Below are 55,185 nucleotides of genomic sequence, written 5' to 3' on the forward strand. Positions count from 1 at the left end.
GTTTTTCTGTCTTTTGCTTTTAGTGTGTTGTCCTGCCCCTCGCTGGACGGGCTGCCGGCGCGGCCCGCCCCCGCCCCGCCCGCCCCCGCCCCCCCCCCCCCCCCCCCGCCACGTCGCCGGGAACGCGGAGACCGGCGTCCTCCAGCGCCCTCATGATGAGCATCGCGTAGTCGTCGTTATAGGCGAACACCGCGTCTGGACGATGCGGATCGGCGGCCCACCCGGCGACCAGGTCCCCGGCTTCCTCCTCGTCGAAGCCCAGGTCGACGGGCCGGACCTCGATCCCCTGTGCGGCGGCGACCCGCTGCACGCCCGCCAGACGAGGACGGCTGTAGGCCTCCAGCCCCTTCTCCCTCGGCATGAGCACGGCGATGGAGGAGCGTCCCCGCTCGGCCAGGTGCTCGGCCGCGCGCGCGCCGATCGCCTCGTTGTCGAAGACGAAGGTGGGGACCAGCGGGGACGGGGCGTCGCCGAGCGCTACGACCGTGGGGATGCCGGTGTCGTGGAGCTGGCGGACGGCCGCCCTGGTCAGCCGCCCCGCCTCGACCAGGATGGCGGACGGGCGCCACTGCGCCCAGTCGCGGGCCGCGCCGATGCCCTTGCCCCGGTCATCGCCATAGAGCACGACCTTGTACCCGAGCCGGCGCAACTCCTCCCCGAGAGCGTCGAGGTGGGCGGCGGCGAGGGCGCCCATACCGGCCCTCGGCAACGGCATGAGGACGATGTCACTGCGGCCGCTGCGGAGCGTCCGCGCGGACGCGTGCGGAATGTAGCCCAGGCTGGCCGCGGCCTCCCGAACCTTGGCCCGGGTGGCCTCGGTGATCCGCATCCCGGGCGCGTCGTTCAGCACATAGGACACCGTGGCCTGCGAAACCCCCGCAAGCCTGGCGACGTCAACGCTCGTGGGCGCCCGCCCGGGCCGCGGAGTCCGCTCTTCCATGCCCCCAGTATCCCGCGATCAAGGACGCGGGACGGCTGCGCCCGGTCCCGGCAAGGCAGGGCAGGGCACCGCCATGGCCGCATGGTTCGGCTAGTGCGCAGGCACTAGGACGCGTGTAGCTGCTGGTCCGGGTGCACTAGGGGAAGACGGCGGCAGGAGACGATGCCCCGGCGGGGCGCCGGAAGGAAGTGTTGGAGACGCGCGGATCTCGCGAATTCCCTTCCCTAGCGGTGTCTGGAGTGATCAGCACGTGGCGACATCTCTCTACCGGATCGGGCGGTGGGCCTTCCGACGGCGCCGGCTCGTGATCGGCCTGTGGCTGGGCGTCCTGATACTGGCCGGGGTCGCCGCCGCCACGGCGCCCGCCGGGCAGGACGAGGACCTCTCCATGCCCGGCACCGAGTCGCAGAAGGCGTTCGACCTGCTGGACGAGCGCTTCCCGCAGGCCAACGCTCAGGGCGCCGACGCCCGCCTGGTGTTCCAGGCCCCGGACGGGCGGCGGGTGACGGCCGCGGCGAGCAAGGCCGCCGTCGAGGACGCGCTCGGCTCGCTGAAGGGCGGCGACCAGGTCGCGTCGGTCACCGACCCCTACGCGACCGGGGCGGTCAGCAAGGACGGCACCATCGCCTACTCGACGATCACCTACACCGCGGACGCCGTCGACCTGACCGGGCCGGCCAAGCGGGCCCTGGAGGACGCGGCGGACAGGGCCCGGGACGCGGGGCTGACCGTGGAGATCGGCGGTTCGGCCCTGGACGCGGAAGAGGCGCCGGGCGGCACGACGGAGATCATCGGCGTGGTGGTGGCGGCGGTGGTGCTGGTCCTCGCGCTCGGCTCGCTGGTCGCGGCCGGGCTGTCGCTGCTGACCGCCTTCTGGGGCGTGGCCATCGCGTTCGGCCTGGTCACCGCGCTGGCGGTGCCGCTGGGCCTGACCTCGACCGTCGCCATCCTGGCGCTGATGCTGGGGCTGGCGGTCGGCATCGACTACGCGCTCTTCATCACCTCCCGGTTCCGTGACGAGCGCGCCCGGGGCGGCGAGCCGGAGGAGGCCGCCGGACGGGCGGTGGGCACGGCCGGGTCCGCCGTCGTCTTCGCCGGCGCGACCGTCTTCATCGCCCTCGCCGGGCTGGGGGTCGTCGGGATCCCGGAGCTCACCAAGATGGGCCTGGCCGGCGCGGGCGCGGTGGCGCTCGCCGTGCTCGTCGCCCTGACGCTGGTGCCCGCGCTGTTCGGCTCGTTCGGCCGGCGGGTCCTGTCCCGCGCCGTCCGCAAGGGCGGCCTGCCGGGAAGCCCGGGGAACGGGCGCCCGGGGCCTGCCGCGTCCGGGCTCGGCACCCGCTGGGCGCGGTTCGTGCTGCGCCGGCCGGTGGCCGTGCTGCTGGTCGCCGGGCTCGGTCTCGGCGCGGTCGCCGTGCCGGCGCTGAGCCTGGAGCTCGGGCTGCCCGGAGACGAGTCCAAGTCGGTGGAGACCACCCAGCGCCGCGCCTACGACCTGCTGTCGGAGGGTTTCGGTCCCGGCTTCAACGGCCCGCTGACCGTGGTCGTGGACATGCGGGGGTCCGCCGACCCGCGAGCCGCCGCGGACCAGGTCGTCGAGACGGTACGGGGCATGGACGGGGTCGCGTCGGTCGGTGAACCGGTTCTCAACCGGCGCAAGGACACCGCCGTCCTCACCGCCGTCCCGCGGACCGCGCCGGCCAGCGAGAAGACCAAGGACGTGGTGCACGCGATCCGGGGCGCGGTCGCCGGCGTCGAGGCCCGGACGGGCGCCGACGTCCTGGTGACCGGCACCACCGCGCTGAACATCGACATCTCCGAGGCGATGTCCGGCGCGCTCGTCCCCTACCTGAGCGTCGTCATCGGCTTGGCCGTGCTGCTGCTGATGGTGGTCTTCCGCTCGGTGCTGGTCCCGGTCAAGGCCGCGCTCGGCTTCCTGCTGTCGGTGGGCGCCGCGTTCGGCGTCCTGGTCGCCGTGTTCCAGTGGGGCTGGGCGGCGGACCTGATCGGCATCGAGCAGACCGGGCCCGTCATGTCGCTGATGCCGATCCTCATCATCGGGATCGTGTTCGGGCTCGCCATGGACTACGAGGTCTTCCTGCTGTCCCGGATGCGGGAGGCCTACGTCCACGGCGCGTCCCCCGGCGAGGCGATCGTCGGCGGTTTCCGGCACAGCGGGCGCGTGGTGGCCGCCGCGGCGATCATCATGATCAGCGTGTTCACCGGGTTCGTCGGGATGAGCAACCCGACCATCCAGACGATGGGCCTCGGCCTGGCCTCCGCGGTCGCCTTCGACGCGTTCGTGGTCCGGATGGCGATCGCGCCCGCGGTCCTGGCGCTGCTCGGGCACCGGGCCTGGTGGCTGCCGCGTAGCCTGAAGCGTGTGCTGCCGAACGTGGACATCGAGGGTCAGGCACTGAACGCGCATGTCCCCGCCTCCGCGACCGTGCCGGACGCGGTCGCGCCGCTCCCCGTCGACGGGCGTTGAGCCGGCCATGGCGAACCCGGGCGGCGGTGGCCCGCGATCACGCGGCGCGTGGTGGCGCGAGGGGACGATCACGGCGATCGCGTTCGCGCTCTGCCTGCTCGGCGGCGCGCTGCAGGTCGACGACAAGTCGCTGGCGCCGCCGCCCGCCGCCGCCTACCTCATCGCCGTGGCGTCCTGTGCCGTGCTGCCCGCGCGGCACCGGGCGCCCCTGGCCGCCATGGCGGCCACGACCGCGTGCGGCGTGCTGGTCCCGCCCCTCGGCCTGCTGCTGAGCCCGCCCATCGTGGCCCCCGCCGTGGTCGTCGCCTACTCGCTCGCCGTGCGCGCCGAACGGCGCACGGCGGCCGCGGTGCTGCTCGCCGCCGCGGCGCTGCCGGCCGCCTCCGATCTCGCGTTCGCGTTCGGGAGCCTCTCGTGGCAGGACGCGAGCAGGGTGGCGGCGGTGGCGGCGTTCCCGCTGGTGGCCGGCATTCTCGGGCACTCGACGCAGAACCGGCGCGCTTACCTGGCGGCCATGGAGGAGCGGGCGCGGCGGGCCGAGAAGAGCCGGGACAGCGAGGCGCGCCGCAGGGTGGCCGAGGAGCGGGTCCGCATCGCCCGGGAGCTGCACGACCTCGTGGCCCACCAGATCACCCTGGCCAACGCGCAGGCCACGGTCGCCGCGCACCTCTTCGACACCCGTCCCGAGCAGACCCGCAAGAGCCTGCGGGAACTCGTCGAGACCACCGCCGACGCGCTCGACGACCTGCGCGCCACGGTCGGGCTGCTGCGCCAGACCGGCGACGCGGCCGCGCCCGCCGAACCGGCGCCCGGGCTGTCCCGGCTTCCCGCGCTCCTCGAATCGTTCCGCCGCGCGGGTCTGGAGGTGTCGGTGCGTCACGAGGGCACGGCCAGGCCGCTGCCGCCCGGGTTGGACCTCACCGCGTACCGGATCGTCCAGGAGGCACTGACCAACGTGACCAAGCACGCCGGCACCGGCAGCGCCCGGGTGCGCCTCGCGTGGAACCGCGACCGCGTGACCATCACCGTCGCCGACGACGGAGGAGGCGCCGCACCGTCCACGTCCATGGGGACGGACCGTCCGCCCGGTTACGGCCTGATCGGGATGCGCGAGCGCGCCACCGCGGTCGGCGGGCACCTCTCCGCGGGCAGGCGCCCGGAGGGCGGCTTCCTCGTCTCGACCGAGTTGCCCCTCCCGCCCGCCAAGGACGCGGCGCGCGAGATCGACGGAGCGCCGGCCGCCGTCGAAGGGGCCGGGGACGCGCCATGACGCTCCGCGTGCTGCTCGCCGACGACCAGGCCCTGCTGCGCGGCGCCTTCCGGATGCTGCTCGACACCGCCGACGACATCACCGTGGTCGGCGAGGCCGCCGACGGCCGCGAGGCGGTGCGGCTCACCCGGGAGCTGCGCCCGGACGTGGTGGTCATGGACATCCGGATGCCCGAGGTGGACGGCCTCACCGCGACCGCGGAGATCTGCGCGGACCCGGACCTGCGCGGCAGCCGCATCCTGATCCTCACCACCTACGAGACCGACGAGTACGTCGCCCAGGCGCTCCGCGCGGGGGCCGGCGGCTTCATCGGCAAGGGCATCGGGGCCGGGGAGCTGCTGGACGCCGTGCGCACGATCGCCGCCGGCGACACGCTCCTCTCCCCCGCCGCGACCCGGTCGCTGGTCGCCCGCTTCCTGGCCGCACCGGACGACGCCCCGCCGCGCGACCCCGAGCGGCTCGCCGCGCTCACCCCGCGGGAACGCGAGATGGTGGCGCTGGTCGCGACGGGCCTGTCCAACCAGGAGATCGCGGAGCGGGTGTTCCTGAGCCCGTTCACGGTCCGCGCCCACGTGCAGCGCGCGATGACGAAGCTGGACGCCCGCGACCGGGCGCAGCTCGTCGTGATCGCCTACCGGACGGGCCTCGCCGGCGCCTAGGCTCGTCCGGCACGGCTCAAAGGCTGCGCACCATGCTGGAACTGTTCCCGAAATGGTTTCCCGACCACGACTACAAGCCGTTCCGGCGGCGGCTGGACATGGCGCTCAAGCGCCGTTGAACGTCCGCGCCGGTGTCACGGGCTCGGCTCGGGCAGGGGAATGGCGACGAGAACCTCGTCGAGGGCGCGGACGACCGGGGCGGGCAGCACGCCTTGCGTGACGAGGTCCTCCGGTGATGTGAAGCGGCGCGAACGCCGCGCCGTCACGATCGCGTTCGCGTGGTACGGGCCGACGCCCGGCAGGGACGCGAGGACGCGTTCCGGCACGGCGTTGACGTCCACCAGGCCGCCGTCGTCGAAGTCGCGCGGGAGGTCGGGGCGTCCGATCCCGAGTTCGCGGGCCATCTCCGGATGGTGCCGGAGCAGCGAACGCGCCTGCTCCCGGCGCGTGCGGCGCTCGATGTAGTCGACCATCGCCGACGCGGGGAGCCGCGAGGCGCCCGCCGGACGGCCCGGTCCGGCCGGGTCGGCGGTCAGGACGGCGACGTGGACCGCGCCGCCGACCATGGTGACGAGCCACGCGCCCATCGCCACCCCGTCCAGCGCCGAGACCGCGTCGGCGTCCTCGCTGGTGACGATCGTGAGGAAGACCGTGATCAGGACGAGGTAGCCGGCCGCCGCCGCGCCGAGGCGTGCGCTGCGGCGCCGTCCGGCGAAGTAGGCGATCATCGCCCAGGTGCAGATCCCGAACGTGACGACCGGGACGGCGCTCGCCGCGAGCCGCAGCGGCCACGGGTGCGGGCGCGCCGGGCCGTCGACGGCGGCGCCCACGTGCGGCGTCGACACCGCCCAGCCCAGCTGGGGTGGCGTGGCCGGGATCGCGTCATCGGCCCAGGGTGCGGTGGCGGCCGGCCCGGACGTCTCCGGCGGCTCCGCCAGGTCCGCGATGTGCGCGTCCGCCGGGAGGTGCGGCGCCGCCGCGTGCGCCTGCACCGGCAAACGGGCGGCGGTGGCGTCCGCCGGGACCGGGACGGGCTCTCGCGGGAGATCGCCGCGCAGGATGCCCAGGTGGAGGTGCTGGAGGCGTTCGCCGGGCTCGACGCCGAACTCCTCGGTGAGGAAGGCGCGGGCGTCCCGGTAGGCGGCCAGCGCCTCGGCCTGCCTGCCGGACCGGTAGAGGGCGAGCATCAGCAGGTGGCGCAGCCCTTCCCTGAGGGGGAAGTCGGCGACGAGCCGGTGGAGCTCCGGGACGAGCTCGGCGTGCCGTCCGAGGTCGAGGTCGATCTCGGCGGCGGCCTCCGCCGCGGCGGCGCGTTCGTCCGCGAGGCGTTCGCGTGCCGCGTCGAAGAAGCGGCCGCGGACGTCGTGCAGCGCCTGCCCCTGCCAGAGGCCGAGCGCATCGCGCAACCGCGACCGCGCCTCCTCGATCTCGCCTCGCGCGCGAGCGGCCAGCGCCTCGCGGACGCCGTCGCGGAAGACCTCCGCATCGAGGGCGCCCCGGTCGACGTGGAGCGAGTACCCGGCGCTCGTCAGCGTGAGGAGACGGCTCGGCGCACGCGGGGAACGGTCCGGTTCCAGCACGCGGCGCAGCCCCGCGACGTACTTCTGGACGACGTTCGCCCCGTTGTCGGGCGGCTCATCCGCCCAGACGGCGTCCACGATCGCCTCGGTCGAGACCGCCCGGTTCGGTTCCAGCAGGAGGACTGCCAGCACCGCGCGCTGCTTGCCCGGCCCGAGGTCGAGCTCCTCCTCGCCCCGCCACGCGCGGAGCCGCCCGAGGATCTCGAAGCGCGGTACCTGGGGGGAAAGGGGATCGGCGGCCATGGGCACCCCCTCTGCTCAGTCGCGCCTGCGGCCGTCCGCAGCGGCGGCGCAGTGGCGCCGCAGTCGTCCGGCAGTGCGTGCGGGGTAGCCGAAGCATAACGACAGAGATCCGGCATCGGCACGCCCCAGGCTGCTCGGCGAGACCTTTTCGACCGACCTGAAAGAGGGGACCGATGCGCATCACCACAGTGCCGCTCCTGGGGATCGCGGCCGCGCTCGCGCTCATGCCCGCGACCGCCTGCGGGCCGAAGGCGGACGACGCGGCGAAGAAGGCGTCCGGAACCACCGCCGCCTCCCCGTCCCGCACCGCCACGCCGTCGCCCACCCCGGCCCCGAACGGGGTGGAGAAGCTGCGTCCCACCAAGATCCTGGCTCGTGCCCGCAAGGCGACGCTGGCGGCGCGGACCCTCCGGCTCCACGGGACGTTCCACGACGGGAACAAGATCCTGGCGCTCGACTTCCGCTACGCCGGCGCGAAGGAGGCCGTCGGCGACGTGACGATGGGCCGCGAGCGGTTCACCCTGATCCGGATCGGCCGGTCCGTGTACTTCAAGGGCGACGACGCGTTCTGGAAGTCGATCGGCGGCAAGGGGGCCGCCCAGCTGATGTCCGGCAAGTACCTGCGGACGACGTCGAAGGACGAGGGCTTCGCCGGCCTGGCCGAGTTCAGCGACCGGGGAAAGTTCTTCGCGGAGCTGTTCGCCCCGGAGGGCACGGTGACCAAGGGGCGGACGGAGATGATCGCGGGGACGCCCGCCATCGCGCTGCGGGACCAGTCCGGCGGCAAGCTGTACGTGGCGACGGTGGGCGAGCCGTACGCCCTGCGCATGGGCGGCGGCCCGGGGAACCGCCTGGACTTCGACGGCTACGGCGCGGCGGTCGCGATCACGACTCCGCCCGCGTCCCAGGTCGTCGACGCCTCGGCGCTGAAGCCCTGAGCCCGGCGCGGTCGCCGCGGCGGCGCGGTCGCCGCGGCGGCGCGTTCCCCGGGCGGGCGGGTTCGGGGGCGGCCCCTGGTCACGGCTCGAAGCGGTAGCCCATCCCGGGTTCGGTGATGAGGTGTCGCGGCCGGGAGGGGTCGTCCTCGAGCTTGCGGCGCAGCGAGGCCAGGTAGACGCGCAGGTAGTTGGTCTCGCTGCGATGGTTCGGGCTCCACACCTCGGCGAGGAGCCGCCGCTGGGAGATCAGCTTGCCGGGGTTGCGCACCAGGATCTCCAGCAGCCCCCATTCGGTGGGGGTGAGGTGGACGCGGGCGCCGCCCGGCCCGTAGACGATCTTGCCGTTCAGGTCGACCGAGTGCCGGCCGACGTCCACCGTGGGCAGGTCCTCGCCGGCGGGCGCCCGGCGGGTGATCGCGCGGATCCGGGCCAGCAGCTCCTCGACGCCGAACGGCTTGGTGACGTAGTCGTCGGCGCCGGCGTCCAGGGCGCCGACCTTGTCGCCGCCGCCGGCCCGCCCGGACAGCACGATGATGGGCACCGCCGACCATCCGCGGAGCCCGCGGATCACGTCGACCCCGTCGAGGTCCGGCAGGCCGAGGTCGAGGATCACCAGGTCCGGATGCCATTCGGCGGCGCCGGTCAGGGCGCCCTTGCCGTCCGGGACGGCCCGCACCTCGTAGTCGCGGGCCCGCAGGTTGAGCCGCAGGGTCGCGAGGATCTGCGGCGAGTCGTCCACCACCAGCACGCGCGTCATGCCGCTGGTGAGGGGTCGGGGAGGAACACGGGTCACCTCTGATGGACGTGTGCGCTCTCGTCACACGGACGGGAGCCGATCGGCATGGTGAGGATCATGGTGAGGCCCCCGCCGGGGGTCTCCTCCGGGGTGATGTCGCCGTCCATGGCCTCGGCGAGGCCGCGGGCGAGGGCCAGGCCGAGGCCGACGCCGGTCTCGTTGTCGCGGTCGCCCAGCCGCTGGAACGGCCGGAAGACGCGGTCGCGGGCGGCGGGCGGGATGCCGGGGCCGCGGTCGATGACGCGCAGTTCGAGCCGGTCGCCGTGCGCGCTGGCGGTGACGAGGACGGGCTCGCCCGGCGGGTTGAACCGCACGGCGTTGGCGACGAGGTTCGCCAGGACGCGTTCCAGCAGCGCCGGGTCGGCGACCATCTCCGGCAGGCCGTCGGGGACATGGATCTCGACCGCGTCCTGGTCGCCGTCGCCGATCGCCCGGGCGGCGACGTCCTCGGCGGCCACGCGGCGCGGCGCGACGCCGAGCGACCCGGCCTGCAGGCGGCTCATGTCCAGCAGGTTGGCCACCAGGTGGTCGAGCCTGGCCAGGGACTCGGCGGCGGTGGCGACCAGCTCGTCCCGGTCCTCGGCGCTCCAGGCGACGTCCGGGCTGTGCAGGCTCTCGACGGCGGCCTTCGCCGACGCGAGCGGGGTGCGCAGGTCGTGGCTGACGGCGTTGAGCAGCGCGGTGCGCATCCTGTCGGCGGCCTCCAGCGGGCGGACCTGCCGGGCGGTCTCGGCGAGGCGCTGGTGGCGCAGCGCGACGGCGGCCTGGGCGGCGAACGCCTCCAGCACGCGGCGGTCCGAGGCGGGCAGCGTCCGGCCCCGCAGGACGAGGGAGAGCGTGCCGTCCTCGACCTGGACGTCGGACTCCCCCGCGTCCGGGCTGGTGCAGGGTTCGCCGCCGGCGGTGGCGACGATCCCCCAGCGGTCCGGGTCGCGCAGGGCGCCGGGCGTGGCCGGCGCGTCCGGGTCGCGTTCCAGCAGCGTGACGGTGTCGAGCGCGTAGGTCTCGCGGAGCCGTTCGAGGATGTTCCCCAGCGCGCTGTAGGCGCCGGGCACCGCGACCGGCGCGTGCTCGCCCCGCAGGATGTCCCCGGCAAGGGTGGACAGCACCTCCGCGTCCGCGCGGGCCCGCGCCGCCTCCCGGCTGCGGCGCGCGGTGATGTCGACGATCGTGCTGACCGTCACCCCCACCACGACGTAGATCACGAGCTGGAGCAGCGCCTCGGGCTGCTGGACGGTGAACTTCCCGATGGGCGGCGTGAAGTAGTAGTTGAGCAGCAGCGAGCCGCCGATCGCCGCGAACAGGGCCGGGTACAGCCCGCCCAGCAGCGCCACCCCGACGACCGCGGCCTGGAACAGCAGGATGTCGCTGGCCAGGGACAGCTCCCCGCGCAGGTGCACCAGCAGGACGGTCAGCAGCGGCAGCCCGGCCGCGGCCAGCACGAAGCCGGCGTCGCGGCGCGCGGCAGGGATGCCGGCCGCGCGCCGCGCACGCCAGCGCCGTCCCTGGTTGGTCTCCTCATGGGTGACCAGGTGCACGTCGATGGCCCCGGACTGCGCCGTGGTCGTGACGCCGACGCCGCGCGAGAACATCTGGGCGACGCGGCCCCGCCGTGACGCGCCGAGGACGAGCTGGGTGGCGTTGACACCGCGGGCGAAGTCCAGCAGCGCGTCCGGCACGTTCGACCCGACGACCTGGTGGTAGCTGCCGCCCAGGCTCTCCACCAGGGCGCGCTGCCGGGTCAGGTTCGCGGGGCCGGCGTCGGTGAGCCCGTCGTTGCGGGCGACGTGGACGGCGAGCAGGTCGGCGCCCTTGGTCCGGTCCGCGATCCGCGCGGCCCTGCGGACGAGGGTGTCGCCCTCGGGGCCGCCGGTGAGCGCGACGACGACGCGCTCGCGGGCCTCCCACGTGCCGGCGATGCCGTGGTCGGCGCGGTACCGGTCGAGCTGGTCGTCGACCTTGTCGGCCAGCCACAGCAGCGCCAGCTCGCGCAGCGCGGTGAGGTTGCCGACGCGGAAGTAGTTGCCGAGCGCGGCGTCGATCTTCTCGGGGGCGTAGACGTTGCCGTGCGCCATCCGGCGGCGCAGCGCCTCCGGCGCCATGTCGACCAGCTCGACCTGGTCGGCGCGGCGGACCACCTCGTCCGGGACGGTCTCGCGCTGCGGCACCCCGGTGATCCGTTCGACGACGTCGTTGACCGACTCCAGGTGCTGGACGTTGACGGTGGTGACGACGTCGATGCCGGCGTCCAGGATCTCCTCGACGTCCTGCCAGCGCTTGGCGTTGCGCGAGCCGGGCACGTTGGTGTGCGCCAGTTCGTCGATCAGCGCGACCTGGGGCCGGCGCGCGATGACGGCGCCGGTGTCCAACTCGGTGAAGCTCGCGCCGCGGTGGTCAAGCGTCCGGCGCGGCACGACCTCCAAGCCTTCGAGGAGCGCGGCGGTGCGCGGCCGGCCGTGCGTCTCGACGAAGCCGACCGCCACGTCGGTGCCCCGCTCCCGGCGGCGGGCGCCTTCGGCGAGCATGGCGTAGGTCTTGCCGACGCCGGGCGCCGCACCGAGATAGACGCGCAGTCTGCCGCGTCCCATCGCACCTCTCCTTCCCCGCTGGGTCAGCCGCGGACCGGGTACGCCCGGTCCAGCGCGATGTTGAGCTTGAGGACGTTCACGCGCGGCTCCCCCATGAAGCCGAGGTCGCGGCCGTCGGTGTTGTCCGCGACCAGCCGCTTGACCTGGTCGGGGGCGATGCCGCGCGCTTCGGCGACCCGCCGGGTCTGCAGCGCGGCGTAGGCGGGCGAGATGTGCGGGTCGAGGCCGCTTCCGCTCGCGGTGACCGCGTCGGCCGGGACGGCCGGCCGGGCGGGCGCGCCGCCCCGGACCGGAACGACGAGGCCCTTGGCGTAGTCCTCGCCGTACTTGGCCAGCTCGACGGGCACGCCCTTGTAGACGGTGATGAACGGCGCCTTGACCACGCCCTGTTCCTCGTTGAGGCTGACGACCCGGGTGGGACGCGGGACGGTGCCGTCGGCCGTGCGGTGCCCGAAGACCGCGAGGACCGCGCCGACCCCGCCGGGGGTGCAGAACGGGCGCGCGCCGCTCACGCCTTCCAGCTCGCCGACGGCTTCGCTGCGCGCGCACACCTGGGTGAGCAGGCTCTGGCGGGCGTTCTCGTCCTCCTTGCCCGCCGCGACCAGCTTGGGGTCGGGCAGGGTGTCGACGACGTCCTCGGGGCCGAGGTTGCTCGCGGACGTGGCGGTCGGGTCGTAGCCGTCGCCGGCGTTGGACGGGCGGCTCTGGAAGTACTGCTTGAGCGGCCTGCCGCCGGAGTCGGTGAAGGACTGGCCGATGAGGGCGCTGCCCGCCGTCCGGCCGTGCAGCGAGACGTAGGAGCCGTCGGCCTGGTCCTTCAGGCCGGGGATCCGGCCGGCCGCGAACACGGCCAGCGGATAGACGACGCCGAGCAGGACGGTCAGCACGAGCAGGGCGCGCAGCGCGGCGAGGTGCTGCCGGACCCAGGTGGGATAACGCATGTCAGGACATCCCCGGAAGGAATCGGATGATGAGGTCGATGAGCTTGATGCCGATGAACGGCGCGACGATGCCGCCCAGCCCGTAGACGGACAGGTTCCGCGACAGCAGCCGGGACGCGCCGCCCGGCCGGTACCGGACGCCGCGCAGCGCCAGCGGGATCAGCGCGACGATCACCAGCGCGTTGAACACGACGGCGGACAGGATCGCCGACTGCGGGCTGTGCAGCCGCATGACGTTCAGCGCGTCCAGCCCCGGATAGAGGCCGGCGAACAGCGCCGGGATGATCGCGAAGTACTTCGCGATGTCGTTGGCGATCGAGAAGGTCGTCAGCGCGCCGCGGGTGATGAGCAGCTGCTTGCCGATCTCCACGATCTCGATGAGCTTGGTCGGGTCGGAGTCGAGGTCGACCATGTTCCCGGCCTCCTTGGCGGCCGAGGTGCCGGTGTTCATCGCGACGCCGACGTCGGCCTGCGCGAGCGCGGGCGCGTCGTTGGTGCCGTCGCCGGTCATCGCGACGAGCCGGCCGCCCTCCTGCTCGAGCCTGATGAGCGAGAGCTTGTCCTCGGGCTTGGCCTCGGCGAGGAAGTCGTCCACGCCGGCCTCGTCGGCGATCGCCTTGGCCGTCAGCGGGTTGTCGCCGGTGATCATCACGGTGCGGATGCCCATCCGGCGCATCTCGTCGAACCGCTCCCGCATCCCGGCCTTCACCACGTCCTTGAGGTGGACGACGCCGAGCACCCTCACGGTGCCGTCCGCTGCTTCGCCGACGACCAGCGGGGTGCCGCCGGACGCGGAGACGCCGTCCACGATCCCGCTCAGCTCCGCCGGCACGGTCCCGCCCCGCTCGCGCACCCACTCGGCGACCGCGCCGGCCGCGCCCTTGCGGAGCATCCGGTCCGGTACGCCGTCGCGCGCCCCGTCCAGGTCGACGCCGCTCATCCTGGTCTGCGCCGAGAACGGCACCCAGGTCGCGTGGGTCAGCTCGCCGGGCGTCCGCTCGCGCAGGCCGTGGCGCCGCTTGGCGAGCACCACGACCGAGCGTCCCTCGGGTGTCTCGTCGGCCAGGCTGGACAGTTGCGCCGCGTCGGCCAGCGCGTCCGGGGTCACGCCGCGGACCGGCAGGAACTCGGCCGCCTGCCGGTTGCCGAGGGTGATCGTGCCGGTCTTGTCCAGCAGCAGCGTGTTGACGTCGCCCGCGGCCTCCACCGCGCGTCCCGACATCGCCAGGACGTTGCGCTGGACGAGCCGGTCCATGCCCGCGATGCCGATCGCCGACAGCAGCGCCCCGATCGTGGTGGGGATCAGGCACACCAGCAGCGACACCAGCACGATGCCCGTGACGCCGTGCGCGCCGAGCGAGAGCGAGTCGCCGGCGCCCGGGTTGGCGCCCTTGGAGAAGATCGCCAGCGGCTGCAGCGTGGCGACGGCCAGCAGGAAGATGACCGTCAGCGCGGCGAGCAGGATGTTGAGGGCGATCTCGTTCGGCGTCTTCTGCCGGCTCGACCCCTCCACCAGCGCGATCATGCGGTCGATGAACGACTCGCCGGGTTTCTGGGTGATCTTGACGACGATGCGGTCGGAGAGCACCTTCGTCCCGCCGGTCACCGCGGACCGGTCGCCGCCGGACTCGCGGATGACCGGCGCGGACTCGCCGGTGATCGCCGACTCGTCCACGCTGGCGATGCCCTCGACGACGTCGCCGTCCCCGGGGACGATCTCGCCGGCCTCGACGACGACGTGGTCGCCCTGCCGCAGCTCCGGGGCGCCGACCCGCTCCTCGCGGGCATCGCGGCGGCCGGGCGTCCAGTCGAGCAGGCGGCGCGCCACGGCGTCGGTCTTGGCGCGTCGGAGGGCGTCCGCCTGCGCCTTGCCGCGTCCTTCGGCGACCGCCTCCGCGAGGTTCGCGAAGAGGACGGTGAGCCACAGCCACGCCACGATCAGCCACGCGAACACGCTCGGGTCCAGCGCGGCCAGGACCGTGGTCCACACCGCGCCGATCTCCACGATGAACATCACCGGGTTGCGCCACAGGGTGCGCGGGTCGAGCTTGCGCAGCGCGTCCGGCAGGGACCTCACCATCTGCTTCGGGTCGAGCAGCCCGCCCTGGATCCTGCCCCCGCCGCCGGGTTCGGGCTGCCGCGGCGCCGGGCTCGTCTTCTGAACGGTCTGAGTGGTCATGAGTGGATTCCTTCGGCCAACGGCCCCAGCGCCAGCGCGGGGAGGAAGGTGAGCGCGACGAGGACGACGGTGACGCCGACGACGAGGCCGACGAACTGCGGCCGGTGCGTGGGCAGCGTGCCGCCGGACTCCGGGGCGTGCCCCTGCCGCGCCAGCGACCCCGCCAGCGCCAGCACGAAGATCATCGGCAGGAAGCGCCCGAGCGCCATGCACAGGCCGAGCGCGGTGTCGTAGAAGACGGTGTTGACGGTCAGCCCGGCGAACGCCGACCCGTTGTTGTTGGACGCCGAGGTGAACGCGTACAGCACCTCCGACAGCCCGTGCGGCCCGCGGTTCAGCATCCCTTCCCGGCCGCTGCCGGTCGCCATCGCGACGCCCGTGCCCGCCAGCACCAGGATCGGGGTGATCAGGAAGTACATCGAGGCGAGCTTGATCTCGCGGGCGCCGATCTTCTTGCCCAGGTACTCGGGCGTGCGGCCCACCATGAGACCCGCGACGAACACCGTGATGACGGCGAGGACCAGCATCCCGTACAGGCCCGAGCCGGTCCCGCCGGGCGCGACCTCGCCGAGCATCATGTTGACCAGCGTCATCATGCCGCCGAGGCTTGTGTAGGAGTCGTGGAAGGAGTCCACGGCGCCCGTCGAGGTCAGCGTCGTCGCCGCGGCGAACGTCCCGGAGTTCGACACCCCGAACCGGGTCTCCACGCCCTCCGTGGCGCCGCCGACCGCGGTCGGCACCGTCCCGTGGTGCATGAGCTGGAACACCTGCACGAGCACGACGCTGATGACCGCGAGGGTCGCCATCACCGAGACGATCGCGTACCCCTGCCGGTTGCTCCCGACCATCCGGCCGAACGTCCGGCACAGCGCGAACGGGATGAGGAGGATCAGGAAGATCTCCAGCCAGTTCGTCCACGGCGCGGCGTTCTCGAACGGGTGCGCGGAGTTGGCGTTGTAGAAGCCGCCTCCGTTGGTTCCGAGCTCCTTGATGGCCTCCTGGCTCGCCACCGGCCCGCCGGTGATCGCCTGATGCCCTCCGGCGAGCGTGTTCACCACGTGGTGGTTCGCGTCGCCGAAGTTCTGCACCAGCCCGCCCGCGATCAGGATCAGGGCGCCGGCGAAGGCGATGGGCAGCAGGATCCGGACGCTGCCGCGCACCAGATCGACCCAGAAGTTGCCGAGCTGGTCGGTGCGCTTGCGGGCGAAGCCGCGCACGAGCGCGATGGCGACGGCCATGCCGACGGCGGCGGACACGAAGTTCTGCACCGCCAGCCCCGCCATCTGCACCAGGTGGCCCATCGTCGACTCGCCCGAGTACGACTGCCAGTTGGTGTTGGTGACGAAGCTGACCGCGGTGTTCCACGCCTGGTCCGCCTTGACCGGCGGGAAGCCGAGGCTCAGCAGCAGCCGGTCCTGCAGCCGCTGCAGCCCGTACAGGAACAGGATGCCGATCACCGAGAACGCCAGGACGCTGCGCGCGTAGACGGGCCAGGTCTGCTCGGCGTCCGGCTTCGCGCCGATCAGCCGGTAGATCACCCGCTCGGCGCGCGAGTGCCTCGTACCGCTGTAGACGCGGTACATATAGTCGCCCAGCGGCCGATAGACCACCGCAAGGGCGAGCACGAGGGACCCGATGAAAAGGATCCCCGCGACGGTCGTACTCATCTAGAAGCGCTCCGGGAACAAGAGTGCGGCGATAAGAAGGAGGGTGAGGAGGGCGGCGAGCACGAGCCCGACCGCGTTCTCGGCGGTCACAGCTTCTCCACGCCCCTCACCAGCGCGCCGAGCAGGACGAACACGCCCACGGTCAGCAGCACGAACACCACGTCGCTCATGGATGACTTCCTCGTCGAAGGTCGTGACGGCCGGGCGGCGGACGGCTCCAGGCGCCCCGGACGCGGCCCCCGTCACATCCCGGCTCCATTCCGGGACCTAATGGAGTAAAGCGCCTATTTGCGGTTATTCGGCTGGCCTTGACGGCGTCTTAGCGCCTTTGCCGCGAGTTTTAACGCACCCCTTACGCCGACCGGCCGGCCCGCCGCCGGCGAGGCCTGCGACCAGGCCGCCGACCAGGCCGCCGGCCTGGTCAACGACCGTCTCCGCCGTCCTCAGCGCATTCGCCGCGGCATACGCTGGGATCATCATGAGGACGCCCAAGGACGGCGCGCTGAGCCGCCGCAGGCTGGTCGCCGGATGGGCCCTGGCACTCGCCGGACCGCCGCTGCTGACCGGGCTGCTGCTGCCCTGGCGCGGCGACCTCGGCCTCGCGTCCGAGCTGCTGGTGTTCCTGACCTTCACGGTCCTCGTCGCGCTCGCGGGCGGCCTCGGCCCGGCGCTGTTCGCCGCGATCGCCGGGAACCTCCTGACGAACTGGTTCTTCACGCCGCCCTACTACACGCTCACCATCGCCGATTTCGAGCACGTCCTGGCGCTCGTGCTGTCGGTGGTGGTCGCGGCCGCGGTGTCGCTGGTCGTCGACCTCGCCGAGCGGCGGCGCCGCTGGGCCGTCCAGGCCGGGAGCGAGTCGGTGACGCTGAGCCGGCTGTCCACCACCGTGCTGCGCGGCGAGGACACCCTGCCCGACCTGCTGCGCCAGGCGCGGGAGACGTTCGCGCTGACGTCGGTGACCATGCTGGAGCGGACCCGGCACGGCTGGGACGTCCTCGGGTCGTCCGGCGACGGGTACTGCACCGACCCGCACCAGGCGGACATGCGGGTGGCGGTGACCGGCGACCTGCTGCTGGCCCTGCGCGGCCGGGTGCTGCCCGAGGCCGACCGGCGGGTGCTGTCGGCGTTCGCGCACCAGGCGGCGGCCGCCGTGGACCGGCAGCGGCTGCAGGCCGAGGCGACCCGGGCCCGCGAGCTCGCCGAGATCGACAAGGTCCGGACGGCGCTGCTCGCCGCCGTCTCCCACGACCTGCGCACCCCGCTCGCGTCGGTGAAGGCGAGCGTCAGCAGCCTGCGCCAGGACGACGTCGAATGGGCCCCGGAGGACCGGGCGGAGCTGCTCGCCGCGATCGAGGAGTCCGCCGACCGGCTGAACCGGCTGATCGCCAACCTGCTCGACATGACCCGGCTGGAGACCGGCGCGGTCGCGCCGCTCACGCGCCCGACGACGCTGGACGAGATCGTGCCGTTCGCGCTCGCCGCGGTGCCGGAGGCGCGGATCGAGGTGGACGTCCCCGAGACCCTGCCGCCCGTGCTCGTCGACCCCGGACTGCTGGAACGCGCGCTCGCGAACGTGGTGGAGAACGCCGTCCGGTACGGGGCCGGGCCCGTCCAGGTCGTCGCGAGCGAGCTGCGCTTCGGCGTCGGAGAGGGGCGGATCGAGATCCATGTGGTGGACGACGGGCCCGGCGTGCCCGATCACGACAAGGACCGCGTGTTCGGGTCCTTCCAGCGGCTCGGCGACGCGCCGAAGGGCGCCGGCGTGGGGCTGGGCCTGGCGGTCGCCCGCGGCTTCACCGAGGCGATGGGCGGGACGCTCACCGCGCGCGACACCCCGGGCGGGGGGCTGACCATGGTGTTCGCGTTGCCGATCGCGCCGGACGCGCCGGCGGCGGAGGAGGAGGGCCGATGACCCTGGTGCTCGTGGTGGAGGACGAGCCGCAGATGGTCCGCACGCTGCGGATCAACCTGAAGGTCCGCGGCTACGAGGTGCAGGCCGCGCCGGACGGCCGGACCGCGCTCGACCTCGCCGCCCGGCGCCCCCCGGACGTGGTGATCCTCGACCTCGGCCTGCCCGACATGGACGGCACCGAGGTGATCCGGGGCCTGCGCGGCTGGCTCGGCGTCCCGATCATCGTGCTGTCGGCCCGGCACGGGTCGCCGGACAAGGTCGCCGCGCTCGACGCGGGCGCCGACGACTACGTGACCAAGCCGTTCGGGATGGACGAGTTCCTGGCGCGGCTCAGGGCGGCGATCCGGCGGTCCGCGCCGGTGGAGGGCGGCAGCGCCGTGGTCGCCACCGACGCGTTCACCATCGACCTCGCGGCGAAGCGCGTCACCCGGGAGGGCGCCGACGTCCGGCTGACGCCCACCGAATGGCATCTGCTGGAGCTGCTGGTGCGCAACCCGGGGCGGCTCGTGAGCCAGCGGCAGCTGCTGCGCGAGGTCTGGGGCCCGGCGTACGAGACGGAGACGCACTACCTGCGCGTCTACTTCGCCCAGCTGCGCCGCAAGCTGGAGCGCGACCCGTCCCGGCCGCGCCACCTGATCACCGAACCGGGGATGGGCTACCGCTTCGAACCCTGACCCGGCCCTGCTCGCCCACCTTGCTCGCCCACCCTGCTCGCCGATCCTGCTTCCCGGCCGCGCTTCACGCCCTGGTCACCGGCGATGGCCGGGCGGGGATCCGCGGCCGGCGCGGGGCGTTAAGGACGCGTCAAGATCGGCGGTGTCGCCGTCAAGAGCGCGTTAAGGAAACTGTCGACGCGGGTAGGCGGGGCGGTCGGATGGAAATGTGCGCAATGTCCTCACCCCCAAGCGCCTGCTGGTCGGCCGCCCGCTGCGGAGCGAGCAGATGGGCGAGACGCTGCTGCCCAAGAAGCTGGCGTTGCCGGTGTTCTGCAGCGACCCGCTGTCGTCCAACGCGTACGCCACCGAGGAGATCCTGCTCGGCCTGAGCCTGGGCGGGCTCGCGCTGTTCCACGTCGCCCCGTGGATCGCCCTCGCGGTCATCGTCCTGCTGACCGTGGTGGTGCTGTCGTACCGGCAGACCTGCCACGCCTACCCCAACGGCGGCGGCGCGTACGCGGTGAGCCGCGAGAACCTGGGCGTGAACGCGTCGCTGACCGCCGCGAGCGCGCTGCTGGTCGACTACGTGCTGACCGTCGCGGTGTCGGTCGCGGCGGGCGTCGCCAACATCGTCTCGGCCTTCCCGGCGCTGGCCCCCTACTCGGTGGCGCTCTGCCTGGGGCTGGTCGCCCTGCTCGCCCTCATGAACCTGCGCGGGGTCAAGGAGTCGGGGTCGGTGTTCGCCGTCCCCACCTACGGGTTCATCGCCGTCATCGGTGTCGTGATCGTCTGGGGGCTGGTCCGGGCGCTGCTCGGCGACACCCCGCAGGCCGAATCGGCGCACTTCGGCATCGCGTCGCACCACCAGACCACCGGGCTGCTGGCCGTCGCGCTGATCCTGCGCGCCTTCTCCCAGGGGTGCACGGCGCTGACCGGCGTCGAGGCCGTCAGCAACGGGGTGCCCAACTTCAGGAAGCCGAAGAGCCGGAACGCCGCCGACACCCTGGCGATCATGGGCGGGGTCACCATCGCGATCTTCGCGGGGATCACCTGGCTGGCGCTGGCCGCGCACGTGCGGATCGCCGACAGCGTCTCCGCCCTCACCGGCGCCCCGCCCGGCTACGAGCAGAAGACGGTGATCACCCAGGTCGCCGCCGCCGTGTCCGGCTCGGGATCGTGGCTGTTCTACCTCGTCGCCGGATTCACCGCCGCGATCCTGGTCCTGGCGGCGAACACCGCCTACAACGGCTTCCCGATCCTCGCCTCGATCCTCGGCGAGGACGGCTTCCTGCCCAAGCAGTTCTCCCGGCGCGGCGACCGCCTCGTCTTCAGCAACGGCGTCGTCATCCTCGCCGTCCTCGCCGGCGGCCTCATCTGGATCTTCAACGCGAGCACCACCCGGCTCATCCAGCTCTACATCATCGGGGTCTTCGTCTCCTTCACCCTCAGCCAGGCCGGCATGGTCAAGCACTGGACGACCGCCCTGCGCACCACGCCGCCGGGCACCCCGCCCGCCCGGCACGCGCTGCACCGCGCCCGCGCGATCAACGCCGCCGGCACCGTGCTGACCGCGCTCGTCCTCGTCGTCGTGCTGATCACCAAGTTCACGCACGGCGCGTGGATCGTGGTCATCGCGATGCCGCTGGTGTTCCTCATGATGAAGGGCATCCACCGCCACTACGCCCGGGTCGCCGTCGAGCTCTCCCCCGGCGACGGCTCCCTCGCGCTGCCGAGCCGGATCCACGCCGTCGTCCTGGTCTCCAAGCTGCACGCCCCGACCCTGCAGGCGCTCGCGTTCGCCCGCGCGACGCGTCCGTTCGACCTGACCGCGGTGACCGTGTCGACGTCCGCCACCGACACCACCGCGCTCGAGGAGGAATGGGCGCGGCGCGACATCCCCGTCCCGCTCAAGGTCCTGGACTCCCCGTACCGCGACATCACCGGCCCCGTACTGGACTACGTCGGCCGGATCCGCCGCAAGAGCCCCCGCGACGTCGTCTGCGTGTTCATCCCGGAGTACGTCGTCGGCCACTGGTGGGAGCACCTGCTGCACAACCAGAGCGCGCTGCGGCTGAAGGCGCGGCTGCTGTTCCGGTCCGGGGTCATGGTCACCAGCGTCCCGTGGCAGCTCGGCTCCGCCGAGGCCGCGTTCGCCCGCCGCACCGACGAGGCGGCGCTGACCTCCCGCCACCAGGCCGCGAGTACGACCACCGCGAACCGCCCCCGGATGCCGGCCGGCTGATCAGCTCTGCGTGGCGATGAGGCGTCGCAGTGCGGCCTGGGCGGGCGGCCCCCAGGTGGCCTTGCCTCCGGGCCTGCCGTGGACGCCGGCGTCCCCGATGAGGATGCAGGCGAGCGCGCGGCCCACCGCCCATCCGCGGGCGCGGCGCAGCGTCGCGGCGTCCGGCGCCGGCCGGTAGGCGGCGAGGAAGCGGTCGGCGGCGCCGTCCGGCAGCAGGGTCCAGGCGGCGGCGAGGTCGATGGACGGGTCGCCCGCGAAGAGGTCGCCGAAGTCGACGACGCCGCAGACGGTGCCGTCCTCGGTGAGGACGTTCGCCGGATGCAGGTCGCCGTGGAGCCAGAGCGCCGGGCCGTCCCACTCGGGTGCGGCGACGGCGTCGTCCCAGACCGCGCGGACGGCGTCCGGGTCGGGGACGAGACCCAGCTCGGTGACGGTGGCGAGCTGCTCGGCGAAGCCCTCGGAGTAGCCGGCCAGCGGCCCCCCGCGGCCCCGACCGGCGGGCGCCCGCTCGGGGGCGGGCCGGTGAAGCGCCGTCAGGAAGCCGGCCAGGGCGGTGGCCGCGTCCTCCCCGCGCGTGACGGGCGCGCGGTCGGCGGGCGTGCCCGGCACCCACGTGGTGACGATCCACGGCCGCGGGAACCGCGCGGACGGTTCCCCGAGACGTTGCGGAACGGGGACCGGCAGCGGAAAACGCGGGGTGAGCGCGGGCAGCCAGGTGTGCTCCTTGCGCACGAGCTCGTCCGCTGACCGCGTCGCCCAGGGCAGCCGGACGGCGAGGTCGTCGCCGAGCCGCCACAGCTGGTTGTCCCAGCCGCGCGCGCCGAGCCTCACCGGGTGCTCGGCCAGGTCGGGGTGCTGGTCGCGCAGCAGGTCCCGCACCAGCTCCGCCGTGATCTCGATCTCCCCGTGCGCCATGCGGAGCCACCCTAACCGGCCGCGCACCCGCCGGCTTCTCAGAGGGCGACGAAGGTGAGGCCGCGCTGCTTGAGGGCGGGGATGACGGTGCGGAGCGCCGCGACGGTCTGGGAGCGGTCGCCGCCGCCGTCGTGGCACAGCAGGATGTCGCCCGGCTTGGCCTTCTCGAGGTTCTCGGTGATGTGCGGGACGCCGGGGCGGGCCCAGTCGCGGGGGTCGACGCCCCAGTCGACGCAGATCATGCCGAGCGCGGTGGCGGTCTCGATGACCTGCGGCGACCAGTTCCCGCCCGGGGAGCGGAAGAACCGCGGGGCGGCCGAGGCGGCCTGCGCGATGCGGTCGTGCGCCTCGGCGATCTCCTGCTGGATGCGCGCCGCGGGCAGCCTCGGCAGGTTGATCGGATGGGTGAGGGTGTGGTCGGCGATCTGGTGCCCCGACGCGACGATCCGCTGGACGAGCCGGGCGTTGTCCGGTACCTGCTCGCCGATCATGTTGAAGGTCGCGTGCACGTCGAACTCGGCGAGCACGTCCAGGACCTTGGGCGTCCAGTACGGGTGCGGCCCGTCGTCGATGGTCAGCGCGACCGCGTTCGGCGGCGCCGCCGGAGCCAGGTCGTGCAGGGAGTGGATCGGGCTGGTGGCGGCCCGCATGGACCGGGCCGGCGCGAACCCGGGATCGGGCGGCGGCGCCGGAGCCCGGCGGGCCGCGGCCGCGTGCGCCGAGCGGTGCCGCTCCGGGCGCCACAGCTCCGGAGTCACGCCGGCGGCCACGCCCGCGGCTCCGGCGACGATCATGGTCAGCACCTGGCGGCGATCCATTCCAAGGGTCCTTTTGTCGTAGAAGGCGTCGGGTGGTGAGACGACCCGGCGATCCGGCGGGTTGGCGCCCGCCCCTGCTGGATTTCCCTTGGAATCGCGTCTGAACATCATCGGGCCCGTTCGTGCGGGCCTTCGTCGCCGCGGCCGCGGGCACGGCCGTCCGCTCTGGCCGGGAATGTCCGGGTCAGTTCGTGCGCCGCCTGATCGCCGCCTCCAGGTTGTCGAGCTCGGTGCCGCGGTGGGCGCGGTACTCCCGCGTCCAGGCCTCGTCGTGGAGGGGGTCGATCGTCATGACCAGGTTCGTGCGGTCACCCGCGGCCTCGATGTCGATGACGGTCAGATGCTCGTACGGGCCGGTGCCGGGCACGAAGTCGACCCGCGACAGGTAGGCGAGCCGCGTCGGCGCCGCGACCTCGGTGAACGTCTTGAGCAGCTCGGCCGTCAGCGGATTGCCGGTGTCGCGCATGAACGCGACCTGTTCCGGCGCGGTCGCGGTCATCGTGTAGCGCAGCCGGCCGCCCGGCTTCAGCTCGATCTCGCTGACGCGGGTCGCGAAGCCGTCGGGGGCCCACCACTCCTCCAGCCCGGTGGCGGTGGTCAGCAGCTCCCAGACGAGTCCGGCCGGAGCGTCGTACACGCGCTCGAGCCGTGCGGCGTCCGGGCTGGACGTGGGTTCGGTCATCGGTCTCTCCTCGGTCGAAGGGCGGGAATCCGGGTGATGGCGGACGCCGGGGCGGGACACCGGCGTCCGCGGGCCGTGCTCAGTCCCAGCGGCTGATCTCGCCGGCGGGGAAGGGCGTGAACGCGTCGCTCTCGGCGCCGGTCTTGAGGCTGGTGAGGTAGGCGCCCCAGTTCGTGCTGCACCCGCTCATGAACTCGCCGGCCTGCTCCCAGCCGGCGTGCGCGAACAGGAGGGTCGTCCGGTCGCGGCCGCCGGGCCGCAGCGTGAAGGTGATCCGGGTGCCGAGCCAGGTGTCGGGCCCGTCGGTGACCCGCCAGACCACGCTGTCCGGGGCGTCGGCCAGGACCTCCATGACGGCGGCGGGCCGCTCGGCGTCGCGGAAGAAGACGCTGAAGCTGGAGCCGACGGCGTGCTCGCCGGCGAGCGGACGCCCCGTCCACCAGCGGGCGATGCCGTCGGTGCTGGCGACGAGGTCGTGCACCCGCTGCGGCGCGGCGTCGATGCTGATGCGGTGCAGGATGTCGGGCATGTGCGGCTCCTTCGGTCGGGCGGCGCCGGGGGCGCCGGCCAGGTCGCTGTGGTGCGGTCCTGTCGGGCGGACCTACAGCGGTGACGAACGGCCGGCCGCGGGACGGACACCGCGCCGGAAAAAAAATCGGGCGCGGATCGACGTCCGTCCGCGGCGGTGCCGTTCGTCTGATACTTGACGCGGCGTCGACCCGTGCCAGGAGGCCCCATGCAGTACGCGTTGTTGATCTACTCCCCGCCGGAGGACACCGACCGGGCGGCGCGCCCCGTCCCGGAGACGCTCGGCGCCCTGCTCGACGGCCCGGACGTCACCGGCTGGGCACGGCTGCACGCCGGCGGGTCGGCGACGACGCTGCGCGGCGCGGAGGGACGGACGCTGCTGACCGACGGACCGTTCATCGACAGCAAGGAGTACCTCGCCGGCCTGATCCTCATCGAGGCCGACGACCTCGACGGAGCGCTCGCCGGCGCCGGCGAGCTGCTGCGGGAGACCAGACCCGGCACCGCCATCGAGGTGCGGCCCGTGATCGAGGGACGCTTCCGTGGCGCTTGACGCCGTCTTCCGCGACCACTGGGGGCGCGTCCTCGCCACCCTCGTCCGCGTCCTCGGCGACATCGAACTCGCCGAGGACGCGGCCGCCGAAGCGTTCGCCATCGCCGCCGAACGCTGGCCGCGCGACGGGGAGCCGGCGAACCCGACCGGGTGGCTCGTCACGACCGCGCGCAACCGCGCCATCGACCAGCTGCGCCGCCGGCGGCTGCTCGCCGAGAAGACCGAACTGCTCGCCCGCGACCTCGGAACGGGGCCGCGGCCCCCGGAGGCGCTCGCGGACGACGGCGCCGCCATCCCGGACGAACGGCTCGAGCTGATCTTCGCCTGCTGCCACCCGGCGCTCGCCGCCGAGGCGCAGGTCGCGCTCACCCTGCGCGCCCTCTGCGGGCTGTCCACCGACGAGATCGCGCTGGCGTTCCTCGTCCCGCCCGAGACGATGAGCAAGCGGCTGACCAGGGCCAAGCACAAGATCCGCGACGCGGGCATCCCGTTCGCCGTGCCGCCCGGCGACCGGCTGCCGGACCGGCTGGCGGCCGTCCTCTCCGTCGTCTACCTGAGCTTCAACCAGGGGTGGGGCGGCGGGGGCGTCGACCTCGCCGCGGAGGCGATCCACCTCGGCCGGGCGCTCGCCGGCCTCATGCCGGACGAACCCGAGGTGCTCGCGCTGCTGGCGCTGATGCTGCTGCACGACGCGCGCAGGGCGGCCCGCCTGCGCGACGGGCGGCTCGTCACCCTCGACGATCAGGACCGCGCGCTGTGGGACGCGCGGCAGATCGACGAAGGAAGAGCGCTGCTGCGGCAGGCCATGGCGCGGGGCCGCACCGGGCCGTACCTGCTCCAGGCGGCCATCGCCGACCTGTACCTGCACGAGCCTCGCGACTGGCGGCAGATAGCCGCGCTTTACGGGACGCTCGCCCGGCTGACCCGCTCCCCGATCGTCGAGATGAACCGGGCCGTCGCCGTGGCCGAGATCGACGGACCCGAAGCCGGCCTGGCCGTCCTCGACCGCCTCGACCTCGGCCACTACCGGTACTTCCACTCCACCCGCGCCGAACTCCTGCGCCGCGCGGGCCGCGCCGGCGAGGCCCACCGCGCCTTCCGCCGGGCGCTCGACCTCGCCCAGACGGAGCCGGAACGGCGCTTCCTCGCCGACCGGCTCGCCGAAACCGCGCCCCACGCCCCGTAGCACCGCACCCGGTCCCAGGGCCGGTGCGGTTCGGCGTCAGGTCCCCGCCTTCCGGCCGGACGTCCATGTGCCGGGGTCGCTGAGCTCGATGATGGTGCCGACGTTGTCGGTGACGAAGGCGATGCGCTGCCCGGTCGCCGGTATCCGCATGGGGCCGCCGATCAGCGGCACGTCGAGTTCGAGCAGCCGAGACACCGCCGCGTCGAGATCGGCCACGGCCAGGCAGAAGTGGTGCAGGCGCGAGGTGTGCATGCTGGTGAGGATGTCGTCGGCCGGCGCCGCGCCCCGGTCCGACGCGCCCGCGAGGAGCTCGATCTTGACGTCGCCCGCGGTGAGGAAGACGAACGTCGTGCCGTGGGCCTCGAACCGCCGCTCGACGGCGAACCCGAAGGTGCGCGAGTACCACGCGATCGTGGCGTCGAGGTCGTCCCGGGTCACGGTGATGCCCACGTGGTCGTGGGAGAACGCGAAGGTCATGCCATCGAGGATCATCGGCCGCCGGGCCGCTCGCCAGGGAGGGGGGTTCGGTGGGAAAACCGCTGCCACCTTCGGGGCGGCGCCGGGTGCGACAATCGGTCCCATGACCGCTGACGTCGCGAGACTCGGCCCGATGCTGCGCACGTGGCGCGGCCGCGTCTCGCCGGGCGCGGCGGGACTGCCCGGCGGCCGCAGGCGCCGGGTCGCCGGACTGCGCCGGGAGGACCTCGCCGAGCTCGCGGGGATCTCGGTCGACTACGTGGTCCGCCTGGAGCAGGGACGCCACGCGTCCCCGTCGGCGCAGGTGACCGCCGCGCTCGCCCGCGCGCTGCAGCTCACCGGCGCCGAGCGGGACCATCTCTACCGGCTGGCCGGGCTCGCCCCTCCGGCGGACGGGGAGATCTCCGATCACGTCCCGCCCGGCCTGAACCGCATGCTGGACCGGCTCGGCGACGCCGCGGCCGCCGTGTTCGCCGCGGACTGGCAGCTCATCTGGTGGAACCGCGGCTGGGCGGCGCTGCTGGGCGACCCGTCCGCGACGCCGCCGGCGCTGCGCAACTTCGCCCGGGACACCTTCCCGGCCCCCGGCGCCGGCCCCCGCCTGTCGCACTGGCCGGTGACCTCGCTCGCCCGTCCGGACGTCGAGGCATCCGTCGTGTCCGACCTGCGCCGCGCCACCGGGCGGTTCCCGGACAGCGACCGCCTGGCCGAACTGATCCGGGACCTCACCGCGGGCAGCCCGCGCTTCGCCGAGCTGTGGGCCTCCGGCGCGGTCGGCCCGCACCGGGAGGACCACAAGATCGTCGAGCACCCCGGGACGGGCCCGATCGCGGTGGACTGCGACGTCCTGACCGACGGCGACGCCGAACGCAAGATCGTCGTTCTCACCGCGGCCCCCGGCACCGAGGACGAGACCAGATTCCGCCGGGCGATGGACTCGGGCGTCGCCGGACTTCGCACCGACGCCCGGCGATAAAGGCAATCCCGGGATGGCGTTGAACGCCATCCCGGGATTTCGCCGCGTCGTGTTACGCGGGGTCGTAGGAGGATTCCAGGTCCTGTCGGATTTCGGCTGTGGCGGCGGGTTCGCCGCGGGTGTTCGAGGCGCGCAATGCGATGGCTCCGGCCGCCACGAGGCAGAGGGCGCTGACGAGCAGGGCCCGCTGGAATCCGGCGGTGAGCGCTTCGGGGGGCGGGGTGTGGGCGGCCAGCAGATGGCCGGTGCGGCTGGTCGCGATCCCGCTGAACACCGCCAGGCCGAGCGCCGACCCGAGCTGGAAGGATGCGGTGATCAGGGCCGCGGCCAGTCCGGCCTGGTCCTCCGGCACGCCCGCGTTCGCGGCCGTCTGCACTCCGGCGTACAGCAGCCCCAGCCCGGCCCCCATGACCACGAGCGGGACGAGCAGGTCGCCGAGGTACGTGCCGTCCACCGGGATGCGCGACAGCCAGAAGACGCCGCCGGCGGCGAGCAGCGCACCGGAGACGATGACCGGACGGGTACCGGTCCGGACGAACATCTTCGTCGCCGCGGTCGAGCCGGCCCCGATGCCGACGCTCACCGGCACGTACGAGAGCCCGGACTGCAGCTGGGAGTAGCCCAGGACGTTCTGCATGTACAGCGTGACGAAGAAGAACATCGAGGAGAACCCGGCCCAGGCGATCACCTGGGTGGCGTCGGCCGCGGCCAGGCCCCTGATCCGGAAGATCGACAACGGCACCAGCGGATGGGCGCGCCGCTGCTCGTTGACCGCGAACGCGGCCATCAGCATCGCCGAGGCGGCCAGCCCGCCGATGGTGCGGGCCGCGGCCCAGCCCTCGTCCGGCGCCTTCACCAACGTGAAGATCAGCAGCAGCATGCCGGCGGTGGCCAGCACCGCGCCGACCGCGTCGAAACCGCCCGGCACGGACCGGCCGCGGTCGGCCTTGAGGATCCGGAACGTCCCGAACAGCACCAGCGCGCACATCGGCAGGTTCACGAAGAACACCCACCGCCAGCCGAAGTCTTCGGTGAGCACGCCGCCGAACAGCAGCCCGGCCGCCGAGGCCATGCCGCTGATCCCGGCCCACACGCCCAGCGCCTTGTGCCGGTCGGCGTCCCGGAAGGTGGTGGTCAGGATGGACAGCGCGGCCGGGGACATCATCGCCGCCCCGAAGCCCTGGGCGAGCCGGCCGCCGACCAGCAGCCCCTGGCCGCCGGCCAGCCCGCACGCCAGCGAGGAGGCCGCGAACAGCGCGGTCCCGGCGATCAGCAGCCGCCGCCGGCCCAGCAGGTCCCCGGCCCGGCCGCCCAGCAGCAGGAAACCGCCGTAGGTGACCAGGTAGCCGCTGACCACCCACTGCAGGTTCTGCACCGAGAACCCCAGATCCGTCCGGATGGTCGGCAGCGCGACGTTCACGATCGCGCCGTCCATGACGTCCAGGAACGTCACCGCGCACAGCAGGGCCAGCGTGAGCTTGCCGCGCCCGGTCGCCAGGAACGACCCGTACGGCGGCGCCGCCGCCGTCATGGCGCCGCTCACGACCCGGCGGCTTCCATCACGGGGCCGACCTCGACGCCGCCGCCGGCCCGCATCACCGGGCAGTCCTTCGCCAGCGCCAGCGCGGAGTCCATGTCCTCGGCGGACACCACCGAGTAGGCGACCATCCGGGAGCCGCCGCCGACCTCGCCGATCGAGGCGTGATCGGTCACCGCGTTGCCGACGTCCACCAGCGCCGAGCCCAGCCCGGCGAACCAGGCCTGCCACTCGGCCGCCGTCCCTGCGCCGGGCGCGTAGTCGGCGGGCACGCGGAAGGAGAAAACGTACTTGCCCATGATGTGGTCCTCTTCCGTCTCTGGGGCGCGCCCCGGGCCGGGACCGCCTCCAACCGGGTAGACGCCACCGCCCGCGCGAATCGGGCGGCGCGGCACCGCCCAATTCGCGGGACCGGCGGCGTCCATATCGGTGAGCGAGCCGAACGCGCCCCGCGGAAAGAAGAAAGGCGAGGATGCATGCCGATGGAGATGGACACGACGGACCTGATCGCCCGGGCCCGGTCCGGCGACCAGGACGCGTTCCGCGACCTGGTCCAGGGCCACTCCCGCGAATTGCAGGTGCACTGCTACCGCATCCTGGGATCGCTGCAGGACGCCGAGGACGCGCTCCAGGAGACCCTCGTGTCCGCCTGGCGTAACCTCGGCGGGTTCGGCCGGCGGTCGTCGCTGCGGACGTGGCTCTACCAGATCGCGACCAACCGGTGCCTGAGCATGTTGCGCGCCGACGGCCGGCGCCCCCGCACCGTCTCCTCGCCGCCCGAGGACGCCCTGCCCGCACCCACCGGCGCCGGTGACGCCCCGCCCTGGCTGGAGCCCTACCCCGACGTCCTGCTCGACCACCTCGTCGACCAGCGCCCCGGACCGGAGGCCCGCTACGAGACGACCGAGGCCATCTCCCTCGCCTTCATCACCGCGCTGCAACTGCTGCCCCCGCGCCAGCGCGCCGCGCTCGTCCTCCGCGACGTCCTGGGCTACCGCGCCGCCGAGGTCGCGCAGATGCTCGACACCACCCAGGAGGCCGTGAACAGCGCCCTCAAACGCGCCCGCGCCACCGTCGACGTCCGCCTCGCCGGCTCCGGCGAGGCGGCCCGGCACCTCGACACCGCCGCCGAACAGCGGCTCGTCGCCCGGCTCACCGACGCCCTGGAGCGCGCCGACCTGGACGCCCTGATCGGGCTGCTCGTCGCGGACGTGAGGCTCTCCATGCCCCCGGCCATGCTGGAATACCGCGGCATCGAATCGGCCCAGCGCGTCTTCGCCGCCGTCAGTTTCCGCCCCGGCCGCACCTACCGCGTGATCCCCACCCGCGCGAACGGCCAGCCCGCCGTAGGCCTGTACCTGGCGGACCCCCACTCCGGCGTCTACCGCGCCTACGTCCTCCTGGTCATCGGCGCCGCCGGCGACCGCATCACCGCCATCACCTGCTTCAACGCCAGCGTCATGACCCGCTTCGGCCTCCCCCGGACCCTCCCCGAACCAGACAGCCCCTGTTGACGCGAGGCCGCCCACGCCTGGCCGAGGACGCCGTTCAGTCGCCGATGGCGGGGCTGCGGCGTTCGATGAGGACGACGTCGCGCCAGCGGCCGTGGTGGCGGCCGATCCTTTCGCGCGTGCCGACGACGCGGAAGCCCGCTCCGGCGTGCAGGCGGAGGCTCGCGGTGTTCTCGGGGAAGACGCCGGACTGGACGGTCCAGATGCCGGCCGCCTCAGCAGAGCCGATGAAGGCGCGCAGTAGAGCCGAGGCCAGGCCGCGGCCCTGATGATCAGGGTGGACGTAGACGCTGTGCTCCACGACGCCGGCGTACACGCACCGGTCGGAGACGGCGGTGGCGGCAATCCACCCGAGCACTTTCCCGGTCGCGGCGTCGGCCGCGACGTACCGATGGCCGGGCGACTTCGCGCGGTCGAACTCGTCCCAGGTCGGGGCGCTGGTCTCGAAGCTGGCATCGCCGGTGTCGAGTCCGGCCTGGTAGATCGCCAGGACTTCGGCGGCGTCGCCGGCGCGCATCGGGCGGATGAGCGTGCCGGGCGGGGACGCGGGCTTGGCGGCCTGCACGATGGCGGCGTGCAGGCCGTCGCCGGTGTCGGCGGTGGGAGTGATGGTCACGGCGGTGAACCCGGCGGCCAGCAGGTTGCGGCGGTACTCCTCGGCGGTGAGCGTGGAGGCGGCGCAGCCGATGCGCCGCTCTGCGGCGGCGCGCTCGCCGGGGTCGAGGCCGGGGGCGGCGATGATGTCGCTCACGCCGAAGCGGCCGCCCGGGCGCAGGACGCGGAAGGCTTCGGCCAGGACGCGGGCCTTGTCGGCGGCGAGGTTGATGACGCAGTTGGAGATGACCACGTCCACGCTCGCGTCGGGGAGCGGGATATCGTCGATGTGGCCGTGCAGGAAGCGGGCGTTGGCGGCTCCGGCCTGGGCGGCGTTGGCGCGGGCGAGGGTGAGCATGTCGTCGCTGGCGTCCAGCCCGTAGGCGGTTCCGTCCGGGCCGACGCCACGGGCCGACAGCAGCACGTCCAAGCCGCCGCCCGATCCGAGGTCGAGCACGGTCTCACCGGGATGCAGCTCGGCGACGGCGAGGGGGTTGCCGCATCCCAGGCTCGCGCGCAGGGCGGCCTCGGGCACCTCGCCCGCGTCCTCGTAGGCGGCGGCGCCGAAGCAGGAGTCACCGTCGTCGTTCGGGGTGTCACCGTCGTCGTTCGGGATGTCGCCGGCGAGGACCGCTCGGGCGCGGGCGGAGTAGCGGGCCACGATCTCGTCGGTGGCGGGCGTGCCGGTGGTGCGGGCGTCGGACATCAGTCGCCTCCTTCGGGAGGACAGGTCGGCGCGGCCGGCGCGGGACGTCCCATGACCAGATCGGCGGCGGTGGGGAAGCACTCGACGCAGGCGGTGTTGATCCGGTAGAAGCGGGACGTGCCGTGCTGGTCGGCCAGCACGAACCGGACCTCGGCCAGCACCTTGAGGTGCGCGGACACCGTCGACTGCCCGACGTGGACGGCGTCGACGATCTCTCCGACGTTCATCGGCCGTCCCTGCCGGGCGAGCAGCGACACGATCTGGACGCGCGTCGGGTCGGCCAGTGCCTTGAACCAGGACGCGTACTCCGTGGCGGTCGGCCGGTCGAGCGGCCCTTTCCCGTAATTCATCGTCCATCGACGATAGACGATGAATAGCCCACGGGGAAGACCCGAGACCGATGCGCAAGGCGCGGTCAGGTGCCGGCGGGCAGGAGTTCGGCGAGCAGGGCGCGGACGCGGGCGTCGATCTCGTCGCGGATGGGCCGTACGTTCTCGACCGGCTGGCCGGCGGGGTCGGGTAGCCGCCAGTCCAGGTAGCGCTTGCCGGGGAAGACGGGGCAGACGTCGCCGCAGCCCATCGTGATGACCACGTCGGCGGCCCGCACGGCTTCGCCGGTGAGCGGCTTGGGGAACTCTTTGGACAGGTCCAGGCCGCGTTCGGCCATCACCGCGCGGACCGCGGGGTTGATCTCGGCCGCGGGCGCCGATCCGGCCGAGCGGACGCGGACCCGTCCGCCGGCGTGGTGGTCGAGCAGGGCGGCGGCCATCTGCGAGCGTCCGGCGTTGTGGACGCACACGAACAGCACCTCGGGCACATCGGCGGTCATCGCGGACGTCCCGGTCAGGAGGCGGACGCCGCGGTGGCGCGCGGGCCCAGGGTCGCCGAGAGACGGTCCAGGACGCCGGGGTTGAGCCAGTAGTAGACCCACGTCCCGCGCCGCTCGGAGTCGATCAGCCCGGCCTGCTTGAGCACCTTCAGGTGATGGCTGATCGTCGGCGCCGTGAGGTCGAACGCGGCGGTCAGGTCGCACACGCACGCCTCGCCGCCCTCGTGGCAGGCGATCAACGACAGCAGCCGCAGCCGGACGGGATCGGCGAGCGCCTTGAACAGCGGCGCCAGCTCGGCCGCCTCCGTCTCGCCCAGCGGCTCGCGGACCAGCGGGGCGCAGCAGGCCTCGCCGCCGCCGGCAGGGTTCACGATCGACAACGACTGTTTAGACATGCCTCTAATTTGACATCCATCTATGCATGGAGGCAAACTCGGGCCACGGGCTGATTAGACAAGCATCTAAACAGCACCGGGCCCGGCCGGCGACCGGCCGGCACCGTCCATGGCCGAGGAGGAACCCCATGTCCCGCGTCCAGCTCGCTTTGCGCGTGCCCGATCTGGAGGGCTCGATCGCCTTCTACTCCAAGCTGTTCGGCACCGAGCCCGCCAAGCGCCGGCCCGGCTACGCCAACTTCGCCGTCGCCGAGCCGCCGCTCAAGCTCGTCCTGATCGAGGGCGAGGACGGCGAGCCGACCCGCATGGACCACCTCGGCGTGGAGGTCGAGGACTCGGGCCTCGTCACCGGCGCGGCCGAGCGCCTGGCCGGCGCCGGGCTCGCCACGCTGGAGGAGAACGACACGTCCTGCTGCTACGCCCTGCAGGACAAGGTCTGGGTCCACGGCCCCGGCGGCGAGCCCTGGGAGGTCTACACGGTCAAGGCCGACGCAGGCACCCTCGCCAAGGCCGAGGACTCCGCCTGCTGCGCCACCTCCGGGTCGGCCTGCTGCTGAACCTCCCGAATCGGGAACGGGTTCGGGCGGGTCATGGCCGGAATCGGTGCCGGGAAGGTGTCGTATGGAGGTCGGCGCCGTTCGTCTAGGGGGTGCAGGAGGCTCCCTACGACGCGAGGAGCGGATGATGAGCCCGACCATGAACACGATCGACCTGATCGTCACCGACCTGGAGGCCGCGATCGCCTTCTACGCGCGCCTGGACGTCCACTTCGACGTCGACCCGCAGTATCCCGACCACGCCGGCTGCGACCTGCCGGGCGGCATGCACCTGATGCTGGACACCGCCGGCTTCCGCGGCTCGACGACCCCGGGCTGGACCAAGCCGGAGGGCGGGCCGCGCAACTTCCTGGCTTTCGAGTTCCCCGCCCCGGCCGACGTCGACGCCAAGTACGCCGAGCTGACGAAGGCCGGGTACGAGGGGCTGCGGGAGCCGTGGGACGCGTTCTGGGGCATGCGCTACTCCAGCGTGCTCGACCCGGACGGCAACGGCGTCGACCTGTACGCCCGGCTCCCCGAGGAGACCGTGCCCTGCCGGGAGGAGACCTGATGAAGTACGTGCTGCTGTTCGTCGAGACCGAGCGGTTCGCCCGCGACCTGCGGTCGATGGACGAGGAGACCCGGCAGGCCGCCTACGACGAGGTCGGGCGGTGGTTCGCCGAGCACGCCGCGAAGATCACCCACCACGCGCACCTGCGGCCCGCGCACACCGCCACCACGCTGCGGCTGGACGGCGGCGAGCCGCTGGTCACCGACGGCCCGTTCGTCGAGGGCAAGGAGGTCGTGTCCGGCTACGCCGAGATCGAGGTGGCCGACCTGGACGAGGCGCTGGCCGTGGCCGGGTCGTGGCCGGCGTGCCCGGTCGTCGAGATCCGCCCGATCGACTGACCGTGGACGAGGTCCAGGACGAGCTGGCCCGCGTGGTGCGCGAGCACGCGGGCCGGCTCACCGCCTGCCTGGTCCGGGTCCTCGGCGACTTCGCCGCCGCCGAGGACGTCATGCAGGACGCGGTCGAGACGGCCCTGCGCCGCTGGCCCGCCGAAGGCGTCCCCGACCATCCCGACGCCTGGCTGCTGACCGTCGCGCGGCGCCGCGGCCTGGACGTGCTCCGCCGCCAGGCGGTCTACCGCGACAAGCTGGCCCGGCTCGCCTGGCCGGTGCCCGCCGAGCCCGACGACCGGCTCAAGCTGATCTTCACCTGCTGCCATCCGGCGCTGCCGCGGCAGGCGCAGGTCGCCCTCACGCTGCGCACGGTGTGCGGGCTCACCACCGCCCAGATCGCCGCCGCGTTCCTGGTCGGGGAGAGCACGGTCGCGCAGCGGATCACCCGCGCCAAGCGGAAGATCACCGACGCCCGGATCCCCTACCGCGTCCCGTCCGACGGCGAGCTGCCGGACCGGCTCGGCGAGGTCCTGACGGTCATCTACCTGCTGTTCAACGAGGGCTACCTGACCAGTGGCGGCGACCGGCCGCAGGCCCGCGACCTGGCCGACGACGCCGAGTGGCTCGCCGCGACCCTGGCCTGGCTGGTGCCGCGCGAACCGGAGGTGCTCGGGCTGCTCGCGCTCATCCGGCTGCACCAGGCCCGCGCCGCCGCCCGCTTCACGCCCGGCGGCTCCCTCGTGCTGCTCCGCGACCAGGACCGCGGCCGCTGGGACCGGCAGGCCATCGCCGAGGCCGTCCAGCTGATCGAACGCGCCGCGGCCATGCGCCGCCCCGGCCCGTACCAGCTCCAAGCCGCCATCGTCGCCTGCCACGCGGAGGCTCCGGGCTGGGACGACACCGACTGGCTCCAGATCGTCCTGCTCTACGACATGCTCCTGGCGCTCGCCCCGTCCCCCGTCCACCGCCTGCAGCGCGTCATCGCCCTGCATCACGCGCCGCCGCCGCGCGGAGGGGCGGCCGCCGCGCTGGCCGAACTCGACGCCCTCCCGCCCGACGACCGGCGGACCCTCGACGGCTATCCGCTGTACCACGCGACCCGGGCCGAGCTCCTGCGGGACCTGGGCCGGCCCGCGGACGCCGCCGACGCCGACCGCCGCGCCCTCGACCTCACCGCCAATCCCGCCCAGCAGGCGCTCCTGGAACAGCGCCTCGTCTGGACGTGAGGCCGGTCTTCTGGCCGCCGCCGCAGCGGCACTTACACTGTTACGTCGATTACTGAAGGTCGTGCAGGGAGGGGCGGGAGTCGATGAGCCTTCGCCAGTACGAGTACGCCTTGGCCGTCGCGGAGGAGGGATCCGTGACGGCGGCGGCGGAGGTGCTGCACGTCGCTCAGCCCTCGGTGTCCCAGCAGATCCGCGGCCTGGAGCGGGAACTCGGCGTGGAGCTCTTCGCCCGCACGCCGACCGGGCTGGTGCCCACCGTCGTCGGCCGCGCGTTCCTGCGGGAGGCGGAGATCGCGGTGCGCGCGTCGCGGCGCGCGAAGGCGACGGCGCGGGCCGGTGCCGGCGAGCTGACCGGCGAACTGGTGGTCGCGGCGCAGATGGGCTTCGGGACGCGGCAGCTGCCGGGCGCGCTGGGCGCGCTGCGCCGCCGCTTCCCGCGGCTGGAGGCCACCGTCTTCGAGGAGCCGAGCTCCGCCGAGCTGGACCGGCTGTGCCGCCGGGGCGTGCTGGACCTGGCGCTGATGGCGGCGTGCGACCAGTCCCCCGACCATGCCCACCGCCTCGGCGGCGAGGAGTTCGTCGTGGTCCTGGGCGCCGGGCACCGGCGGCTCGCCGCGGACCGGGTCGAGCTGCGCGACCTCGAGGGCGAGCCGTGGGTGCGGTTCGACCGCGACAGCGCGCTCGACGGGGTGCTGCTGAACGTGCTGCGCGACAACGGCCTGGCCCCGTCCACGGCCGCCCGCGTGTCGCAGACGGCGACGGCCGTGCGCTGGGCCGCCCACGGGCTGGGCGTGACGCTCGTCCCGGCCTCCGCGGTGCCCCACGGTTACGAGCACCTCGTCCGCCCGGTGTTCCCGGTGGTGTCCCAGCCCGTCATCGCCGTGCTCCGCGAGGGTGCGGGCCCGGCGGAGACGGCCCTGCTCGACCTCCTTCGCGAGGAGTCCTGGTCGGCGTCCGCTCCCTTCTCGCCGGTCTCCTGACGTCGGAGAAGGAAGCGGACGTCACCTTCGGCGTCACTGCGTCACTGGCGTCACTGGCGTCACCCCATGGGGAATTCGCCTCCGTCCACGATGAGATTCCTGCCGGTGAGCCAGCCCGCCCGGCCGGACGCGAGGAACAGCACCGCGTGGGCGATGTCATCGGGCAGGCCATCGCGTCCCAGCGGGGTCGTGTCGTCGGCGTTGACCTCCCCCGGCCCCGCGGCCAGGCGCGCCCACTCCTCCCGCGTCGCCTCGCCGCCGGGGGTGGCCGTCCTGCCGGGAGACACGGTGTTGACCCGGACCCCGGACGGGGCCAGTTCCATGGCCAGTCCGCGGCTGTAGTTCTCCAGCGCCGCCTTGGCCGCCGTGTAATGCAGGAACGGTCCCATCGGGGTGAGGACGGCGGCCGAGGAGACGTGCACGACCACCCCCGAACGCCGTTCCCGCATTCCCGGCGTCAAAAGCGAGTCCAGCCGCACCGATGCCAGGTAGTTCAGGTCCAGCGCTTCCTGCCACTCCTCGTCGGGAATGGCCGAGGCCCCCTCGAACGGTCGCGCGCCGCCCGCGTTGTGGACGAGGATGTCCACCCCGCCGAGCGTTTCCTGCGCGGCCGCGGCGAGCGCCTCCGCGCCGGCCCGTGTCCGCACGTCGGCCTGCACGAAGGCGGCGCCGTCCGGCACCGTTCCCGTCGCCGACCTGGCGGTCGTGAGGACTTCGGCTCCCGCGTCCAGCAGCCCGCGCACCACGGCCGCTCCGATTCCGCGAGAACCGCCCGTGACCAGAGCCCGCTTTCCCGCGAGCTCCCCCGTTCCCGGCCCGTTCGTCGTCATGCCATTGGCCCTTTCCGATCGCATATTCACCTGCCCGACGAAACAAGCACAGAACGCGAAATCATCGGAGAAATCGCGGCGAGCACCTCGTCGAGCGGTTTCACGGTACGACCGGAAAAGAACCGGAAGCAAAGACGAAATGTCAGCGGGGGCTATAGGGAACGCCTATGGCCTGGTGCGGGCCGCCCGGAGACCGGACGGCCCGCACCCTCTCATCCGCGGATCAGAACCTGCCGGCCTTGACGTCGGCGATCCTCACCCTGGAGTTGTGGTAGTAGGTCATGCTCGGCTTGATGCCCCGGACCTCGCTGAGCAACGCGACGGGCTGGCCCGTGCGGGCCTGCACGACCAGCGTCTCCCGGCCGTCGGACCAGCCGTCCACCAGCGTGAGCGTGGGCTGCCCCGCGGTGGTGGTCTTGGTGACCCGGACCTTCGGCATCGTCGCCATGATGCGGAGCACCCCGGCCCGGACCTGGGGGTTCTCCGGCGCCGCGAGGAGCGCGCCGACGGCGTTCGTCCAGATGTGGTTGTCGGTGATCTCCTTCCGCCGCTCGGGGGTCGGCGGCTTCGGCGGCGTGTACGCCTCGCCGCGCGCCTTGGCGGCGGCCTTGAGCTTCTCGGTCCTTGCCCGTTCCGCCGCCGAGGGGTCCGTGCCCGGCGCGATGTTGGCGACCTCCATCCGTGCGCGCGCGGTGCCGATGTCGCCCTTCACGGCGTAGAGGGCCACCGCCACACCGCGCTTGAACGTGTCGTCGCCCGCCTTCCTCACGATGGCCCGCCGCAGGGCGCTCTTGTCGTTGCCCCAGTAGTAGGTGCCGTCGTCGGTGTAGAGGCCGATGCCGTGGTCGCCCAGCCCGGCGCTGGTGGCCGACTGATTGCGGATCTCCAGCGTCGCGTCGCCCGGCGCCTTGGCCTGCAGGGGCGTGATGTCCGCGGCGAGTTCGGCCAGGATCGGGTTCGCCGTCGCCGCCACCTTCACGGGGGGCTTGCCGGGCGACGACGCGGACGTCACGGCCAGCACCCCGGCAGCGGCCGCGGCGACGAGCGCGGCGGCGCCGAAGCCCACCGTGCGGCGCCTGCTCCACCGGGCCCGCGAGCTGGATGGGGCCTCGGGCTCGGGCGCCTCGTCCACGGCCATCGCCGTCCGCAGCACGGCCCTCGCCTCCTCGAAAGCGCGCGGCCGCACCGGCTCGACGTCCTTCAGTTCCCTCAGCAGGTCCATCTCGTCGACCATCAGCGGGCCTCCTTAATCGTGTCGTGCTCGGTCAGGAGAGCGGCCATCCCCGGCGCGTCCCGCAACGCGGCGCGCGCCTCGTGCAGGTAGCGGCGCGCCGTTCCCGGCGGCACGCCGATCGCCCGCCCCGCGTCGGCGACGGTCAGGTCCTCCCAGGCGACCAGGGCCAAGATCTCCCGCTGCTGCGGGCGCAGCAGCGCCAGGGCCCGCAGCAGCACCGGCTCGGCGTCGACGCGGTCGTCCACGGCGGCCCACGGGTCCCACCCGGACGCCGCGTCGGGGACGTCCGCGCGGGGCTCCTCGGCCGGGCGGGACCGCCAGTGCCGCCGCAGCACGTTGTGCGCCACGCCGAACAGCCACGGGCGGGCGCCGGGGAACGAGCGGTCGTAGCCCGCGCGGGACGCCAGCGCCGCCACCCACACCTCGCCGAGCAGGTCCTCGGCCGCGTCCCGGCCGCCCCGTCGCGCGAGGTAGGCCCCCACGGCCGCCTCGTGGCGCCGGACCACCTCCACGAAGGCGTCCACGTCGCCGCCGAGCGACCGGGCGATCAACTCGGCGTCATCCGGATCAGATGTCATGACCCTCCTCGTGTCCGGTTCGCCTTGCACCCAGGAATTGCCGAACCAGTGGCTGAAGCGTTCGGCGCAGGTCAGCGCCCTGTTCTGAGCGAGGCGCCGGCTGAGAGGAGGGTCCGGGACCGGGGGTCAGAACCCGATGACGACCTTGCCGGTGGCGTGGCCTTCCTCCTGGTAGGCGACGGCCGCCGGGATGTCGGCGAAGGGGAAACTGCGATCGATGACCGGCGTGACCTTGCCGGCCTCGATGAGCTCGGTCAGCGCCATCAGGCTCCGCTTGTGCTCGGTGTAGGCGTACACGTCGGCCATGACCATACGCTGGGAGACCAGCGGCGACATCGCGACCGCCGCGAAGACGTGGGCGGCGGGCTGCAGCCACCGCCCCTGCGGGCCGCCGACGGCGACATAGGTCCCCTTGGCCGTGAGCGCCCGCCGGCACACGGCCGCCGAGCGGGCTCCGGCGACGTCCAGCAGCAGGTCATGGCGCCGGCCCTGGCGCGTGAAGTCCTGCGCCGTGTAGTCGATGACCTCGTCGGCGCCGAGCGAACGGACCAGGTCCATGTTCCGCGTGCCGCAGACGGCCGTCACCGTCGTCCCGGACGCCGCGGCGATCTGCACGGCGAACGTCCCGACTCCCCCGGACGCCCCGTTGACGAGGACCCGCTGTCCGGACCGCATCCGCCCCTGGCCGCAGAGGCCGTAGTGCGCGGTGACGCCCGCCAGGGGGACGGCCGCCGCCTGCTCGAACGTCAGGTTCTCCGGTTTCCGGGCCAGCCGGTCCTCCGGGACGCACACGTACTCGGCGAAGCCGCCCTGCGCGACGAGCGCGTACACCTCGTCGCCGGGCCGGAACCCCGTCACGCCCCCGCCGACCGCCTCGACGTGCCCGGCGATGTCCGCGCCCAGGATGCCGATCTTCGGCGCGCGCGGGCCGAGCGTGCCGGGCATCAGCCGCGCGACGTACGGCTCGCCTCTCATGTGGTGCCAGTCGTAGGGCTGAACGGACGTGGCGCGCACCCGGACGAGCACCTCCCGGTCGCCGGGCGCGGGCCGGTCGACGTCGGCGAACTCCAGGACATCGGGGGAACCGTACGAACGGACGACGAACGCCTTCATGGCAGGTCCTTCCGTGGACGAGTCGTTTCGTACGTTGTAAGTCGTACGTCGTAAGGTACGTCTTACGCCGTAAGACGGTCAAGGGGGCGGAGCGGTGTCAGTCCTGCGCGCGCAGCCGGTCGAGGCCGTCGAGGATCACGTCGAGCCCGAACTCGAACTCGAACTGGTCGTCGCACCAGCCCAGGGTGGAATCGGGGTCGTCGTGCGCGACCTCCATGAACATGCCGACGAGATGCGGCAGCTCGGCGGCCATGCCTTCGAGCGCCGCGGTGTCATCCTCGCCGCCGGGGCCCGGGTCGAACAGCTCCAGGGAGAAGCCCAGCGCCCGGCTTCCCAGGGCGTGCAGGGCGTGGTGGCACAGGTCGTTGGAGAAGCCGCCGTCGCGCATGAGGCCGATCAAGCCGTCGTGGTACCGCAGGACCGCGGGGCTCATCGCGGTGCGCGACTCGAAGACGCCCGGCGCCCACGGGTGGCGGAGCAGGACCTCGCGGGCCGACAGGATCCGGCGGCGCACGGCCGCCTTCCAGGCATCGCCCCGGGACGGGACGTCGATCCGGCCGACGACCTCGTTGATCTCCTCGACGACGGCGTCCGCGATGCCGTCGAGGACCTCGTCCTTGTTGGCGACGTGGTAGTACAGCGACATCGCCTCGGCCCCGACCTCTTCGGCGAGCCGGCGCATCGTCAGCGCCCGGAGACCGCCCTCGTCGGCGATGGCGACGGCGGCCCGCAGCACGCGCTCCCTGCTCAGCGGGACTCTCGGCTCGGTTCCAGCCTTGTTCCGGGCGACCAACCTGCGCATCCTCCTCGCGCCCGATCGTACCGAGCGGGAAGCCGGCGGGCACAAGGCCGGGATCCCTCACGGAGCACGACACGAGCATCACTTAACGTAGTGGCGTGGGGGATGAAGAGCAGATCATCGCGGTGGCGACCCGGCTGTTCGCGGAGCTGGGCTACGACTCGACCGAGACCGAGCTGATCGCGGACGCGGCGGGCGACGGCGGCCAGGAGCAGATCGCGGCGGCGGGCGGCAAGAGCGGCCTGTACCGGCGGGTGATGGACCGGGCGTACCGCGCGGAGCAGGGCATGCTGGAGACCGCGCTCGCCTCGTACACGCCCGACGGGGACGGCGCGCACCGGGTGATCGACGTGTACCTGGACTTCTACGTCGCGAACCCGGAGATCGTCGCGCTCTGGATGCACCGGTGGATGGGCGACGCCGCCGACGTCGGCGAGCTGGAGGACGACTTCGTCGACCCACAGGACGCGCTGGTCTCCGGCGTCGTCGGGGGGCTGGTGCCGCCGGACGTGGCCGTCGACCTGCTCGTCCGGACGGTGGTGTGGTGCGTGTTCGGGTTCCTGTCGGGCGGGGTGCCCGGCGGGCGCGGGCGGACGGAGCCGCGCAGCCCCGAGGCGATCGAGCGTTTCCGCGGGTACCTGCACGTCCTCATCGACCGGATGATCGCCCCTGCCCCCGCCCCGTGACGGCCGCCGCGGCGCGGGATCGGCCGCCGCGGCGCGGGGTCGGCCGACGCGTGCCGACGCACCGGTCCCCCCTCCGCCTCGAAGGGCGGGAAGGAGGAACCGGTGGCCTGCGGCGCGTCACTGCGAAAGGACGTCCTGCGTCAGGTAGAGCGGCATCGAGTCCTCCCACTGGCTGTCGGTGAGGAGCCTCTTGTCGGAGCCGTCCGCCTTCATGCTGAAGATCTGGCCGTAGGGCTGGAAGGTGTTGTCGTACAGCGCCGCCTCCTGGCGGAAGCCGTACATGCCGCTGTTGTAGAGGATGCGGCCGTCGCAGTTCCAGACGGCGTGGCCGTCGTTGGAGCCGCTGCTGGTCAGGACCCGCAGCCCGGTTCCGTCGGGACGGATGGTGCACACGTCGAAGTTGGTGTCGCTCGTCCTGCGGGTGAAGAGGATGAGCCTGCCGTCCGCCGACCAGTCCGGCAGGTTGTCGGGCTCGGTGGTGAGGACGCGCGTCGCGCCGGTCCTGAGGTCGAGGATGCGCAGGCCCTTCGCGTCCGCGCCCCACACGCGGTAGACGATCTGGTTCCCGTCGGCCGAGTAGCTCGGGAAGCCGGCGTTGGTGGTGCCGTCGGTGAGCTTCTCGAACCCGGAGCCGTCGCTGCGCACGCGCGCGACCACGGCGGTCATCTCCGCGCGTTCCTGGAACCAGCCGCCGAGGCCGAACGCGATCCACGCGCCGTCCGGCGACCACGCGGGCCGGAACGCGCCGGCCAGCCCCTTGGCGATCAGGACCGGGTCGAGGCCGCTGGTCGCGTTGTCGAAGACGACCCGCCGGTCCGTGCCGTCGGGGCGCAGGGTGACGATCGAGGAGTTGCCGAGCTGCTTCTCGGTGATCGCGAGGCGGCCCTGCCGCGACAGGGCGGGGAACACGTCGCAGTGCCGGTACTCCCAGTCGGAGTCCCAGCTGTAGAGCGGCGTGTCGATCGGACGCGGAGCGAAGCCGACCTTCTGGTAGATCACCGACTTCCCGTCCGGCGTCCACACCGGCGAGCGCAGGGCCCGCTTGACCGCCGGCAGCGTCCCGCCGGTGTAGGCCAGGCCCTCGTCGGCGCCGCCCTTGACGAGGTAGCCGATCTCGGTGGCGGTCACGTACTGCGGCGAGACCTTCAGGTTGGGCCCGGACGTGTGCTCGACGCGCGCGCCGGTCGCGACGTCGACCGAGACGATCTGCGACTCGACCTTCCCGATGCCCTCCGGGCGGTGCGCGAGCCAGGTGCCCTCGGTCGTGATCTCGTAGAAGACGATCCGGGCGCCGTCCGGCGACCACTTCGGCGAGCCGAGGCAGTAGCCCGGCTTGGACGCGACCTGCCGGAAGCCGCTGCCGTCCGGCCGGATGACGTAGATGCTGAGCTCCTGCGTGTGCTCCCAGCCGCGCCCGTCGTCATGCCCTCGCCAGGCCGTGTTGCGGTCGCTGGAGAAGGCGATCCACTGCCCGTCGGGCGACCACGCGGGGCGGAAGTGGCCGTCGGGAAGGGCCGGGTCGCCGGCGACGGCCGACCCGTTCGTCAGGCAGCGCAGCGCGTTGGTGCGCAGGTCCAGCACCCAGATCTGCGCCTTGTGGTCGCCGCGAGTGGAGACGAAGGCCAGCTTCGTCCCGTCCGGCGACAGGACACCCGAGTCGTTCATGGCCGCGCCGACCACGAGCGGCTGGACGCCGGTGCCGTCGATCCGGGCGCGGTAGAGGCAGGAGTTGCCGTCGCCCGTCCGTTCCGAGGTGAAGACGACCGACGCGCCGTCGGCGGAGACGGCGGCGTTGTAGTCGTACCCGGCGCTCGCCAGCAGCTTGCGCTCGTTCGTCCCGTCGCTGTCGGCGATGTACAGGTCGGAGGTCGAGGGGCCGATGCGGTTCATCAGCATCACGCCCTTCTTCCCGGCCGCGGCGGCCGCCACGGAGAAGGGCTTGGGCAGCAAAGTCGCACCGACCGTGGCCGCGCCGGCCGCCAGGAACGTCCTGCGCTTCATGCTGGTCTCCATCGCCTTGTCCTTCCGGTTGGACGACGTCATGACTGGCCACCGGCCGGCAGGTACTTGTTGGTCCAGTTCTCCGAGGTGACCTTCGCCCCGTCGGGAAGCGCCCCGAGGGAGTTGACGAAGGCGAGCGTCTTGGTCCAGCCGGCCGCGTCCATCGAGCCGCTCGCCGGCCACTCGACCAGCGCGACGCTGCTCTTCAGCACCTCGTCCGGGACGCCCTGCTGCACCTTCCTCGCCACGTCCATCACCATGGGGTCGCCCTGGTGCGTGGCCAGGTAGTTGTTCGCCTCCTGGACGGCCGCGACGAACTTCTTCGCGGCGGCGGCGTGCCCCGACAGGTACGACTTGGTCGCCACGACGACCTCGCCGTAGCCCGCCTGCGCGGCGGCCCACATCGGGGCCTTCTTCGGGTCGACCACCACGATGCCGTCGCCCTGGTTCTGGACCTGGAGCGGGATCGGCTCGGAGGTGATGAACCAGTCGATCTGGCCGCTGCTGAGCGCGGCCTTGTCGGCGGACGCGCTCGGCAGCGTCACCCACTTCACCTTGCCGGGGTCGACGCCGTTCGCCTTGAGGAACAGGCCGGCCTCGGCCTTGGTGTTGGCGGAGCTGACGCCGCCCTTGGAGCCGGCCAGGGCCTGCGCCACCTGCGCCGCCGGGGTCTCGGCGGCCAGCTTGTGCGCGGCGGCGAACTTCTTGCTGACGACGAGCCCGAGCGGGTTCCCCAGGCCGGACACGGCGATCGCGACCTCCGGGACCTTCTTGGCCAGCGCGGAGGTGAAGCCGGTGGGGCTGTTGTTGAGGAACTGGACGGAGCCGGACTGGAGCGCCGAGGTCCCGGTGGACGCGGTCGTCGTGACGAACTTGACCTTCAGGCCCTGCTTGCGGAAGTAGCCGGCGGAGTCCGCCAGCTTCAGCGGCATGTCGAAGATGTTGCCGTTGCTGCCGACCGTGACCGTGGCCGACCCGCCGGAGCCGGAGGAGCCGCACGCGGTCAGCAGCGCCGAGCCGAGCACCAGGGCGGCCGCCGGCGCGAGGACCCGCACGCGGCGGCCGGTGCCGGGCGTGCCGCCGGCGCGGCCGGTAACGGTGATGCGGTGTGTCATGGGGATCTCCTGTCACCAGGTTCGGGGTGGAGTAGTGACGTCGGGCCTGTGCGGGGTCGGGTCATCGGTCGAAGAAGGTGAGGCACGCGGGCGCGGGGAAGGCGACCGGTGCGCCGGCGGCGGTGAGGGTGCCCTTCCGCCGGTCCACGGCGAAGACCGTGACGGTGTTGCTCGCCTGGTTGGCGGCGAGCAGCCAGTCGCCGCCGGGGTGCAGGGCGAGGCTCCAGGGTTTGAGCCCGCCGCTGGGGACGCGCTGGACGAGCGTCAGCAGGCCGGTCCTCGCGTCGGCGGCGAACACGACCAGGACGTTCTCGCCCCGGCTGGAGGCGTACACGAAGCGGCCGTCGGCGCTGAGGGCGAGCTCGGCGCCGCTCTTGGTGCCGGTGAAGGCGTCGGAGTCGAGCGCCAGGCGCTGCCGCGGCGTCAGGGTGCCGTCACGCCAATCGAGGGTCTCCAGGTCGCCGGACAGTTCGTTCAGGACGTACGCCGTCCGGCCACGGGGGTGGAACAGGATGCGGCGCGGGCCGGACCCCGGGGCGGACGCGTACGACCCGGTGCCCGGCGTGATGGCGCCCGTCGAGCGGTCGAAGCGGTGGACGAAGACCCGGTCGGCGCCGAAGTCGGCGACCAGGGCGCGGCGGCCGGTCGGGTCGATCGTCACGTGGTGGACGTGGGGTCCGTTCTGCCGGGGGTTCGGCCCGCTGCCGGTGTCCCTGACCACCGAGACCGGCTGTCCCGGCAGGCCCTTGGGCAGCGGCAGCGAGGCGGCGAGGCCGGCCTCGAAGTTGGCGACCAGCAGCGTGCGCGACGGCCGGTCCACGCCGAGGTAGGAGATGCCGCCGCCGGCCGTGCCGCCCTCATCGGTATGGACGGACGTGCCGGTGCGGGTCAGGGCGCCGGTCGCCGGGTCGACCGCGTAGGTGTGGACGATGCCGCCGTCCTCGCTGCTGCCGACGTACAGCAGCGGCTTCGCCGGGTGCCGCGCCGTCCAGTTGGACGGGGCGTCGCCGACCGGGCCGAGCGAGGTCAGGGCGCCGCTGCCCGCGTCGAACCGGGCGCCATGGATCTGGGTGCCCTTCCAGGGGCTGACGAACAGCAGGCCGTCGCGGCGCGCGGAGGCGCGGGCGGCCGGGACGCCGGCGAGCAGGGGCGCCGCGGCGGTCGCGGCCACCGCGCCGAGGACGGTCCGGCGGGACGGAGGTGAATCGGGCATGACGGCTCCCAGCCGCGGCCCGAAGGCCGCGAAAAGGCGATGGTGGGGTGGGTGCGGACGGGCCGCCCGGGTGACGGCCTCGTTCAGGGGGTCGGGCTCAGCCCTTGCGCGCGCGGCGGCGTCCGGCGAGGCCGAGCTTCTTCAGGGCGTACGCGTCCAGCCGGCTCAGGATCCCGTTGAGGATGAGCGTCATGACCACGAGGACGATGAGGCCGGCGAACTCGTTGGGCGCGTCCAGGTTGCTGGCGGCCACGAACAGCTCGTGGCCGACCCCTTCCGCGGACGCGATGAACTCGGCGCCGATGACGCCGAGGATGGCGAGCGGCCCGCCGGTCTTCAGCGCCGCGAAGAACGGCGCCGCCAGCGTCGGGACCGTGACGTAGCCGAGCACGTGGTGCCTGCGCCCGCCCATCACCTGGACGATCTCCACGAGCTCGCGCTGCCGCAGCCGCAGGCCGAGGTAGATGTTGTAGAAGACCACGAACGCCACGCCGGTGACCGCGATGGCGATCTTGGACCAGATGCCGATGCCGAAGAACAGCAGGAACAGCGGCGCGAGCGCGATCTTGGGAATGCCGTTGATCGCGGCGATCAGCGGCTCCAGGACCTGCCCGGCGAGGCGGAAGGAGCCGAGCAGCAGGCCCGCCGCCGTGCCCAGCGCCACCCCGATGCCGAAGCCCGCGAGGATCTCGATCGACGTCGTCTTGATGTCGGTCCAGCCCTGCGCGGACTGCAGGTACGTCCAGAGGGCGTCGACGACGTCCGTCGGCTTGCTGACCGCGTACTCCGGCAGCACCGGCCCGCTCAGCACCTGCCACAGCACGCCGGCGAGGACGATCACGGCGACCCGCAGCAGCACGACGGTGGCCGTGCCCCGCCACCGCTCGCCGTGCCGCCGGGGCTCGGCCGCCGCCTCGGTCGCGCGTTCCGCACTCCTGGTCGCGGTTACCATGATCCGCTCCTCCTTATCCGTGTCCGGCAGCGTCACTGCGGGCAGTCGTCGTCGAGTCGGTCCGGTGGGCTCCGGCCGCCGCGCGGGCGGCGGGCCGGCGGCGCGGCGTCACCAGGGCTCCTGGGTCCGGAAGAACCGCGTCCAGAACGCGAGCCGGGCCGGGTCGGCGACCGGGATCGGCCCGAACCCGCCGCCGACCTCCATCACCGCCTCCGCCTCCGGCGCGTACTCCGGCCAGTGCGGGAGTCCGGGGCCGTTCGGGTCGCCCGAGGCGACGAAGTTCGCCCAGTAGGACGACATGGTGTCCGCGATCTCGCGGTCCTCCGCGGTCCATTCGGCGTCCTCGGGGGCGAGGTTGCCGAAGACGAAGTCGATCTCGGAGCCGTGGGAGGCGCGGCGGAAGTTGCGGCCCTGCGCGGCGGACCGGTGCGTCCAGAAGTAGGTGCGGACGGGCCGGGTCGTGCGCCGCGACCAGTCCGCCGCCCACAGGAAGGTGGAGATCCGGGCGTTGTCGCGGATCGCCGCGCTGCCGGCCCGCGCCGCCTCCCGGTCCGTCGCGGCCGGGTAGAGCGCGAGGAACTCCTCGGCGAGGGGGCCGAACTTCTCGCGCGCCGCCGCGACGAAGCCGTCCAGCGTCACGTGCACCGCCGGCATCCCGGGACGCCGGCCGCGCGGGCTCTCCGAGCGGTACGCCTCGAACATGTCGTCGGGGATGGCGCCGGTCTCGTCGAGGTTGTTGCCGGCGAGGTAGTGGACGTCGTTCTGCAGGCCCTTGGCGTACGTCTCGTCGTAGCCGGCGGGGAGCACCCGGCCGTCCACGACCGGGCGGAACAGCGGCGGCTTGCCGGAGCCGCCGGTGTGCACGGCCGTGTCGACGGCCGTCCCGCCCATCAGCTTCTGCCATGGCAGCTCGCGCAGCTTGGCGAGCGTCCCGCTGCCGCGCTCCTTGGCGAAGGCGGTGCCCGCCTCCTCGGCGTCGTGCAGCAGCCGGTAGGACGTCGAGAGGTAGCGCAGCTCGGGGTCGCGGGAGTAGCGGGCGTGGCTCTGCGCGATCGCGCGCTGGAACAGGCCCCGGGCGAGGGGGGACATCGCCAGGAAGTTGACCGTGCCGGCGCCGGCCGACTGCCCGGCGATCGTGACCCGCTCCGGGTCGCCGCCGAACGCGGCGATGTTGCGCCGCACCCAGTGCAGGACGGCGACGCAGTCGAGCAGCCCGTAGTTGCCGGACGCGCCGTGCTCCGACTCCGCGCTGAGCTCGGGGGTCGCGAGGAAGCCGAACGCGCCGAGCCGGTAGTTGAAGGTGACGACGACCAGGCCCTTGCGGGCGAGGTTCACGCCGTCGTGGCGGGGGTCGGCGCCGGTGCCGAGCCGGAAGCCGCCGCCGTGGATCCAGACGAGCACGGGCCGCCGCTCGCCGGGGGACGCGGCGCCGGTCCACACGTTGAGGGTGAGGCAGTCCTCGCTCATCGGCAGGTCGAGGCCGGCCAGCTCGCTGCTCGGCGGCTGCGGGCAGACCGGGCCGAAGGCGCCCGCCACGCGGACCCCGTCCCACGGCTCGGGCGGGCGCGGCGGCCGCCAGCGCAGGTCGCCGACCGGCGGGGCGGCGTAGGGGACCCCGCGGAAGACGGTCACCGACCGGTCCCGGCTCGGGATCCCCTCCACGAGCCCGGACTCGGTCGCCACCGGATGTCGCATCACGTCGTTCCCTGATCGGTGTTGTCTGCGGACGTGGATTCGCGGGCCTGGAGCAGCAGGGCCCGGCGGGCGGACGCCACGTGGTGCCGCATCGCGGCGACGGCCGCGTCCGGGTTCCGGGTGACGATCGCCATGAGGATCGCCTGGTGCTCCTCCAGCGACCCGCCGCGCGGATGCCGCGCGGACAGGTTGCGGTACTGCCGCATGACGAGCGGGTAGAGCAGGGTGTCGTAGGCCCGGGCCAGCGTTTGCTGGTGGGCGGCCTCCTTCACCTGCTGGTGGAAGCGGCGGTTGCACTGCGAGTACGCCGCCTGGTCGCCGCGCGCCTTGCAGTCCACCATCTCGTCGAGGATGCGGCGCAGCGCGTCGATCTCCTCGTCGGTGGCCCGCTCGGCGGCCTTGCCGGCGAGCGCGGACTCCAGCGTCTCGCGCGCCTCGAGGATGTCGAGGGCCTCCTCGACGGTGAAACTGCGGGTGCGCACGCCGCGGTTGACCTCGCTGGTGACGAAGCCCTCCTGCACGAGCCTGACCAGCACCGCCCGCATGGTGCTGCGCGAGACGTTGAACATCCGGGTCAGGTCGGCCTCGGTCAGCCGCGTGTCCGGCTCGATGCTGCCGGACAGCAGCAGCGACCGCAGGCCCTCGTAGGCCTGGTCCTGCCGGGTCTGCGAGCTGCGGCCCGGCTCGGCCACGTCGTCGTACTCACTGGAGTCCATCATGATCACCTGTTCGCTCTCCGCCTGCCGGCCGCCGCCGGTCCGATACCGCCCGTCATTGAGCGGCGTCACCGAGCGCCGGGTACAGGCGGCGCGCCGTGCCGGCGAAGATCTCTGCGCGATCGTGCTCCGGCAGCGGCGCGAGGACGTCCTCGGCGAGCCTCAGGAGCTCCGGCAGCGGCTGCTCGGCGGCGGGGAGGTTCGACCCCCACGCGATCCGGCCCGCGCCGAACGCGGCGACGACCGGTTCGAGGAAGTCGGCGGCCCGCTCCCCCGCGTCCCGCAGCCGCTCGAGGTTGCGGTGCGTCAGCTTCAGGTGGAGGCGCTCGTGCCGCGCCAGCGCGGCGACCTCCTCCCCCGCCTTGGCCGGGGACGCGGCGATGTCGGGGTAGCCGATGTGGTCGAGCAGCACCCGGACGCCGGGGAAGCGGTCGAGGACCTCCTCCGCCTGCGCGGTCGCCGGGCCGAGCCGCATCTGGAGGCAGACGGGCACGTCCAGCGCCTGCGCCTGCTTCCAGAACGCGTACGACTCGGGGGCGGCGAACCACTCGCCCTGCGTCTGCATCGTGCTGCCGGTCGTGAACAGCCGCACCCCGGCGAGGCCGCCGTCGCCGACGGCCTCCTCCAGCGCCGCGGCGGCGTCGGGCCGCAGCGGGTCGAAGGTGCCGACCGCGACGAACCGTCCCGGCTCCTTGCGCGCGCTGTCCAGCACGTAGGAGTTGTCGTAGCCGTAGTTCGTGGTGGCCTGCACGAGGACGGACTGGGCGATGCCGGTCTCGTCCATGCGGGCGATCATGCCCTCGGCCGTCACCGGCCGGGTCGCGGCCCAGCCGGACTGCTTGCCGCCGAGCGGCGCCCTGGGGTAGGCGTCCAGGTCGGCGGAGATGATGTGGCAGTGCGCGTCGACGACGTCCACGGTGGTCTCCTCTGGGGTCAGGCGTCGGGGTAGTCGCCGGCGGCGAAGAGCGCCTTCGGGTCGGCGGGGAAGTCGGCGTCGAGCAGGCCCTGTTCGCGGGAGTAGCGGACGAGCGCGGACAGGGTCGGCTCGTTGCGGGCGATGCCGTAGGGCGCCGGGTCGCCGTTGATCTGGGCGGCCTGCTTGGCGAAGCGCTTCTGCGCCGTCCAGCCGGGGTCGGCGGCGACCTGGCGCTGCTTGGCGTCGGCGAGCGCGGCGTAGAGCCTGGTGGGCAGCTCCGGGTCCCGCTCGACGAGTTCGGTGCGCAGCGCTACGACCGAGTGCAGCGGGTAGATCCCGGTGCGGACGTAGTGGTCCACGCCGAGGACCTCGGCGTCGGGGAAGAGCGGGTACGGGCCGTCGGGCCCGCTCTCGGGTTCGGCGGTGGCGGTCCAGCCCGCGCGGGGGGCGCCCGCGCGGCCGGTGCCGGCGTTGCCGGAGAACGCGGCGTCGATCTCTCCGGCCCGCAGCAACTCGCCGAGCGAACGCCCGTTGGTGACCCGCTCCACGTTGGCGGGGGCGCGGCCCTCGACGTGGTCCTCGTCGTCGACGACCCAGGTGATCGCTCCGACGTTCACGCCGTACTCCTCGGCGAGGATGCCGCGCACCCAGACGCCGGTGCTGACCGTGTACGCGCGGACGCCGACGCGGCGTCCCTCCAGGTCGCGCGGGACGCGGATGCCGCTGTCCGCGGCGCACTGCACGTCGCCGTGGTGGAAGCGCCGGTTCAGGAACACCGGGACGGCGGTGAGCGGCACGCCGGCCTGCACCGCCATGAGGTACGACACGGGCGCCAGCTCGCACACGTCGAACTCCAGGTCCCGGATCATCCGCCGGTAGGCGCCGATGATCGGGCGGACCTCGACCGGCTCGACCCGGTAGCCCGGCACGTCGAGGCCGGTCGCGTGGGGATAGTCGCCGAAGGCGACCGTCAGCTCGTCCATTCGCAATACTCCTAGGAAGTCGAAAGTTCAGCCGCCGAGCCGGGACGCGGACACGCCGAGGGCGTCGCAGGACGCGTCGACCAGCTCGTCGAACTCGACGGGCCGCGGCAGCACCCCCTGCTCCAGCGCGTACGCCGCCGCCCGCGAGACCGCGCCGCGCAGCGCGGCGAAACCGACGGGGTTCAGGTCGACCGGCTCGGTGCCGCGCGGCAGGGACTCGACGACCTCGCGCATCGCGTCGTACGCCGCGCACACCGCCCCGGAGTGCTCCCGCGCCGCCTGCTCGGTCACGCCGAGGACGTGGTTGACGGGGGCGAAGCCGTTGGCCCGCGACCATTCGGCGGCGACCTCGCGCGCGCCGGGGATCGCGGTGCGGATCCGGTCGTCGTCGGGAAGCTCGTTGCCCATGATCCCGAAGTCGAGGCGTCCTTCCAGGAAGTCGGCCTGGAGCTTCGCGCCCTCGGGCGCCCGCGTCACGAATCCCGGGTCTTCGGCGCCGTCGACGTGGGCGCCCTCGTAGGTCGTCCAGGCGACCTTGCGCAGGTCGACGCCGTACTGCTCGGTCAGGAAGCCGCGCATCCACACGCCGGTCGTCTGGCTCCACGACCGGACGCCGGCGCTGCGGCCCTCGATGTCGCCGACCGTCAGATCGCCCATCGTCACGAGCGTCTGGTGCTGGAACCGGCCCAGCGCGGTGACCGGGAGGAGCACGACCGGCCGGCCGTGCGCGACGGCCTGGAGCAGCGTCACGATCGCCAGCTCGGCGAGGTCCACGGCCTGGTCGTTCACGAAGCTCCTGGACGCCCTGTGGACCGGCTTCACGGCGAGCCGTTCCGCGCCCGTGGCCTCGACCGCGGCTCGCGCCAGGTCGTCCCGTCCGATGACCAGTTTCATTCGATGCCCTTCAGTGCCGGTGGGAGCGCTCAGCGCCGGTGGAAGCGTTCGTTGTGCTGCCGCAGCAGGTCGGCGCCGTAGTCGTTGCCGTTCGGGGTGCGCACGATGGTGTGGATGTGGTGCCGCATCGGCTCGTCGTTGTCGAACATCACGCCCCACTGGTGCTCGAACTCGACGAGGAGCACGGGGCTGTGCAGCCGGTAGTAGAAGACGTCGGCGGGGTCGCCGGCCCAGGCGAAGAAGGTCTCCTGCCCCAGGACCTCGGCCATCCGCAGCTCGGCGTGGCCCTCGCCGGCCCGTCCGACGTAGAGGTCCAGGAGGTCGACGGCGGTCTCGCGCTGCTCGGCCGTCAGCTCGCTGAACGGCAGGCCCGCGTAGTCCATCTCCCAGTTGTCGCGGAACGCCCCGGCGTACAGGCCGCGCGGCAGCTCCTCCGCGATGACCGCGCGGCCCTGCTGCGCGTCGGTGAGGCCGGTGAACAGCGCGCGGCCGATGGCCTCCTCACGGCGGAACGCGGAGGTCCCCGCGTACTTCCCGCCCTTGGCGATCACCGGTTCGGCACCGAGGAACGTCGGGGTCAGCACCATCTGGTCGCCGACGTAGGCGCAGTTGACGTTCACGTGGTGGCCGTCGATCTGCCAGCCCCACGGGCCGCCGTCCTCCGGCTCGCCGTAGACGCTGAACCAGTACATCCACTCGTTGAGCAGGTGCTCCTCGCCGCGCAGCTCGCCGACCGTGAGGTTCAGGTGCATGAGGTCGACGACCTGCTGGTAGCCGTACGGGCTGAGGCTGCGGCGCAGGATCGTCATGATCGCGCGGCGCTTGGGCTCGTCCAGGTCCTCCATGCACAGCCCGTGGCGCAGGAAGTAGCGGGCGCCGTTCGCCCAGTGCCGCCACGTCACGTCGTCCATCGGGAACCGGCCTTCGGCCAGCTCCTTGGGCGTGAGCAGGGCGAGGTAGTCCTCGGCGGCCTTGCGCTGCGGCCTCACGTCGAGGCCGGTCTCGCGCAGCGGGAACAGGCCCCGCTGGATCCCGCCGGACGTCGCGACGCCGCGGAACGGCTCGGCGGCGGCCTCGCGGCGCCACGCCACCTTCTCCAGCAGCTCCGGGGTCCACTCGTCCGGCTCGCGCGTGTAGGCGCCGGTGCGGTGCCTCATCGCGACCATCGGGCCGCTCCCCTCTCGATCCCGGCGACGTCGACCTTCGTGCGGACGAGGTCCTGTTCGAGGGCGTACCGGCCGCCGATCTCCAGGGCCTTCGCGAGCGGCTCGCTCCAGCCGGCCGCCACCGGCGGCTCCGCGCCCGCGGTCGCCTCCTTGAGCGCCGCGTACAGCGCGTCGACCTGCTCGGGGTTCTCGTCCAGCGCGGCGTTCCGCACGACGACGACGTGGTTGACCGGGACGGTGCCGTGGCGTTCCACCCACGCGCGTCCGGCCGCTTCGGCGTCGTCGACCAGCGGGACCAGGCCCTCGCCCTGGCCTCCGACGGCGCGCGGGCCGAGCACGGCCGCCGCCACGTCGCCGGACTTCAGCAGGTCCGCGACCTTCGCCGCGTCCGACCGCTCGACGAACGGTGGTTCGGTGTACTGCGCGACGTGCGGTTCCTCGGTGGTGACCCAGGTGACGTCGGCGGCCTCCACGCCGTACTCCTCGCGGAGCAGGCCGCGCACCCACAGGCCGGTGGTCTGGCTGTAGGAGCGGACGCCGACGCGGCGTCCCCGCAGGTCACCGGGGGTGAGTTTCGGGGCGTCCGGGAGGCGGGTCAGCGACCGGTGGTGGGTGCCGCCGATCATGACGACGGGCAGCAGCGTGACCGGCACGCCATGGTCCCGGGCCTGGAGGTAGGTCGCGAGCGCCATCTCGCAGACGTCGAACTCCAGGTTCCGGACCATCCTCGCGAACGCGCCGTACAGCGGCTTGACCTCGATGAACTCATGGCCCGGCAGCTCTTTGACGGCGCGGGTGTGGGGGTAGTCGCCAAGGACGATCTTCATCAGACGTCCTCCCCGTACCAGAGCCGCCGGTAGGGGACGCTCAGCACCTCGCGCGTGATGCGGACGTCGATCACGAACGGGCGAGGGTCGGCGACGTACTCGGCGACGGCGGCCTCCAGTTCGGCCGCGCTCCGGACGGTGGCGCCGCCGCCGCCGAGAGCCCGCGCGACCCCGCCCAGCTCGGGGTTCGGGATGATCGCCAGGTCCTGGGTCAGGCCCTTGGCGCCGAGCTTGTGGTACTCGGCGCCGAGTCCCTCGTCGTTCATGACGACGACCAGCAGTGGCAGGCCGTAACGGCAGGCTGTCTCGAACTCCGGCAGGTGCATCAGGAAGCTCGCGTCGCCCTCGACCACGAAGGCGGGCCGTCCGGTCGCGACGATCTGGCCGATGGTCAGCAGCGGAGCCTGGCCGATCGCGCCGAACATGCCGTAGTTGGACGTCACCTGCCGGGATCGCTGGAACAGCATCGTGCCGAAGTCGGTCTGGTGACCGCTGCCGAGCACCAGGTCGAACTCGCGGGGCATCGCCGCGTCGAGCACCTTGATGGCCTCGCGCGGGTCGATCCGCCCGGGCTCGTTCACGTAGTCGATCGGGGCTTCGAGCCAGCCGGTCAGCCGGCCCCGCGTCTCGGCGGTGTGGAAGCCCTCGATGCGGGTCGCGCCGAGCACCTGGTTCAGTTCGGTGAGCGCGGTGACCGCGTCGGCCTGGACGTAGCAGTCGGCGACCCGGCCGTTGCCCATCACCACGTTCGGCGCCGAGTCGATCTGCACGTAGCGGGCGTCGGGGTAGAGGTAGCCGTGCTCGGTCGTGTAGTGGTTCAGGCTCGCGCCGACCGCGATCACGCAGTCGGCCTCCTGGAGCAGCTCCTGCGCGGGCTTGCTGCCGAACAACCCGGACAGCCCGACATGGAACTCGGTGCGGTCGCACAGCCAGTTCTTGGCCTGGAGCGTGGTGGCCAGCAAGGCGCCGGTCTTGGCCTGGAGTTCGAGGATCTCCTCGCCGGCCCCGGCGCGGCG

At 73.1% G+C, this 55,185-nt stretch carries 53 protein-coding genes (1 of these 53 only partly in view); 17 read left to right on the forward strand and 36 right to left on the reverse strand.

Annotated features, from left to right (window positions below; genetic code table 11):
• Positions 1-19: 19 nt before the first annotated feature.
• On the reverse strand, positions 20-940 hold the full coding sequence (locus AB0C78_RS20850) for a LacI family DNA-binding transcriptional regulator (RefSeq protein WP_360750274.1): 921 nt from the start codon (positions 938-940) through the stop codon (positions 20-22).
• A 250-nt stretch (positions 941-1,190) separates the two neighbouring features.
• Between AB0C78_RS20850 and AB0C78_RS20855 the strand changes: the two genes are divergently transcribed.
• Genes AB0C78_RS20855 through AB0C78_RS20865 form a run of 3 tightly spaced genes read left to right on the forward strand, consistent with a single transcriptional unit; the run spans position 1,191 to position 5,354 of the window.
• A complete protein-coding gene (locus tag AB0C78_RS20855; protein ID WP_360750276.1) occupies positions 1,191-3,425 on the forward strand; it encodes an MMPL family transporter in 2,235 nt (744 codons plus the stop codon).
• Positions 3,426-3,432: 7 nt separating this feature from the next.
• On the forward strand, positions 3,433-4,695 hold the full coding sequence (locus tag AB0C78_RS20860; protein WP_360750278.1) for a sensor histidine kinase: 1,263 nt from the start codon (positions 3,433-3,435) through the stop codon (positions 4,693-4,695).
• Positions 4,692-5,354, forward strand: coding sequence for a response regulator transcription factor (locus AB0C78_RS20865; protein ID WP_360750280.1), 663 nt, complete (start codon positions 4,692-4,694; stop codon positions 5,352-5,354). The genes AB0C78_RS20860 and AB0C78_RS20865 overlap by 4 nt, the downstream gene beginning before the upstream one ends.
• Positions 5,355-5,488: 134 nt before the next feature.
• Here AB0C78_RS20865 and AB0C78_RS20870 read toward each other — a convergent pair whose 3' ends face one another.
• Positions 5,489-7,177 carry a BTAD domain-containing putative transcriptional regulator gene (locus AB0C78_RS20870; protein WP_360750282.1) on the reverse strand — a complete coding sequence of 563 codons (1,689 nt, stop codon included), beginning with the start codon at positions 7,175-7,177 and terminating at the stop codon, positions 5,489-5,491.
• 173 nt (positions 7,178-7,350) lie between these two features.
• On the opposite strand from AB0C78_RS20870, the gene AB0C78_RS20875 reads away from it, so the two are divergent.
• Positions 7,351-8,115: a hypothetical protein gene (locus tag AB0C78_RS20875; protein ID WP_360750284.1), complete on the forward strand. Its 765-nt coding sequence runs from the start codon at positions 7,351-7,353 to the stop codon at positions 8,113-8,115.
• A 79-nt stretch (positions 8,116-8,194) separates the two neighbouring features.
• Here the strand turns inward: AB0C78_RS20875 and AB0C78_RS20880 are convergent, their stop codons facing one another.
• From AB0C78_RS20880 to AB0C78_RS20905, 6 genes are read right to left on the reverse strand one after another with little or no spacing between them, the layout of a single operon-like run.
• Entirely contained in the window at positions 8,195-8,872 is a 678-nt protein-coding gene (locus tag AB0C78_RS20880) for a response regulator (RefSeq protein ID WP_360750286.1), read from the reverse strand.
• Positions 8,873-8,904: 32 nt separating this feature from the next.
• Positions 8,905-11,499, reverse strand: coding sequence for an ATP-binding protein (locus tag AB0C78_RS20885; RefSeq protein WP_360750288.1), 2,595 nt, complete (start codon positions 11,497-11,499; stop codon positions 8,905-8,907).
• Between the two features lie 23 nt (positions 11,500-11,522).
• On the reverse strand, positions 11,523-12,440 hold the full coding sequence (locus AB0C78_RS20890; protein WP_360750290.1) for a potassium-transporting ATPase subunit C: 918 nt from the start codon (positions 12,438-12,440) through the stop codon (positions 11,523-11,525).
• 1 nt (position 12,441) lies between these two features.
• On the reverse strand, positions 12,442-14,619 hold the full coding sequence (gene kdpB, locus AB0C78_RS20895) for a potassium-transporting ATPase subunit KdpB (RefSeq protein ID WP_360750292.1): 2,178 nt from the start codon (positions 14,617-14,619) through the stop codon (positions 12,442-12,444).
• Positions 14,616-16,286 carry a potassium-transporting ATPase subunit KdpA gene (gene kdpA, locus AB0C78_RS20900; protein ID WP_360750294.1) on the reverse strand — a complete coding sequence of 557 codons (1,671 nt, stop codon included), beginning with the start codon at positions 16,284-16,286 and terminating at the stop codon, positions 14,616-14,618. The genes kdpB and kdpA overlap by 4 nt, the downstream gene beginning before the upstream one ends.
• Entirely contained in the window at positions 16,287-16,376 is a 90-nt protein-coding gene (locus tag AB0C78_RS20905) for a K(+)-transporting ATPase subunit F (protein ID WP_360750296.1), read from the reverse strand.
• Between the two features lie 388 nt (positions 16,377-16,764).
• On the opposite strand from AB0C78_RS20905, the gene AB0C78_RS20910 reads away from it, so the two are divergent.
• The 3 genes from AB0C78_RS20910 to AB0C78_RS20920 all read left to right on the forward strand — a co-directional run bounded on the left by AB0C78_RS20910 (position 16,765) and on the right by AB0C78_RS20920 (position 21,099).
• Entirely contained in the window at positions 16,765-18,201 is a 1,437-nt protein-coding gene (locus tag AB0C78_RS20910) for a DUF4118 domain-containing protein (protein WP_360750298.1), read from the forward strand.
• A complete protein-coding gene (locus AB0C78_RS20915) occupies positions 18,198-18,875 on the forward strand; it encodes a response regulator (protein WP_151537725.1) in 678 nt (225 codons plus the stop codon). Before AB0C78_RS20910 ends, AB0C78_RS20915 begins: the two co-directional genes overlap by 4 nt.
• 208 nt (positions 18,876-19,083) lie before the next feature.
• Positions 19,084-21,099 carry an APC family permease gene (locus AB0C78_RS20920; protein WP_360750300.1) on the forward strand — a complete coding sequence of 672 codons (2,016 nt, stop codon included), beginning with the start codon at positions 19,084-19,086 and terminating at the stop codon, positions 21,097-21,099.
• Here the strand turns inward: AB0C78_RS20920 and AB0C78_RS20925 are convergent, their stop codons facing one another.
• The 4 genes from AB0C78_RS20925 to AB0C78_RS20940 form a co-directional block, all read right to left on the reverse strand.
• Entirely contained in the window at positions 21,100-22,014 is a 915-nt protein-coding gene (locus AB0C78_RS20925) for an aminoglycoside phosphotransferase family protein (protein ID WP_360750302.1), read from the reverse strand.
• A 38-nt stretch (positions 22,015-22,052) separates the two neighbouring features.
• Positions 22,053-22,832, reverse strand: coding sequence for a polysaccharide deacetylase family protein (locus AB0C78_RS20930; RefSeq protein WP_360750304.1), 780 nt, complete (start codon positions 22,830-22,832; stop codon positions 22,053-22,055).
• Between the two features lie 184 nt (positions 22,833-23,016).
• Positions 23,017-23,514 carry an SRPBCC domain-containing protein gene (locus tag AB0C78_RS20935; RefSeq protein ID WP_360750306.1) on the reverse strand — a complete coding sequence of 166 codons (498 nt, stop codon included), beginning with the start codon at positions 23,512-23,514 and terminating at the stop codon, positions 23,017-23,019.
• 79 nt (positions 23,515-23,593) lie between these two features.
• Positions 23,594-24,043 carry an SRPBCC domain-containing protein gene (locus AB0C78_RS20940; protein WP_360750308.1) on the reverse strand — a complete coding sequence of 150 codons (450 nt, stop codon included), beginning with the start codon at positions 24,041-24,043 and terminating at the stop codon, positions 23,594-23,596.
• Between the two features lie 207 nt (positions 24,044-24,250).
• Between AB0C78_RS20940 and AB0C78_RS20945 the strand changes: the two genes are divergently transcribed.
• Positions 24,251-24,595 carry a YciI family protein gene (locus AB0C78_RS20945; protein WP_360750310.1) on the forward strand — a complete coding sequence of 115 codons (345 nt, stop codon included), beginning with the start codon at positions 24,251-24,253 and terminating at the stop codon, positions 24,593-24,595.
• Positions 24,585-25,781: a sigma-70 family RNA polymerase sigma factor gene (locus AB0C78_RS20950; protein ID WP_360750312.1), complete on the forward strand. Its 1,197-nt coding sequence runs from the start codon at positions 24,585-24,587 to the stop codon at positions 25,779-25,781. Before AB0C78_RS20945 ends, AB0C78_RS20950 begins: the two co-directional genes overlap by 11 nt.
• Before the next feature lie 36 nt (positions 25,782-25,817).
• On the opposite strand, the gene AB0C78_RS20955 is transcribed toward AB0C78_RS20950, so the two are convergent.
• Positions 25,818-26,258, reverse strand: a complete 441-nt coding sequence (locus tag AB0C78_RS20955) for a VOC family protein (protein WP_360750314.1) — start codon at positions 26,256-26,258, stop codon at positions 25,818-25,820.
• A gap of 103 nt (positions 26,259-26,361) precedes the next feature.
• Between AB0C78_RS20955 and AB0C78_RS20960 the strand changes: the two genes are divergently transcribed.
• Positions 26,362-27,234, forward strand: a complete 873-nt coding sequence (locus AB0C78_RS20960; protein WP_360750316.1) for a helix-turn-helix transcriptional regulator — start codon at positions 26,362-26,364, stop codon at positions 27,232-27,234.
• Positions 27,235-27,286: 52 nt separating this feature from the next.
• Here the strand turns inward: AB0C78_RS20960 and AB0C78_RS20965 are convergent, their stop codons facing one another.
• Both AB0C78_RS20965 and AB0C78_RS20970 read right to left on the reverse strand, forming a co-directional pair.
• Positions 27,287-28,777, reverse strand: coding sequence for an MFS transporter (locus AB0C78_RS20965; RefSeq protein ID WP_360750318.1), 1,491 nt, complete (start codon positions 28,775-28,777; stop codon positions 27,287-27,289).
• Positions 28,774-29,070 carry a hypothetical protein gene (locus tag AB0C78_RS20970; protein WP_360750320.1) on the reverse strand — a complete coding sequence of 99 codons (297 nt, stop codon included), beginning with the start codon at positions 29,068-29,070 and terminating at the stop codon, positions 28,774-28,776. Before AB0C78_RS20970 ends, AB0C78_RS20965 begins: the two co-directional genes overlap by 4 nt.
• Before the next feature lie 183 nt (positions 29,071-29,253).
• Here AB0C78_RS20970 and AB0C78_RS20975 point away from each other — a divergent pair, with 183 nt between their 5' ends.
• Entirely contained in the window at positions 29,254-30,285 is a 1,032-nt protein-coding gene (locus AB0C78_RS20975) for a sigma-70 family RNA polymerase sigma factor (RefSeq protein WP_360750322.1), read from the forward strand.
• Positions 30,286-30,319: 34 nt separating this feature from the next.
• Here AB0C78_RS20975 and AB0C78_RS20980 read toward each other — a convergent pair whose 3' ends face one another.
• From AB0C78_RS20980 to AB0C78_RS20995, 4 genes are all read right to left on the reverse strand, one after another.
• Positions 30,320-31,582: a GNAT family N-acetyltransferase gene (locus AB0C78_RS20980; protein ID WP_360750324.1), complete on the reverse strand. Its 1,263-nt coding sequence runs from the start codon at positions 31,580-31,582 to the stop codon at positions 30,320-30,322.
• Positions 31,582-31,932, reverse strand: coding sequence for a metalloregulator ArsR/SmtB family transcription factor (locus AB0C78_RS20985; protein ID WP_360750326.1), 351 nt, complete (start codon positions 31,930-31,932; stop codon positions 31,582-31,584). Before AB0C78_RS20985 ends, AB0C78_RS20980 begins: the two co-directional genes overlap by 1 nt.
• A 65-nt stretch (positions 31,933-31,997) precedes the next feature.
• Positions 31,998-32,411 carry an arsenate reductase ArsC gene (locus AB0C78_RS20990; protein ID WP_360750328.1) on the reverse strand — a complete coding sequence of 138 codons (414 nt, stop codon included), beginning with the start codon at positions 32,409-32,411 and terminating at the stop codon, positions 31,998-32,000.
• 14 nt (positions 32,412-32,425) lie between these two features.
• Positions 32,426-32,806, reverse strand: a complete 381-nt coding sequence (locus tag AB0C78_RS20995) for a metalloregulator ArsR/SmtB family transcription factor (protein WP_360750330.1) — start codon at positions 32,804-32,806, stop codon at positions 32,426-32,428.
• 128 nt (positions 32,807-32,934) lie between these two features.
• Between AB0C78_RS20995 and AB0C78_RS21000 the strand changes: the two genes are divergently transcribed.
• From AB0C78_RS21000 to AB0C78_RS21020, 5 genes are all read left to right on the forward strand, one after another.
• Positions 32,935-33,363, forward strand: a complete 429-nt coding sequence (locus tag AB0C78_RS21000) for an ArsI/CadI family heavy metal resistance metalloenzyme (protein ID WP_360750332.1) — start codon at positions 32,935-32,937, stop codon at positions 33,361-33,363.
• Between the two features lie 127 nt (positions 33,364-33,490).
• A complete protein-coding gene (locus tag AB0C78_RS21005; RefSeq protein WP_151537710.1) occupies positions 33,491-33,913 on the forward strand; it encodes a VOC family protein in 423 nt (140 codons plus the stop codon).
• On the forward strand, positions 33,913-34,251 hold the full coding sequence (locus AB0C78_RS21010; RefSeq protein ID WP_360750334.1) for a YciI family protein: 339 nt from the start codon (positions 33,913-33,915) through the stop codon (positions 34,249-34,251). Before AB0C78_RS21005 ends, AB0C78_RS21010 begins: the two co-directional genes overlap by 1 nt.
• Before the next feature lie 2 nt (positions 34,252-34,253).
• Positions 34,254-35,471, forward strand: coding sequence for a DUF6596 domain-containing protein (locus AB0C78_RS21015; protein ID WP_360750336.1), 1,218 nt, complete (start codon positions 34,254-34,256; stop codon positions 35,469-35,471).
• 83 nt (positions 35,472-35,554) lie between these two features.
• The gene (locus AB0C78_RS21020) at positions 35,555-36,451 is read left to right on the forward strand and encodes a LysR family transcriptional regulator (protein WP_360750338.1); all 897 of its coding nucleotides are present in this window, start codon (positions 35,555-35,557) and stop codon (positions 36,449-36,451) included.
• Positions 36,452-36,510: 59 nt separating this feature from the next.
• On the opposite strand, the gene AB0C78_RS21025 is transcribed toward AB0C78_RS21020, so the two are convergent.
• The 5 genes from AB0C78_RS21025 to AB0C78_RS21045 form a co-directional block, all read right to left on the reverse strand.
• Complete coding sequence (locus AB0C78_RS21025) at positions 36,511-37,413, reverse strand: oxidoreductase (RefSeq protein WP_360750340.1); 903 nt, start codon at positions 37,411-37,413, stop codon at positions 36,511-36,513.
• A gap of 91 nt (positions 37,414-37,504) precedes the next feature.
• Complete coding sequence (locus AB0C78_RS21030; protein ID WP_360750342.1) at positions 37,505-38,515, reverse strand: hypothetical protein; 1,011 nt, start codon at positions 38,513-38,515, stop codon at positions 37,505-37,507.
• A complete protein-coding gene (locus AB0C78_RS21035) occupies positions 38,515-39,093 on the reverse strand; it encodes an RNA polymerase sigma factor (protein WP_360750343.1) in 579 nt (192 codons plus the stop codon). The genes AB0C78_RS21030 and AB0C78_RS21035 overlap by 1 nt, the downstream gene beginning before the upstream one ends.
• Positions 39,094-39,219: 126 nt before the next feature.
• Positions 39,220-40,206, reverse strand: coding sequence for an NAD(P)-dependent alcohol dehydrogenase (locus AB0C78_RS21040; RefSeq protein ID WP_360750345.1), 987 nt, complete (start codon positions 40,204-40,206; stop codon positions 39,220-39,222).
• Between the two features lie 97 nt (positions 40,207-40,303).
• Positions 40,304-41,008 carry a TetR/AcrR family transcriptional regulator C-terminal domain-containing protein gene (locus AB0C78_RS21045; RefSeq protein WP_360750347.1) on the reverse strand — a complete coding sequence of 235 codons (705 nt, stop codon included), beginning with the start codon at positions 41,006-41,008 and terminating at the stop codon, positions 40,304-40,306.
• 95 nt (positions 41,009-41,103) lie between these two features.
• Between AB0C78_RS21045 and AB0C78_RS21050 the strand changes: the two genes are divergently transcribed.
• On the forward strand, positions 41,104-41,691 hold the full coding sequence (locus AB0C78_RS21050) for a TetR/AcrR family transcriptional regulator (RefSeq protein WP_360750349.1): 588 nt from the start codon (positions 41,104-41,106) through the stop codon (positions 41,689-41,691).
• A 117-nt stretch (positions 41,692-41,808) separates the two neighbouring features.
• Here the strand turns inward: AB0C78_RS21050 and AB0C78_RS21055 are convergent, their stop codons facing one another.
• The 12 genes from AB0C78_RS21055 to AB0C78_RS21110 all read right to left on the reverse strand — a co-directional run.
• Positions 41,809-43,704 (reverse strand): hypothetical protein, encoded by a 1,896-nt coding sequence (locus AB0C78_RS21055; RefSeq protein WP_360750351.1) that lies wholly within the window; start codon positions 43,702-43,704, stop codon positions 41,809-41,811.
• Positions 43,705-43,730: 26 nt separating this feature from the next.
• Positions 43,731-44,807 (reverse strand): ABC transporter substrate-binding protein, encoded by a 1,077-nt coding sequence (locus AB0C78_RS21060; protein WP_360750353.1) that lies wholly within the window; start codon positions 44,805-44,807, stop codon positions 43,731-43,733.
• Positions 44,808-44,868: 61 nt separating this feature from the next.
• Positions 44,869-46,020 (reverse strand): lactonase family protein, encoded by a 1,152-nt coding sequence (locus AB0C78_RS21065; RefSeq protein ID WP_360750355.1) that lies wholly within the window; start codon positions 46,018-46,020, stop codon positions 44,869-44,871.
• A 97-nt stretch (positions 46,021-46,117) separates the two neighbouring features.
• Positions 46,118-46,972, reverse strand: a complete 855-nt coding sequence (locus AB0C78_RS21070; RefSeq protein ID WP_360750357.1) for an ABC transporter permease — start codon at positions 46,970-46,972, stop codon at positions 46,118-46,120.
• 108 nt (positions 46,973-47,080) lie between these two features.
• Positions 47,081-48,667 carry a carboxylesterase family protein gene (locus AB0C78_RS21075; protein WP_360750359.1) on the reverse strand — a complete coding sequence of 529 codons (1,587 nt, stop codon included), beginning with the start codon at positions 48,665-48,667 and terminating at the stop codon, positions 47,081-47,083.
• Positions 48,667-49,386: a GntR family transcriptional regulator gene (locus AB0C78_RS21080; RefSeq protein ID WP_360750361.1), complete on the reverse strand. Its 720-nt coding sequence runs from the start codon at positions 49,384-49,386 to the stop codon at positions 48,667-48,669. Before AB0C78_RS21080 ends, AB0C78_RS21075 begins: the two co-directional genes overlap by 1 nt.
• 52 nt (positions 49,387-49,438) lie before the next feature.
• Positions 49,439-50,299, reverse strand: a complete 861-nt coding sequence (locus AB0C78_RS21085) for an amidohydrolase family protein (RefSeq protein ID WP_360750363.1) — start codon at positions 50,297-50,299, stop codon at positions 49,439-49,441.
• 17 nt (positions 50,300-50,316) lie between these two features.
• The gene (locus tag AB0C78_RS21090) at positions 50,317-51,282 is read right to left on the reverse strand and encodes a hypothetical protein (protein WP_360750365.1); all 966 of its coding nucleotides are present in this window, start codon (positions 51,280-51,282) and stop codon (positions 50,317-50,319) included.
• Between the two features lie 27 nt (positions 51,283-51,309).
• Positions 51,310-52,176: a hypothetical protein gene (locus AB0C78_RS21095; RefSeq protein WP_360750367.1), complete on the reverse strand. Its 867-nt coding sequence runs from the start codon at positions 52,174-52,176 to the stop codon at positions 51,310-51,312.
• 29 nt (positions 52,177-52,205) lie between these two features.
• Positions 52,206-53,342, reverse strand: a complete 1,137-nt coding sequence (locus AB0C78_RS21100; RefSeq protein ID WP_360750369.1) for a DUF3500 domain-containing protein — start codon at positions 53,340-53,342, stop codon at positions 52,206-52,208.
• The gene (locus tag AB0C78_RS21105; protein WP_360750371.1) at positions 53,330-54,169 is read right to left on the reverse strand and encodes a hypothetical protein; all 840 of its coding nucleotides are present in this window, start codon (positions 54,167-54,169) and stop codon (positions 53,330-53,332) included. Before AB0C78_RS21105 ends, AB0C78_RS21100 begins: the two co-directional genes overlap by 13 nt.
• Positions 54,169-55,185, reverse strand: the 3' portion of a protein-coding gene (locus AB0C78_RS21110) for a thiamine pyrophosphate-binding protein (protein ID WP_360750373.1). It continues 624 nt past the right edge of the window; 1,017 of the gene's 1,641 nt are visible here — the last part of the coding sequence; the start codon falls outside the window, past its right edge — the gene reads right to left on this strand; it ends in the stop codon at positions 54,169-54,171. The genes AB0C78_RS21105 and AB0C78_RS21110 overlap by 1 nt, the downstream gene beginning before the upstream one ends.

Origin of the sequence: Actinomadura sp. NPDC048394, assembly GCF_040651755.1 — a bacterium.
Classification (GTDB): Bacteria; Actinomycetota; Actinomycetes; order Streptosporangiales; family Streptosporangiaceae; genus Spirillospora; species Spirillospora montaniterrae.

What these genes read in the sequence shown, in the direction of transcription:
- AB0C78_RS20850 (WP_360750274.1), bottom strand. Translation starts at nt 940, where the DNA reads ATGGAAGAGCGGACTCCGCGGCCCGGGCGGGCGCCCACGAGCGTTGAC.
- AB0C78_RS20860 (WP_360750278.1), top strand. Translation starts at nt 3,433, where the DNA reads ATGGCGAACCCGGGCGGCGGTGGCCCGCGATCACGCGGCGCGTGGTGG.
- AB0C78_RS20865 (WP_360750280.1), top strand. Translation starts at nt 4,692, where the DNA reads ATGACGCTCCGCGTGCTGCTCGCCGACGACCAGGCCCTGCTGCGCGGC.
- AB0C78_RS20870 (WP_360750282.1), bottom strand. Translation starts at nt 7,177, where the DNA reads ATGGCCGCCGATCCCCTTTCCCCCCAGGTACCGCGCTTCGAGATCCTC.
- AB0C78_RS20875 (WP_360750284.1), top strand. Translation starts at nt 7,351, where the DNA reads ATGCGCATCACCACAGTGCCGCTCCTGGGGATCGCGGCCGCGCTCGCG.
- AB0C78_RS20880 (WP_360750286.1), bottom strand. Translation starts at nt 8,872, where the DNA reads ATGACGCGCGTGCTGGTGGTGGACGACTCGCCGCAGATCCTCGCGACC.
- AB0C78_RS20885 (WP_360750288.1), bottom strand. Translation starts at nt 11,499, where the DNA reads ATGGGACGCGGCAGACTGCGCGTCTATCTCGGTGCGGCGCCCGGCGTC.
- AB0C78_RS20890 (WP_360750290.1), bottom strand. Translation starts at nt 12,440, where the DNA reads ATGCGTTATCCCACCTGGGTCCGGCAGCACCTCGCCGCGCTGCGCGCC.
- kdpB (WP_360750292.1), bottom strand. Translation starts at nt 14,619, where the DNA reads ATGACCACTCAGACCGTTCAGAAGACGAGCCCGGCGCCGCGGCAGCCC.
- kdpA (WP_360750294.1), bottom strand. Translation starts at nt 16,286, where the DNA reads ATGAGTACGACCGTCGCGGGGATCCTTTTCATCGGGTCCCTCGTGCTC.
- AB0C78_RS20910 (WP_360750298.1), top strand. Translation starts at nt 16,765, where the DNA reads ATGAGGACGCCCAAGGACGGCGCGCTGAGCCGCCGCAGGCTGGTCGCC.
- AB0C78_RS20915 (WP_151537725.1), top strand. Translation starts at nt 18,198, where the DNA reads ATGACCCTGGTGCTCGTGGTGGAGGACGAGCCGCAGATGGTCCGCACG.
- AB0C78_RS20925 (WP_360750302.1), bottom strand. Translation starts at nt 22,014, where the DNA reads ATGGCGCACGGGGAGATCGAGATCACGGCGGAGCTGGTGCGGGACCTG.
- AB0C78_RS20930 (WP_360750304.1), bottom strand. Translation starts at nt 22,832, where the DNA reads ATGGATCGCCGCCAGGTGCTGACCATGATCGTCGCCGGAGCCGCGGGC.
- AB0C78_RS20935 (WP_360750306.1), bottom strand. Translation starts at nt 23,514, where the DNA reads ATGACCGAACCCACGTCCAGCCCGGACGCCGCACGGCTCGAGCGCGTG.
- AB0C78_RS20940 (WP_360750308.1), bottom strand. Translation starts at nt 24,043, where the DNA reads ATGCCCGACATCCTGCACCGCATCAGCATCGACGCCGCGCCGCAGCGG.
- AB0C78_RS20945 (WP_360750310.1), top strand. Translation starts at nt 24,251, where the DNA reads ATGCAGTACGCGTTGTTGATCTACTCCCCGCCGGAGGACACCGACCGG.
- AB0C78_RS20955 (WP_360750314.1), bottom strand. Translation starts at nt 26,258, where the DNA reads ATGACCTTCGCGTTCTCCCACGACCACGTGGGCATCACCGTGACCCGG.
- AB0C78_RS20960 (WP_360750316.1), top strand. Translation starts at nt 26,362, where the DNA reads ATGACCGCTGACGTCGCGAGACTCGGCCCGATGCTGCGCACGTGGCGC.
- AB0C78_RS20970 (WP_360750320.1), bottom strand. Translation starts at nt 29,070, where the DNA reads ATGGGCAAGTACGTTTTCTCCTTCCGCGTGCCCGCCGACTACGCGCCC.
- AB0C78_RS20975 (WP_360750322.1), top strand. Translation starts at nt 29,254, where the DNA reads ATGGAGATGGACACGACGGACCTGATCGCCCGGGCCCGGTCCGGCGAC.
- AB0C78_RS20980 (WP_360750324.1), bottom strand. Translation starts at nt 31,582, where the DNA reads ATGTCCGACGCCCGCACCACCGGCACGCCCGCCACCGACGAGATCGTG.
- AB0C78_RS20985 (WP_360750326.1), bottom strand. Translation starts at nt 31,932, where the DNA reads ATGAATTACGGGAAAGGGCCGCTCGACCGGCCGACCGCCACGGAGTAC.
- AB0C78_RS20990 (WP_360750328.1), bottom strand. Translation starts at nt 32,411, where the DNA reads ATGACCGCCGATGTGCCCGAGGTGCTGTTCGTGTGCGTCCACAACGCC.
- AB0C78_RS20995 (WP_360750330.1), bottom strand. Translation starts at nt 32,806, where the DNA reads ATGTCTAAACAGTCGTTGTCGATCGTGAACCCTGCCGGCGGCGGCGAG.
- AB0C78_RS21000 (WP_360750332.1), top strand. Translation starts at nt 32,935, where the DNA reads ATGTCCCGCGTCCAGCTCGCTTTGCGCGTGCCCGATCTGGAGGGCTCG.
- AB0C78_RS21005 (WP_151537710.1), top strand. Translation starts at nt 33,491, where the DNA reads ATGAGCCCGACCATGAACACGATCGACCTGATCGTCACCGACCTGGAG.
- AB0C78_RS21010 (WP_360750334.1), top strand. Translation starts at nt 33,913, where the DNA reads ATGAAGTACGTGCTGCTGTTCGTCGAGACCGAGCGGTTCGCCCGCGAC.
- AB0C78_RS21020 (WP_360750338.1), top strand. Translation starts at nt 35,555, where the DNA reads ATGAGCCTTCGCCAGTACGAGTACGCCTTGGCCGTCGCGGAGGAGGGA.
- AB0C78_RS21030 (WP_360750342.1), bottom strand. Translation starts at nt 38,515, where the DNA reads ATGGTCGACGAGATGGACCTGCTGAGGGAACTGAAGGACGTCGAGCCG.
- AB0C78_RS21035 (WP_360750343.1), bottom strand. Translation starts at nt 39,093, where the DNA reads ATGACATCTGATCCGGATGACGCCGAGTTGATCGCCCGGTCGCTCGGC.
- AB0C78_RS21040 (WP_360750345.1), bottom strand. Translation starts at nt 40,206, where the DNA reads ATGAAGGCGTTCGTCGTCCGTTCGTACGGTTCCCCCGATGTCCTGGAG.
- AB0C78_RS21045 (WP_360750347.1), bottom strand. Translation starts at nt 41,008, where the DNA reads ATGCGCAGGTTGGTCGCCCGGAACAAGGCTGGAACCGAGCCGAGAGTC.
- AB0C78_RS21055 (WP_360750351.1), bottom strand. Translation starts at nt 43,704, where the DNA reads ATGGAGACCAGCATGAAGCGCAGGACGTTCCTGGCGGCCGGCGCGGCC.
- AB0C78_RS21060 (WP_360750353.1), bottom strand. Translation starts at nt 44,807, where the DNA reads ATGACACACCGCATCACCGTTACCGGCCGCGCCGGCGGCACGCCCGGC.
- AB0C78_RS21065 (WP_360750355.1), bottom strand. Translation starts at nt 46,020, where the DNA reads ATGCCCGATTCACCTCCGTCCCGCCGGACCGTCCTCGGCGCGGTGGCC.
- AB0C78_RS21070 (WP_360750357.1), bottom strand. Translation starts at nt 46,972, where the DNA reads ATGGTAACCGCGACCAGGAGTGCGGAACGCGCGACCGAGGCGGCGGCC.
- AB0C78_RS21075 (WP_360750359.1), bottom strand. Translation starts at nt 48,667, where the DNA reads ATGCGACATCCGGTGGCGACCGAGTCCGGGCTCGTGGAGGGGATCCCG.
- AB0C78_RS21080 (WP_360750361.1), bottom strand. Translation starts at nt 49,386, where the DNA reads ATGATGGACTCCAGTGAGTACGACGACGTGGCCGAGCCGGGCCGCAGC.
- AB0C78_RS21090 (WP_360750365.1), bottom strand. Translation starts at nt 51,282, where the DNA reads ATGGACGAGCTGACGGTCGCCTTCGGCGACTATCCCCACGCGACCGGC.
- AB0C78_RS21095 (WP_360750367.1), bottom strand. Translation starts at nt 52,176, where the DNA reads ATGAAACTGGTCATCGGACGGGACGACCTGGCGCGAGCCGCGGTCGAG.
- AB0C78_RS21100 (WP_360750369.1), bottom strand. Translation starts at nt 53,342, where the DNA reads ATGGTCGCGATGAGGCACCGCACCGGCGCCTACACGCGCGAGCCGGAC.
- AB0C78_RS21105 (WP_360750371.1), bottom strand. Translation starts at nt 54,169, where the DNA reads ATGAAGATCGTCCTTGGCGACTACCCCCACACCCGCGCCGTCAAAGAG.